The 57022-nt window shown below is 65.5% G+C and carries 51 protein-coding genes (1 of these 51 cut by a window edge); 18 read left to right on the top strand and 33 right to left on the bottom strand.

The genetic code is table 11. The annotated features are described in order from the left end of the window. The 4 genes from ACTIFK_RS01275 to ACTIFK_RS01290 form a co-directional block, all read right to left on the bottom strand. Positions 1–78, bottom strand: the 5' end (the start) of a protein-coding gene (locus ACTIFK_RS01275) for a hypothetical protein (protein WP_439541221.1). 2175 nt of this gene lie to the left of the window's left edge; the window shows 78 of its 2253 coding nt (coding positions 1–78); the start codon lies at positions 76–78; its stop codon lies beyond the left edge, outside the window. Then, complete coding sequence (locus ACTIFK_RS01280) at positions 75–794, bottom strand: hypothetical protein (protein ID WP_439541222.1); 720 nt, start codon at positions 792–794, stop codon at positions 75–77. The genes ACTIFK_RS01275 and ACTIFK_RS01280 overlap by 4 nt, the downstream gene beginning before the upstream one ends. A 297-nt stretch (positions 795–1091) precedes the next feature. Then, positions 1092–1505, bottom strand: a complete 414-nt coding sequence (locus ACTIFK_RS01285) for a response regulator (RefSeq protein ID WP_439541223.1) — start codon at positions 1503–1505, stop codon at positions 1092–1094. A gap of 285 nt (positions 1506–1790) precedes the next feature. Continuing rightward, positions 1791–3182: a fatty acid desaturase family protein gene (locus tag ACTIFK_RS01290; RefSeq protein WP_439541224.1), complete on the bottom strand. Its 1392-nt coding sequence runs from the start codon at positions 3180–3182 to the stop codon at positions 1791–1793. Positions 3183–3307: 125 nt separating this feature from the next. Between ACTIFK_RS01290 and ACTIFK_RS01295 the strand changes: the two genes are divergently transcribed. The 9 genes from ACTIFK_RS01295 (at position 3308) to ACTIFK_RS01335 (ending at position 12545) form a co-directional block, all read left to right on the top strand. Continuing rightward, entirely contained in the window at positions 3308–3772 is a 465-nt protein-coding gene (locus ACTIFK_RS01295; protein ID WP_439541225.1) for a GtrA family protein, read from the top strand. A 68-nt stretch (positions 3773–3840) separates the two neighbouring features. Then, positions 3841–4494: a nicotinate-nucleotide adenylyltransferase gene (locus tag ACTIFK_RS01300; protein ID WP_439541226.1), complete on the top strand. Its 654-nt coding sequence runs from the start codon at positions 3841–3843 to the stop codon at positions 4492–4494. A 258-nt stretch (positions 4495–4752) separates the two neighbouring features. Then, entirely contained in the window at positions 4753–5163 is a 411-nt protein-coding gene (rsfS, locus tag ACTIFK_RS01305; RefSeq protein WP_439541227.1) for a ribosome silencing factor, read from the top strand. Positions 5164–5298: 135 nt separating this feature from the next. Beyond that, positions 5299–5781 (top strand): 23S rRNA (pseudouridine(1915)-N(3))-methyltransferase RlmH, encoded by a 483-nt coding sequence (gene rlmH, locus ACTIFK_RS01310; protein ID WP_439541228.1) that lies wholly within the window; start codon positions 5299–5301, stop codon positions 5779–5781. A gap of 237 nt (positions 5782–6018) precedes the next feature. After that, entirely contained in the window at positions 6019–7470 is a 1452-nt protein-coding gene (locus ACTIFK_RS01315; protein WP_439541229.1) for a TMEM143 family protein, read from the top strand. 101 nt (positions 7471–7571) lie between these two features. Next, complete coding sequence (locus tag ACTIFK_RS01320) at positions 7572–8468, top strand: 50S ribosomal protein L11 methyltransferase (RefSeq protein WP_439541230.1); 897 nt, start codon at positions 7572–7574, stop codon at positions 8466–8468. A gap of 122 nt (positions 8469–8590) precedes the next feature. Then, positions 8591–10402 carry an aminopeptidase P family protein gene (locus ACTIFK_RS01325; protein WP_439541231.1) on the top strand — a complete coding sequence of 604 codons (1812 nt, stop codon included), beginning with the start codon at positions 8591–8593 and terminating at the stop codon, positions 10400–10402. A gap of 266 nt (positions 10403–10668) precedes the next feature. After that, a complete protein-coding gene (locus ACTIFK_RS01330; RefSeq protein ID WP_439541232.1) occupies positions 10669–11937 on the top strand; it encodes a VOC family protein in 1269 nt (422 codons plus the stop codon). A gap of 251 nt (positions 11938–12188) precedes the next feature. Then, a complete protein-coding gene (locus ACTIFK_RS01335; RefSeq protein WP_439541233.1) occupies positions 12189–12545 on the top strand; it encodes a hypothetical protein in 357 nt (118 codons plus the stop codon). A gap of 67 nt (positions 12546–12612) precedes the next feature. On the opposite strand, the gene ligA is transcribed toward ACTIFK_RS01335, so the two are convergent. The 20 genes from ligA to ACTIFK_RS01435 all read right to left on the bottom strand — a co-directional run bounded on the left by ligA (position 12613) and on the right by ACTIFK_RS01435 (position 36993). After that, entirely contained in the window at positions 12613–14739 is a 2127-nt protein-coding gene (ligA, locus tag ACTIFK_RS01340; RefSeq protein ID WP_439541234.1) for an NAD-dependent DNA ligase LigA, read from the bottom strand. Between the two features lie 60 nt (positions 14740–14799). Next, on the bottom strand, positions 14800–15654 hold the full coding sequence (locus ACTIFK_RS01345; protein WP_439541235.1) for an outer membrane protein assembly factor BamD: 855 nt from the start codon (positions 15652–15654) through the stop codon (positions 14800–14802). 280 nt (positions 15655–15934) lie between these two features. Beyond that, on the bottom strand, positions 15935–16879 hold the full coding sequence (gene lpxC, locus ACTIFK_RS01350; RefSeq protein ID WP_439541236.1) for a UDP-3-O-acyl-N-acetylglucosamine deacetylase: 945 nt from the start codon (positions 16877–16879) through the stop codon (positions 15935–15937). Positions 16880–17166: 287 nt separating this feature from the next. Beyond that, on the bottom strand, positions 17167–18906 hold the full coding sequence (gene ftsZ, locus ACTIFK_RS01355; protein WP_439541237.1) for a cell division protein FtsZ: 1740 nt from the start codon (positions 18904–18906) through the stop codon (positions 17167–17169). Positions 18907–19011: 105 nt separating this feature from the next. Further along, on the bottom strand, positions 19012–20289 hold the full coding sequence (gene ftsA / locus ACTIFK_RS01360; protein ID WP_439541238.1) for a cell division protein FtsA: 1278 nt from the start codon (positions 20287–20289) through the stop codon (positions 19012–19014). 13 nt (positions 20290–20302) lie between these two features. Next, positions 20303–21244: a cell division protein FtsQ/DivIB gene (locus ACTIFK_RS01365; protein WP_439541239.1), complete on the bottom strand. Its 942-nt coding sequence runs from the start codon at positions 21242–21244 to the stop codon at positions 20303–20305. Further along, positions 21232–22185, bottom strand: a complete 954-nt coding sequence (locus ACTIFK_RS01370) for a D-alanine--D-alanine ligase (RefSeq protein ID WP_439541240.1) — start codon at positions 22183–22185, stop codon at positions 21232–21234. Before ACTIFK_RS01370 ends, ACTIFK_RS01365 begins: the two co-directional genes overlap by 13 nt. Continuing rightward, entirely contained in the window at positions 22185–23147 is a 963-nt protein-coding gene (murB, locus tag ACTIFK_RS01375; RefSeq protein WP_439541241.1) for a UDP-N-acetylmuramate dehydrogenase, read from the bottom strand. The genes ACTIFK_RS01370 and murB overlap by 1 nt, the downstream gene beginning before the upstream one ends. A 427-nt stretch (positions 23148–23574) precedes the next feature. Beyond that, the gene (gene murC / locus ACTIFK_RS01380; RefSeq protein WP_439541242.1) at positions 23575–25014 is read right to left on the bottom strand and encodes a UDP-N-acetylmuramate--L-alanine ligase; all 1440 of its coding nucleotides are present in this window, start codon (positions 25012–25014) and stop codon (positions 23575–23577) included. 91 nt (positions 25015–25105) lie between these two features. Continuing rightward, positions 25106–26218: an undecaprenyldiphospho-muramoylpentapeptide beta-N-acetylglucosaminyltransferase gene (murG, locus tag ACTIFK_RS01385; protein ID WP_439541243.1), complete on the bottom strand. Its 1113-nt coding sequence runs from the start codon at positions 26216–26218 to the stop codon at positions 25106–25108. A 37-nt stretch (positions 26219–26255) separates the two neighbouring features. Further along, positions 26256–27416, bottom strand: a complete 1161-nt coding sequence (locus ACTIFK_RS01390) for an FtsW/RodA/SpoVE family cell cycle protein (protein ID WP_439541244.1) — start codon at positions 27414–27416, stop codon at positions 26256–26258. Then, positions 27413–28828, bottom strand: coding sequence for a UDP-N-acetylmuramoyl-L-alanine--D-glutamate ligase (gene murD / locus ACTIFK_RS01395; RefSeq protein WP_439541245.1), 1416 nt, complete (start codon positions 28826–28828; stop codon positions 27413–27415). The genes ACTIFK_RS01390 and murD overlap by 4 nt, the downstream gene beginning before the upstream one ends. Positions 28829–28847: 19 nt before the next feature. Beyond that, positions 28848–29930: a phospho-N-acetylmuramoyl-pentapeptide-transferase gene (gene mraY, locus ACTIFK_RS01400; protein WP_439541246.1), complete on the bottom strand. Its 1083-nt coding sequence runs from the start codon at positions 29928–29930 to the stop codon at positions 28848–28850. Between the two features lie 76 nt (positions 29931–30006). Further along, entirely contained in the window at positions 30007–31428 is a 1422-nt protein-coding gene (locus ACTIFK_RS01405; RefSeq protein WP_439541247.1) for a UDP-N-acetylmuramoylalanyl-D-glutamyl-2,6-diaminopimelate--D-alanyl-D-alanine ligase, read from the bottom strand. Positions 31429–31500: 72 nt separating this feature from the next. Further along, positions 31501–32955, bottom strand: coding sequence for a UDP-N-acetylmuramoyl-L-alanyl-D-glutamate--2,6-diaminopimelate ligase (locus ACTIFK_RS01410; protein ID WP_439541248.1), 1455 nt, complete (start codon positions 32953–32955; stop codon positions 31501–31503). Positions 32956–33011: 56 nt separating this feature from the next. Beyond that, entirely contained in the window at positions 33012–34100 is a 1089-nt protein-coding gene (locus ACTIFK_RS01415; protein WP_439541249.1) for a DUF1513 domain-containing protein, read from the bottom strand. A gap of 13 nt (positions 34101–34113) precedes the next feature. Next, positions 34114–35235: an imelysin family protein gene (locus ACTIFK_RS01420; RefSeq protein WP_439541250.1), complete on the bottom strand. Its 1122-nt coding sequence runs from the start codon at positions 35233–35235 to the stop codon at positions 34114–34116. A 106-nt stretch (positions 35236–35341) separates the two neighbouring features. Next, positions 35342–35650, bottom strand: a complete 309-nt coding sequence (locus ACTIFK_RS01425) for a (2Fe-2S)-binding protein (RefSeq protein ID WP_439541251.1) — start codon at positions 35648–35650, stop codon at positions 35342–35344. A gap of 18 nt (positions 35651–35668) precedes the next feature. Then, on the bottom strand, positions 35669–36190 hold the full coding sequence (locus tag ACTIFK_RS01430) for a hypothetical protein (RefSeq protein WP_439541252.1): 522 nt from the start codon (positions 36188–36190) through the stop codon (positions 35669–35671). 305 nt (positions 36191–36495) lie between these two features. Further along, the gene (locus ACTIFK_RS01435; RefSeq protein WP_439541253.1) at positions 36496–36993 is read right to left on the bottom strand and encodes an RrF2 family transcriptional regulator; all 498 of its coding nucleotides are present in this window, start codon (positions 36991–36993) and stop codon (positions 36496–36498) included. 167 nt (positions 36994–37160) lie between these two features. Between ACTIFK_RS01435 and ACTIFK_RS01440 the strand changes: the two genes are divergently transcribed. After that, a complete protein-coding gene (locus ACTIFK_RS01440; protein WP_439541254.1) occupies positions 37161–38444 on the top strand; it encodes an imelysin family protein in 1284 nt (427 codons plus the stop codon). A gap of 149 nt (positions 38445–38593) precedes the next feature. Beyond that, positions 38594–40090, top strand: a complete 1497-nt coding sequence (locus tag ACTIFK_RS01445) for a di-heme oxidoreductase family protein (RefSeq protein WP_439541255.1) — start codon at positions 38594–38596, stop codon at positions 40088–40090. A gap of 19 nt (positions 40091–40109) precedes the next feature. Here the strand turns inward: ACTIFK_RS01445 and ACTIFK_RS01450 are convergent, their stop codons facing one another. Both ACTIFK_RS01450 and ACTIFK_RS01455 read right to left on the bottom strand, forming a co-directional pair. Next, positions 40110–41336: an FAD-dependent monooxygenase gene (locus tag ACTIFK_RS01450; protein ID WP_439541256.1), complete on the bottom strand. Its 1227-nt coding sequence runs from the start codon at positions 41334–41336 to the stop codon at positions 40110–40112. Positions 41337–41354: 18 nt separating this feature from the next. Further along, on the bottom strand, positions 41355–41612 hold the full coding sequence (locus tag ACTIFK_RS01455; RefSeq protein ID WP_439541257.1) for a zinc-finger domain-containing protein: 258 nt from the start codon (positions 41610–41612) through the stop codon (positions 41355–41357). Between the two features lie 160 nt (positions 41613–41772). Between ACTIFK_RS01455 and ACTIFK_RS01460 the strand changes: the two genes are divergently transcribed. After that, on the top strand, positions 41773–42558 hold the full coding sequence (locus ACTIFK_RS01460) for an alpha/beta fold hydrolase (RefSeq protein WP_439541258.1): 786 nt from the start codon (positions 41773–41775) through the stop codon (positions 42556–42558). A gap of 514 nt (positions 42559–43072) precedes the next feature. Then, a complete protein-coding gene (locus tag ACTIFK_RS01465; protein ID WP_439541259.1) occupies positions 43073–43738 on the top strand; it encodes an extensin-like domain-containing protein in 666 nt (221 codons plus the stop codon). A 109-nt stretch (positions 43739–43847) separates the two neighbouring features. Here ACTIFK_RS01465 and ACTIFK_RS01470 read toward each other — a convergent pair whose 3' ends face one another. Beyond that, on the bottom strand, positions 43848–45548 hold the full coding sequence (locus tag ACTIFK_RS01470; protein ID WP_439541260.1) for a sensor histidine kinase: 1701 nt from the start codon (positions 45546–45548) through the stop codon (positions 43848–43850). 699 nt (positions 45549–46247) lie between these two features. Between ACTIFK_RS01470 and ACTIFK_RS01475 the strand changes: the two genes are divergently transcribed. The 5 genes from ACTIFK_RS01475 (at position 46248) to ACTIFK_RS01495 (ending at position 51883) form a co-directional block, all read left to right on the top strand. Beyond that, positions 46248–46454, top strand: coding sequence for a hypothetical protein (locus tag ACTIFK_RS01475; RefSeq protein ID WP_439541261.1), 207 nt, complete (start codon positions 46248–46250; stop codon positions 46452–46454). Between the two features lie 215 nt (positions 46455–46669). Beyond that, positions 46670–47680 carry a sulfate ABC transporter substrate-binding protein gene (locus tag ACTIFK_RS01480; protein WP_439541262.1) on the top strand — a complete coding sequence of 337 codons (1011 nt, stop codon included), beginning with the start codon at positions 46670–46672 and terminating at the stop codon, positions 47678–47680. A 167-nt stretch (positions 47681–47847) separates the two neighbouring features. After that, entirely contained in the window at positions 47848–48762 is a 915-nt protein-coding gene (epsC, locus tag ACTIFK_RS01485) for a serine O-acetyltransferase EpsC (RefSeq protein WP_439541263.1), read from the top strand. Between the two features lie 93 nt (positions 48763–48855). After that, the gene (locus ACTIFK_RS01490) at positions 48856–49767 is read left to right on the top strand and encodes a family 2A encapsulin nanocompartment shell protein (protein WP_439541264.1); all 912 of its coding nucleotides are present in this window, start codon (positions 48856–48858) and stop codon (positions 49765–49767) included. Continuing rightward, complete coding sequence (locus tag ACTIFK_RS01495) at positions 49754–51883, top strand: family 2A encapsulin nanocompartment cargo protein cysteine desulfurase (RefSeq protein WP_439541265.1); 2130 nt, start codon at positions 49754–49756, stop codon at positions 51881–51883. The genes ACTIFK_RS01490 and ACTIFK_RS01495 overlap by 14 nt, the downstream gene beginning before the upstream one ends. 35 nt (positions 51884–51918) lie before the next feature. On the opposite strand, the gene ACTIFK_RS01500 is transcribed toward ACTIFK_RS01495, so the two are convergent. The 6 genes from ACTIFK_RS01500 to ACTIFK_RS01525 form a co-directional block, all read right to left on the bottom strand. Next, positions 51919–52293 carry a DUF4326 domain-containing protein gene (locus ACTIFK_RS01500; protein ID WP_439541266.1) on the bottom strand — a complete coding sequence of 125 codons (375 nt, stop codon included), beginning with the start codon at positions 52291–52293 and terminating at the stop codon, positions 51919–51921. Between the two features lie 187 nt (positions 52294–52480). Next, positions 52481–52897, bottom strand: a complete 417-nt coding sequence (locus ACTIFK_RS01505) for a DUF6691 family protein (protein WP_439541267.1) — start codon at positions 52895–52897, stop codon at positions 52481–52483. Next, on the bottom strand, positions 52888–53334 hold the full coding sequence (locus ACTIFK_RS01510) for a YeeE/YedE family protein (protein WP_439541268.1): 447 nt from the start codon (positions 53332–53334) through the stop codon (positions 52888–52890). The genes ACTIFK_RS01505 and ACTIFK_RS01510 overlap by 10 nt, the downstream gene beginning before the upstream one ends. Before the next feature lie 71 nt (positions 53335–53405). After that, positions 53406–54731, bottom strand: a complete 1326-nt coding sequence (locus tag ACTIFK_RS01515) for an OmpP1/FadL family transporter (protein ID WP_439541269.1) — start codon at positions 54729–54731, stop codon at positions 53406–53408. A gap of 191 nt (positions 54732–54922) precedes the next feature. Continuing rightward, positions 54923–55912: a cysteine synthase A gene (gene cysK, locus ACTIFK_RS01520; RefSeq protein WP_439541270.1), complete on the bottom strand. Its 990-nt coding sequence runs from the start codon at positions 55910–55912 to the stop codon at positions 54923–54925. 175 nt (positions 55913–56087) lie between these two features. Continuing rightward, a complete protein-coding gene (locus ACTIFK_RS01525) occupies positions 56088–56807 on the bottom strand; it encodes an N-acyl amino acid synthase FeeM domain-containing protein (RefSeq protein ID WP_439541271.1) in 720 nt (239 codons plus the stop codon). Positions 56808–57022 lie beyond the last annotated feature (215 nt).

Consider the following 57022-nt stretch of genomic DNA (forward strand, 5'->3'; position numbering starts at 1 on the left):
CTGCTCGAACCATTCGGTCGAGATTGAAAATTGAGAAAGCCGAAAGAGCGTCTTTGGAGTGAGAACCAGCGCCTTCACTTTGGTACTCCTGAGAATGTCACGACCAGATCATCAATCACCAGCGCGCTCAGTGCAGTCACATCATCAGGCAGCCCGATCCGCGCATATTGCTGCGAAAAGAGCTGAAGCACCTTGAAGCGGTAACGTTCAGTAAGCCGAGCAACGCGAACGGCCGTGGGCCTGTCGCCTTGGCTCCTGGACATTTGCTCGCTGGTGGACACGAAACAGTCCCCCTCGGGCATCGTATAGATGCGACGCATACGTATGACGAAGCCGACCGACTGGTCGTCGACAAGATCGCTGAAGACAAAGTGGCCTTCCCCCATCGCCTTCTTGGCGCTAGTGATATGAGTGCGCGCATAGGAGGCTGGATCAGGAGCGGCGCTGCAGAGATGCCGGAACCGGATGATCGGAGCCTGCGCAGCATCGAGGCAAATCGCGAGTCGCCGCAACTCGCGATCAAGCTGGTCAGATTGGCTCTTTTTGAGGCCCTTGTATCTCACGATTGAAAAGCACACGGCCTCGGCACCGGATGATTTGAGCCAAGCGTGCAGTACCGCGGCGTCGCTGTCGTCGGCAAGCTTGAGCACTGCTTGGGTAGCGTGGTCGACGACCTCCTGGATGTGGCCTGGCGCCCAGAACTGCGAAAGGTAATCGTGAAAGCTGTAGATCGGCAGGAAGGCGACGACGCCGTCGGTCTTTTGGTGCGCAAGATCGCAATCGGCGTTGATCATAACTCCCAAGCGAGGCCCGGTCTCACCTTCCGGCCAATCGATTCTGATGATGTCGCCCTGACCACGCGGATCTTGCTGTGAAATCCGCTCGGTCTCTCGGTGCTCTCCCACGCTCCCCCCAAATTAGCATTCAGCCTTCCCATCATCGAATCGTCAGTCTGCAACTTGCCCAAATTCGGGGTTCTGGGCAATCACAGCACTGGACGGATACGCGGATGCGGCCACCGTTGAACCTCTCCCGATGTCCGCTTTGGGTCACGAGCGGACGTTCGCGGGGCCGGGAGATCGGCGTTGGGTCTAAGCGGTTGTCGTCAGCGAGACGAAGCCCGTGCGGGCCATCACGCTGTCGAGCGTCTTTTCCAGCACATCGAGCTTGAAGGGTTTCACGAGGTAGCCCGTGGCGCCGGCGGCCTTGGCGGCGAGGATGTTTTCCGGCTTCGATTCCGCGGTGACGAGCACGAAGGGCGTGTCGCGGCTCGGCTGCTCGGCGCGGACGAGCTTCAGGAGATCGAAGCCGCTCATGCCGTCCATGTTCCAGTCCGACAGGATCAGGTCGTAGTGCTTGTGGCGGATCTTCTCGATCGCCTGGAGGCCGTTGGCCGCTTCGTCGATGTGCGCGTAGCCGAGCTGGACCAGAAGGCGGCGAATGATCTTCAGCATCACCTGCCGGTCCTCGACGATGAGGATCTCGATATCGCCGCGTGCTGTCATGTGTCCCGCCCCAGAGCGCCGCGCAGCCACACCACGAGAAAGGCCGACCGGCGCGGGTTCAATCCTCTCACCATTCCTCAGAGCGGTTACTAATTGGTGTGGAGACCGCTGCTCGCGCCTGCGTTGCATCGGCCCGCGAAGCGATATCCGAACGCCCGCCTAGATCCGTTCCACTTTTAGTGGAATCGCGGAACGACTCTAGGTCTTTGTTTGATCGTGCTTCTTACCGGACACTGTCGCTGGCATGGCTTCGCCATGACCGGATCCCACTTTTCCGGAAACACGCTAGATCGCTTCGGCCGAGCGGGCCGCCTCGAGAGCGATCGCGGCTGCGTCGCGCAGCTCCGCATACTCCAACGCGGCATTGTCCACGAACACGCGCTCGCGACCCGCCGACGCGTGATCAGGCCCCAAGGCCCCCAACGCGGATGGGCCCTGCTCCGGTGTGACGAACCCGTGCAGGACAACGCCTTTTTCCCGGTAAGCCGAATCGCGCAGCAGAAGAAACTCATGCAAACGGGGCAGATTGTAATGCGGCACCGACGCGATGAGATGGTGCGGCAGGTGATAATCCATCCCCCATGGGAACACGGCATAGCGGGCCAGCGGTCCGGTGAGAAAAACGCGTGTGTTGGTGTAGCGGCCGCGGTCGGCATTGCCGTGCTGCACCCACTGACGCAGCATCATGAAGAGCGGGAAGGCCGTGAAGAGCGGCAGCACCCAATAGAGCAGGAAGTAGTGCCAGGCCGGCGCCCAGCCCATCACCGTGACAAGCGTGAGCGTTCCATAGAGGGCCGCGAAGTAGGACACGCGACTGATCATCGTCGCGCGATGAGAGATGACGGGCGCAAGCCGGGTCTGGATGAATGCGCGCTCGGGCACCATCACGAGGTAGGCGAGCGCCACGACGGTCGCTGCGACGAGGATTGCGACCGCGGCCTGATCGCGGTCAAGCCGGATCAGCTCGGAAACGGCGATCGGGACCGCGACACCGTAAATCACGCCCACGCGCAGCGGCCACTTGGATCCCTGATCGGTGGGATCGACGTAGGCGTGGCGATCGAAGCCGACAGCCGAGTACTTCGCGCGGACGAGCGTGAAGAAAATCAGTCTCAAAGGCGACAGCGCCTTGACGAAGCTCCAGAGCAGCTCGATGGGCGGAACCGGAAAATCTAGCCAATGGCCGCTTTCCTTGAGCTGGGCGATATCCGGATCGCGCTCGGGATCGTTGACGAACTGGTGGTGGGCGAGATGGTGGATGCGGAACTGGTAGGTCGACGTGTAGATCGGGAAGGCGGCCAGCCAGTCGGAGGTCAGCTCGTTCAACCGGCGATCCTTGAACAGAAGGAAGTGCGTGCCCTCGTGGATGGCGCCACCGAACTGATGCTGGGCGGCGCCGAGGATGAGGATGGCCACCGCGTTGATCAGAACGCCCCAGCCCCAACCGACACCTTGGGTGGCCAGCCAGGCGTTGGCTGCGATGGCGCCTGCAATCGTTGCAGCGATGACGCCGTAAATCTGGAGGAGATGGCGCCAATTCGTCCAGTTGTCGCGCGCCTTCAGCAACTTGATCGCTTCCGCCTCGACGGACGGCGTATCATCGTTGCGCGATCGCTGCGTCACAACACCTGGGATCGCGCGCCCATCGGCCGCGTTATGGTCGGTTACGAAGCTCACTTCGCGCCCCCCTCGGGAATGAGCCATGGCACCGTCGAGACCGGTGCGATGTGACTCAAACGTGGAATACTGAGGGAATTTGCCCTAGGTATTGTCCGGGACCAAGCTTTTTCGGGGAGCAAAGAGTGGACACGTTGAATCGCACTGCCGACGTGACGGAAGCGGCTGCCCTCTCGGAGCCGCCGTCAAAGCCGGATAGATCGGCCCGGCTCCGCCGTCTTCTGCGCTATACGGGCGTTAACCTCACCAGTCTGACGCTCGATTACGCGATCTTTCTACCGCTGACGCACGCCACCGATCTCCCAGTCCTGTCCAGTATCGTGGCCTACATTGCGGCGCTGGCGCTCAATTATCGCCTTTCGCGGCTTTATGTTTTCGGCGACGACGGCGGCCATAAGGGCGAAAAGCGCCTGTTCGCCCAGTTCATGGCGACGGGCCTGCTGGGCCTCGTGCTGACAGCCGCGGTGACGGGTCTCGGAATTTACTGGTTGGCCCTCAAGCCAGCTATCGCGAAGACAATCGCCGTGCTCATCTGCTTCGTCGTGCTCTATATCGTTCGGAGCCGGCTGGTCTTCACTCCGGTCGACTAGCGCCCGGTCCTGCCTTCCCTGCGGATGGCGGACGTTCCGCCGCTCGTCTTCCGCAATACACAGGTCCGATGTCCGCTCGTCTTCTCTCCCAAAGCTTCGGCTCACTGGCCGCGCGCACGCCGCCGGCTCAGCCCGGCCAGCGGATCGGGCTGCTCGGCGGTTCGTTCAATCCGCCCCATCGCGCGCATGTGGCGATCTCCGAAGAGGCGTTGAAACGGCTTGGCCTCGACGAGATCTGGTGGCTGGTTTCCCCCGGCAATCCGCTCAAGAACCATGACGACCTTGCGCCGCTCGCCGAACGGCTCGCGGCCTGCCGGAAACTCGTGACCCATCCACGGATCAAGGTGACGGCCGTCGAAGCGAGCCTCTCGTCGCCGGCAACGGTGGTGACGCTCACCTTCCTCAAGAGACGCTTTCGCGGCGTCCACTTCGTGTGGATCATGGGCGGGGACAATCTGGCCGGATTCCATCGTTGGGCGGAATGGCGCCGGATCGCGTCCGAAATGCCGTTCGTCGTCGCGGACCGACCGCTGTGGCGGCTCAAGTCGCTTTCGGCACCCGCCGCACGCGCGCTCGCCCGATACCGGGTGGACGACCGAGACGCGGGCACGTTGGCCCTGCGCAGGCCGCCAGCCTGGACGTACCTGACGCTTCGCCTGTCGAACGAATCCTCGACCGAAATTCGCGCAAGCTCGCGGAAGACGCCGTCAGCTTCCAAATAAGTTATTTTTCTCAGCTACTTACGTTGTCATTTCCGCGCAGTTGCCCGGGGGTGCGACATCCTGCGCAGGGGCCACTTGCTGGCGGCGCGTGGGGCGGCTATCTTCGTGGTCGCCCGTGCAGCAGTTCTGCGGTGCGGGTGGTGGACGACAGCCCGGCCAGGATGTAACGCGGGTCGACCGTACTGCTCGATGCCACCTGAGATGGCCTTGTGCATGGATGGGCACTGGTGATCGAAGGGAAAGGACATTTCCAAAAAGATGCGAACCGCCATTGAGGGCGCCCGGAAGGGTGCGCCTCCCGCCGAGATCGTGCGTGAGCACGCAGGCTCGGAGCCACTTCTGAAAAAGGTCGTCGCCTGGCTCGACGACGCAAAGGCTGAGGAGATCGTCTCGATCGATCTCAAGGGCAAGTCGTCGATCGGCGACTTCATGGTGATTGCCACCGGCCGAACGGATCGCCACGTGGGCGCAATCGCCGAACAGCTTCGCAAGCACCTCAAAGACACCGGCTTTGAAAATGTCCGCGTCGAAGGTCTTCAGACCTGCGACTGGGTGCTGATCGATGCTGTCGATATCGTGGTGCACGTCTTCAGGTCCGAGGTTCGGGAGTTCTACAATCTCGAGAAGATGTGGTCCGCCTCGAGACCCGGCGAACAGACGTCGCACTGACGTCCGCCGTACGACTGCCGTCTATCCGGCGCGGAGCGGTCTCGCCCGCGCCGCAGGATGGGCGCCGCCTCAACGGCATCCTGCGTGCGCGAGCCTTTTCACGCGCGCGCTCGGCCCGCGCGGGAGCGGAGTGAGATGCGCCTTTCCATTATTGCGATCGGCCGCCTGAAAGACGGGCCCGAGCGCGAGCTCTACCAGAGATACGCCAAACGCATCGACGAGGCCGGCCGTGGCGTGGCCCTCGGCCCGTTGGCGCTCACCGAATTTCCAGAAGCCCGTCAATCGAGCGCCAAACAGCGGCAGGCGGACGAGGCCCAGCGCCTGATCGGGGCGGCGGACGGGGCCGATCTCATGGTCGCCCTCGACGAGCGCGGAAAGACCTTCGGCAGTGAGGCTTTCGCCCGCTGGCTCGGCGCCCAGCGCGACGAGGGGCGGCGGACGATCGCGTTCCTGATCGGCGGCGCGGACGGGCATGGAGAGGCTGTTTCGGCTCAAGCGTCCCTTAAGATGTCGCTCGGGCCCATGACTTTGCCGCACGGCCTCGCCCGTATCGTGCTCGCCGAGCAGCTTTACCGGGCGGCGACCATTCTGGCCGGCCATCCCTATCATCGCGCCTGAGGCGCAGATTGCGTGTGGAGCCGCATTGATCTTTAGCCTGACGGCTGCGTGAACCGTCAAATTCCCGCTGCACGCCCCGGCCTATAGTGCTCAGCCGTCATTGCCCAGCCCTCGCGGTTCTCGCGACGGCGCCGGTCAACGACGCCCGGCGGCTCTGGACCATCTCGTTCCGAGGACGTAACAATCCTCCGGACGCCGGTTCAGACTGGGGAACACGGTGCGCCAACGGAGGGTGGGATGGCCCAGGACATTGCGATGCCGTTGAAGGAGATGGCGGCCGAACAGCCTGCGCCGCCGGCGTCCGCAGCCGCATCTCCATTGCCAGATATCGTACCGAGCGACGCGGCGCGGCCGCGCGAGCGCTTCATCCCCGTCACGACCTACGCTCTCATCGACCGGCTGACGGCCGGACAGGCCTGGCCGGGCGGCCAAGCGCGCGCGGCGCGGCGTTTCTTTCGCTACCTCGAATACTGGCGGCGCCAGCAGCACAGCGTTGGGCTCGCGAACTTGCTGCAAGCCTACGAGACCTTCAGCCCTGACAGCGACCTACTCGTGACGCGCACGTTCACGGACGACGAACGGGCCACGATGCAGAAGCGCGTGGTGCGCGACATCGAAGGCATTCTGACCCAGGCGAACTATGTCCGCATCGATCCGACGGACGTCGCGATGATCCTGACCAAGGAATCGCACTACGGCCTCGACCTGCAGGTCGACTTCAGCGCCTTCGAGGAAATCCTCATCTACTACCGGGGCGCGTCCAGCCGACGCGACCAGCGCCGCCGGCTGAGCCGGTTCATGCGCAAGGAAGAGTTCGACGTGCCGATCTTCCAGCGGCTGTTCCTGTTGTTCAAGCTGAAGCCGTTCGAGACCCGCGTGCTGGAAATCATGAAGCAGCAGCGCGTGCCGCGGCGCGAGGCCGAGCGGGTCGTGCGCAACCTGCGCGCCATGATCCCGCCGATGGTCAACGAGAAGAACATCTACATCAAGTTGTTCAAGCACATCCCGCGCTCGGACGTCGAAATGGTGTTCCCCAACACGCGGGTCAAATTTCGCCTGCTCGACAAGCTCCGCCTCGGACTGACGGGCGGCGCGGGCCTCGGCATGGGGGCCTTCGGCGCGGCCGGCAAGATCGCGGTTGCAGCGACGAACCCGCTGATGGCGGCGGGCGCCGTGCTCGGGCTCGGCGGCGTCGCGTTCCGGCAGGCCATGGGCTTCCTGAACCAGAAGCAGCGCTACATGGTGGTGATGGCGCAGAACCTCTACTTCCACGCCATGGCCGACAACCGCGGCGTGCTGATCAAGCTCGCCGACCGGGCGGCCGAGGAGGACGTGAAGGAGGAAATCCTGCTCTACAGCGTGCTCGCGAAGGAAAAAGCCAAGCACGCCGACCTGCCCGCGATTGACGCGGCCATCGAGCAATACCTGATGGCGAGCTTCGGCATCGAGGTCGATTTCGACTTGGAAGATGCGCTGAGCCGCCTCGTCGCCGACGGCCTCGTCGTCGAAGAGCCCGATGGCACGCTGCGGACGCTGGGCCCGACCGATGCGGCCACCCACCTCGATGCCAAGTGGGACGTTTTTCTCGACAACCTGCCCGATCCGGCCGGCGAGGAAGGGCGCGAGGTCGAGCAGACCATCACACCCGCGACAGACAGCGCGTTCGATTCACCGGAACAGCCCACCTGACGGCGCTGGAGCGTGTGCTATACCCTCGCGGCGCGCCTTGAGGCCGCTTCCCGGGGTGTGCGCTCCACGCCCGTCCATCAGTGAATTCAACGCAAAGACCCATGACTCCTCAGAAACTGATCACCGAGGTCGAGACCCGCGGCCAGGCCATGCAAATCGCCAGCGCGCTGCAGGATCTCCTCGAGCCGCCGCCCGACGCGCTGACCGTATTCGAAAGCAAGGCAAGCGATGGCGCGCCGGCTGGCTGGCGGATCGAAGCCTATTTCTCGGATCGCCGCGAGCCGCGTGAGCTGGAGGCGGACGTCACCCATCTGCTTGGAGACCCCTCGCCCGTTTTCCACGTCGATGAGATTCCGGACCTCAACTGGGTCGCACTTTCGCAGGCTTCGCTGCCCCCGGTGCAGGCGCATAAATTCACCGTGCACGGCAGCCACGACCGCAGCCGCGTGCCGCAGGGACCGCATGCCATCCTGATCGAGGCGGGCGAGGCCTTCGGCACGGCGCACCATGCCACCACCTACGGCTGCCTGATGGGCATCGCGCGCCTCAGCGAACGGCGCCGCCCTTTTACGCGCATCCTCGACCTCGGCTGCGGCTCCGGCATTCTCGCCATCGCGGCGGCGCGCAGCTGGCCGAAAGCAACCATTCACGGCGTCGACATCGACGAGCAGTCGGTCGTCGTGGCGCGCGAGAACGCGGCCGTGAACCGCGTCGGCTCCCGCATCGCCTTCGTGTACGGACCCGGCGTTTCCTCGCCGCCAATCCGCCGAGCCGCGCCGTTCGACTTCATCATCGCCAATATCCTGGCCGGTCCGCTGATCACGCTCTCACCCGATATCCGCCGCGCCGCCGCGCCGGGCGCCACGCTGATGCTTTCGGGCATTCTCAATCGCGAAGCGGAGCGCGTGATCGCCGCCTATCGTGCGCAGGGCTTCGCCCTTCTCCACCACCGGCGCTACGAAGGCTGGTCGACATTGATGCTCGTCAAGCGCACCTGAGACCGGCCTTCCGGCGAAGGCCTTTGTTTTATCGTGCTTCTTATCGGACACTGTCGCTGGCATGGCTCCGCCATGACCGGTTCCCACTTTTCCGGAAGCACTCAAGAGGGACCCCGACCGCGATGTTCCAGACGTTTTCCGCGCCTTCCGATTCCGACGACGTCCCTGAGCGCATCAAGCGGCTGCGCGGCGTGCTGGCCAACGAGGGCCTGCAGGCGCTGCTGCTTCCGCGCGGGGACGAGCATCAGGGCGAGTACGTGGCGCCTTGTTCCGAGCGGCTGCGCTGGCTCACCGGGTTTTCGGGAAGCGCTGGCATGGCCGCCATCACGCGGCGGCACGCGGCGCTGCTCGTGGACGGGCGCTACACGGTTCAGGTTCGCGCCGAGTGCGGCGGCGGCGGGTTCGATTTCCCGGGTATCGCGCGCACCCATCTCGCGCCGTGGCTCAAGGAAAAGCTCAAAACCGGAGACGTGGTGGGGTTCGATCCCTGGCTGCATACGGTGTCGGAAATCGCTTACCTGCGCGATGCGCTGACGCCCGCCGGCATCGCGCTCAAACCGACGCGGCGTAACCTGGTCGACTGGGTGTGGGGCAAGGACCGGCCGGCCGCACCCGACGCGCCGGTTCAAGCGCACCCGATGAAATACGCGGGGCAGGCGGCCGACAGCAAGATCGCGGCGGTGCAGAAGGCGCTCAAGGCGGCAGGACAGGACGCCGTCATTCTCACGTCGCCGGATTCGGTGTGCTGGCTGTTCAACATCCGTGGGCAGGACGTAGCGCATAATCCCGTCGTGCTGGCGTTCGCGATCGTGCCCGCCAGCGGCAAGCCTGAGCTTTTCATCGCGCGCGAGCGGCTGACGCGCGAGGCGCAGTTGCTGCTCGACGGCGTCGTCAAGGTTGCACCGGCCGCCGCGCTCAAGACCCGCATCCAGGCGCTGCGCAAGGCCAAGCGGCGCGTGCGGCTGGACCACGACCGCGCGGCCTTTTGGTTTTCCCGCGCGCTCGGCAAGAGCGCCGTGCGGGGCGTGGACCCGTGCATCGGGCCGAAAGCAATCAAGAACGCGACCGAAATCAAGGGCGCGCGGATCGCGCACGTGCGCGACGGGGCCGCCGTGGTACGCTTCCTCGCGTGGCTCGACGGCGCGATCTCGTCCGGCGAGACGGTCGACGAGATTTCGGCGGTGCAGGCGCTCGAAGCGCAACGGGCGGGCAGCCAGGCGCTGAAGGAAATTTCGTTCGACACCATCTCCGGCAGCGGGCCCAACGGCGCCATCGTGCACTACCGCGTGACCGAGGCGACCAATCGCCGCCTCCGGCAGGGCGAACTCTTTCTGCTCGATTCCGGCGCACAGTATCTCGAAGGCACAACGGACATCACGCGCACCATTGCCATCGGAGCGCCGTCGGCCGAGATGCGGAACCGGTTCACGCTTGTGCTCAAGGGGCACATCGCCATCGCCACGGCGCGCTTTCCCAAAGGTACGCGCGGCATCGACCTCGACGCGTTCGCGCGCCGGGCGCTGTGGCAGCATGGGCTCGACTACGATCACGGCACGGGCCACGGCGTCGGCAGCTATCTCTCCGTCCACGAGGGGCCGCAATCGATCTCGCGCGCGGGCATGGCGGTGATCGAGCCGGGCATGATCATCTCGAACGAGCCCGGCTACTACAAGGAAGGCGCGTACGGCATCCGGATCGAGAACCTGGTGCTGACCGGCGAGGCCGAGCGTCCGGCGGGCGGCGACCGGGAAGTCATGGCCTTCGAGACTTTGACGCTCGTGCCGATCGACCGTCGCCTGATCGCCAAAGAGCTGCTGGGCCCCGACGAGCTGAGTTGGATCGACACCTATCACGCGGGAGTCTTGCGCACGATCGGGCCCGAGGTGGATGGCGAAACGCTCAGCTGGCTCGAGGCCGCAACGCAACCCCTGTGATATCGGGGCGGTCTGATCGCTTTCGCCGCGTTTCACATGCCTCTCGCCGCCAATGTTTTCGGCTTTTTTCTGATTCCGGCCAAAGGGTTCACATGGCCGATCTCATTTTTTCCCTTTTTTTCAATGCGTCACGGCGAATTTCTATTATGATTTATCAATTGTGATTCGGTTGTGCGCGGCCCAGCGCTGCACCGTCGACAAGTCGTTTCGTCGTGCGCCGCGCGTACTGGCGCCGATTTCGCTGGCCCATCATCTTGGAGCGTTTCATGACCGCGAGCAGCACTCTGCCCGCTCCAAACCTCATGCCGCTTATGCGCTACCGCGATCTCGCGGAGGCGATGAGCTGGCTCGAGCAGGCGTTCGAATTCGAGAAGCAGATCGCCGTTTCGGATAGCGACGGGGCCGTGATCTACGGCCAGATGAGCTATCGCGGCGGTCTCATGATGATGGGGGCGGTGCGCGATACCGACCTCGACAAGCTCATGCGCCAGCCCGACGAGGTCGGCGGCGTCGAAACCCAGAGCTGCTATCTCGTCGTCGACGACGCCGACGCGCATTACGCGCGCGCTCAGTCGTCCGGCGCGGACATCGTGCTCGAGATCAAGAGCGACGGCCTCGGCCGGCGCGGATATTCCTGCCGCGATCCCGAGGGCCACATCTGGAATTTCGGCACCTACAATCCCGGCCGCGGCATGCACATGCCCGCCGCGGTTGCGGAACCTGCCAGCGCCGTTGCGCCAGAGCCCGCCCCGCGGCGCGCGCGGAAGCTCATGGGCCTCGTCGCGTTGCTTGGGCTCGGCGCGGCGTCATGGTGGTTCGCGGGCGACATCCGGGCGGAGTTCATCCAGCGCATGGCCGATGGAGCCAACGCGCAATCGGCAGCACGGGCCGAGCAGGCTTATGCGGAACTCGTCAAGGTGCGCGCCGAGAAGCGGAAGGCCGATGACGTTGCGCTGGAGCTCAGCAAGACGCTTGAAGCCGAACGCGCGCGGGTGAAACAGATCGAATCGCAATCGCACTCGGGCGCCGACAAGGTGGCGGAGGCCGAAAAGGCCCGCATGGCCGCCGAAGAGAACGTCACGTCGCTGAAGGAAGAGCTCAAGCGCGAACGGCTGGCTCTCGAAGCGGCGATCGAAGCCAAGCGCGTCAGCGAAGAAAAGCTGGCCGTACGGGCCGCCGCTGCCGCGACAACGCCGCCTGCCGCCCCGCAAGTGCAGGCCCAACCGGCGCAGCCGCCGTCCGAGACGCAGGCCGCACTCGCTCCTGAGCAGAAAAGCGCCATCGAGACTTCGGCCAACAAGCCATCCGACTCGAGCGCATCCGGCAAAGCAGACGCCGCCAGCGAGACGCCATCGCGGTCTTTGACGGACGACGACGACACCTCCGACGACCGCGCCGACAAGAAGACCCAGAAGGTGACGGGCCGGGCCGCGCGCACCTCGTCACCCAAGCCGCGGAGCGTATCGCCTCACAAATTACCGGCCTACCACGTCGATGTCCGGAACGTCTGGCCGTACAATGGCTGGTCCAATTAAGATACCGAATTCAATTCACTAGGTCTGATGAGGGGGCGCCGCGAGGCGCCCTCTTCGCATTTTCCGCCCCCCCTGTTCCGGCCGGAACAGCGGGTCTATGCTGATTTCGTCACTGTGCCGATGGATCGGTTGCGGCGGTCGGGCGGCATTGGGCCTCCGATACTTCAACCGCAGTCCAGGCGCGACCTCACTGCACTGCGTGCCGGATGTCAGTCTTGCTTCAACAGAGAGAACTCGAAAGGGGCGCGGTCATGTCTTGGAAGAATTCACTGCTCGCACTCGGCCTCATCGTCGGCATCGCCGGGATGGGATCGGGCTACGCGGACGCTGCCGGCAAGGGCCGCGCACCGGCGAACGCACAGGCTGCTCAAGCTGCAAAGGCCAAGAAGGAGGCTGCCGCAAAGGCTGCCGCGGCCAAGCAGCAGCAGGAAAAGAAGGAATGGTATGCCGACGACCGCGATCGCGGTCTCGATATCGCCGCGGAATATGCGCCGAAGCAGATCGCAAAGGTGCGCAAGAACAATTACGTCGCCAAGGGCGACACCGTGAACACCGGCGGCGGCAAGAAGGGCTGGCAGCAGTACATGGACAAGTACTACAAGCGCTAAGCGCTTCGGGTCTCATACAAGCGCGGGGGAGCGGATCGCTCCTCCGCTTTTTTATGTGCCGTGCCCGTCAGCCCTTGATGAGCGCAATCCACTCGTCCTCGGTCAGAACCTTGACGCCGAGCTTTTGCGCGTTGGTGAGCTTCGAGCCCGCGTCCGTGCCGGCGATGACGTAATCGGTCTTGGCCGAGACCGATCCCGACACCTTTGCGCCAAGGCGTTCGGCCTGTGCCTTGGCTTCGCTGCGCCCGAGCTGCTCCAGTTTGCCGGTGAAGACCACCGTCTTGCCCGTCACCGGCGACGCGACCGCCGCGTGGGGCACAAATGGCGCGACCGCGACGTGGCGCAGCAGATCGTCCACGGCCTCGACGTTGTGCGGCTCCGAGAAGAAGTCGACCAGCGCATCGACCACCGTCGTGCCGATGCCCTCGATGGCGTCGATGTCCTCGTAGGCTTCGCTGCCTTTCCCCGCGAGCACGGCCGCCTGCACGGCGGCGCGGAAGGCCTCGACCGTCTGGTAGGCCTTGGCGAGATCCTTGGCCGTGGTCTCGCCGATGTGGCGGATGCCGAGCGCGAACAGGAACCGGTCGAAGCCGATCGTCTTGCGCGTTTCGATGGCGCGAAACAGCTTGTCGACGGACTTGGCGCCGAAGCCCTTGCGCTTGGCCACCGGGTTGGCGCTTTCCTTGTCCCGGGCCTCGAGCGTGAAGATGTCGGCAGGGCGGCGGATCAGACCTTCGTCGAAGAACGCCTCGATCTTTTCCTCGCCCAGACCCTCGATGTCGAAGGCGAGCCGCGAGACGAAATGCTTCAGGCGTTCCTTGGCCTGCGCCGGACAGATGAGCCCGCCCGTGCAGCGCCGCACGACACCGCCGGCGGACGGATCGCTGTCTGCCTCGCGCACGGCGTGGCTGCCGCAAACGGGACAGACTTTCGGGAACACGAACGGGACGGCGTCAGCGGGCCGTTTCTCGATGACGGGACGCACGACCTGCGGGATGACGTCACCGGCGCGCTGCACGACGACGGTGTCGCCGATGCGGACGTCCTTGCGCGCGATCTCATCCTCGTTGTGCAGGGTCGCATTCGAGACGACGACGCCGCCCACCGTGACGGGCTCCAGCTTGGCGACCGGCGTCAGCGAGCCGGTGCGGCCGACCTGGATTTCGATGTCGCGCAGGGTTGTCGTTGCCTGCTCGGCGGGGAATTTGTGGGCGATGGCCCAGCGGGGCGAGCGCGAGACGAAGCCGAGACGGTCCTGATAGTCGAGGCGATCGACTTTGTAGACCACGCCGTCGATGTCGTAACCGAGCGAGGCGCGGCGCTCGCCGATCTCGCGATAGAACGCAAGCAGGTCCTCGGCCGTCTCGCACACCCGCATCATGGGATTGACCGGCAGGCCCCAGGACGCAAACGTCTCGACCATGCCGTGCTGCGTCGCAGCCGGGAGTGCCGTCATCTCACCCCAGGCATAGGCGAAGAAGCGCAACGGGCGCGCGGCGGTGATCGACGAATCGAGCTGGCGCAGCGATCCGGCCGCCGCATTGCGGGGGTTGGCGAACACCTTGCCACCCGCTTCGGCCTGCGCCGCATTGAGGGCCGCAAAATCGTCGTGACGCAGGTAGATCTCGCCGCGCACCTCCGCCAGGGCCGGCGGCTTGCCGCCTTTGAGACGGGCGGGGATTTCCCGGATGGTCTTGACGTTGGCGGTGACGTTTTCGCCTTCGGCGCCGTCGCCGCGCGTGGCGGCCCCGACGAGCACGCCGTTCTCGTAGCGGAGCGAGATCGACAGGCCGTCGATCTTGGGCTCTGCCGTGACGGCGAGCGGCTCATCGGCAGGCAGCGACAGGAAGCGGCGGACGCGCGCGACGAACTCCGTCACGTCCTCGTCGGCGAAGGCGTTGCCGAGGGAGAGCATGGGGACGCTGTGGCGCACCTTGGAGAAGGTTTCGGAGGGCGCGGCGCCGACGCGATTGGACGGGCTGTCGTCGCGGATCAGGTTTGGGAAGCGTGCCTCGATCGCGTCATTACGGCGGCGGAGCGCATCGTAGTCGGCGTCGGTGATCTCGGGATCGTCGGCCTGATAGTAGCGCTCATCGTGGCGCGCGATTTCGCCGGCGAGGCGCGCAAGCTCGGCCTCCGCTTGGGCGGCGGTCAGATCATCGATGGAGGGCGTGGAGCGCTTCGACTTTGCCATGCGGCTTCATAACGAAAAAGCGGGCGGGTCGCACCTGACAGCAGTTCGCGGCGGCGAAGATCAGCCCGGGCCGCCGAGCGAGAGCTTCGGCACAGCCTTCCAGGCCTTGGTGATCCAGGATTCGCTGTTCACGGCGGGCGCCAGACCCTCAGACTTCAGCAGCGCGTAGGCGCTCTTGTACCACTTCGATTCCGGGAAGTTGTGGCCGAGCACGGCGACGGCGGTCTGCGCCTCGTTGACGACGCCAAGCGCCATGTAGCACTCGGTGAGCCGCAATAGCGCTTCTTCGACGTGGACCGTCGTCTGGTAGTCTGACACGACCGTCTTGAAGCGGTTGATGGCGGCGATGAAGTTCTTGTCCTTCTGGTAGAAGCGGCCGACCTCCATCTCGGATGCAGCGAGGTTGTCCTCGGCAATGCGGATGCGGTTGTCGGCGTCGCGCGCGTAGGTGCTGTCGGGATAGCGCGACTTCAGGATCTTGAGCTGCTCGAGCGCCTTGCGCGTGGCGGTCTGGTCGCGCTCGGACGTCTTCATGTCGTCGAAGTAGGCCGACGCAATGATGTGGTGGGCGAGCGGCGCATCTTTCGTGCCGGGGTGCATGACCGTGTAGCGCTCGGCGGACGCGATGGCTTCCGGAGACTTGCCGGCCTTGTAGTAGGCATAGGCAGCAAGCACGATGGCGCGGCGCGCCTCCGACGAATAAGGGTGCGAGCGGTCGAGGTCTTCGAACTTGCGGGCGGCGGCGTCGAACTTACCCTTGTTCATCAGGGTGTCGGCGTCGGCGTACATTTTTTCGGGTGGATCGGTGTTGAGGATGGAGGTGTCCGACGAGGACGCACAGCCGCCAAGCGCCAGGACCGCTGATCCAATGGCGCACAATGCATAGGCCGCGGCCAACTTCGGCGTCTTGCGCATTCCCTACCCAACTCCCCGAACGACGACACGACTGTCAATCATCACGTGACGCGTTTCGCGTTCCTTAGCACGTTTTACTACAGGTCTGAAGCCAGCACCGCCCCCTCGCGACGCTTGCTCCACGGTAGGTTCACAATGTGGTTGATGTGAGGCCCGCACCGGTATCCGGACTATGCCCCGAGGAGCGAAGCGGCTTTAAAGACAAAGCGTTAGAGGCGCGAGCGCATCACACAGCCAATCACCGTGCGGGTCGGGCCGAACTTCGGAATGAAACGAATTCTTACTCGCCGGCGGCGGCAGCCACTGCGCCGCGCTCGAACACCATCGGGCGGGTGTCGCGGACGCGGGGAGCCTGCACGATGGTCCAGGCCGAGGTATCCTCGAGAAGCTTCTGGAGCACGAGCGAGTTCAGACGGTGTCCACCCTTGACCGAACGGTAGGCGCCGAGGATCGGATGGCCGGACAGGCTGAGATCGCCAACGGCATCGAGCATCTTGTGGCGGACGAATTCCTGGGGATCGCGGAGACCTTCGCGGTTCATGACGCGATCGTCGCCGATGGCGACGGTGTTCGTGAGGTTGGCGCCGAGAGCCAGACCGGCCTTCCAGAGGCGTTCCACGTCGCTCATGAAGCCGAACGTGCGGGCGTTGCAGAGTTCGTTGCGGAAGACGCCGGGGCTCATTTCGAACGCGAGGCGCTGTTTGCCGATGATCGGCGAGGGGAAATCGATTTCGACGTCGAGGTGGAAGCCAGAGTGCGGCGTGAGTTCGCCCCAGCACTCGCCTTCTTCAACACGGACGGGTTTCAGGACCTTGAGGAAGCGGCGCGGAGCAGACAGTTCGCGGATGCCGACTTCATCGATCGCCTCGACGAACGGCTGCGAGCTGCCGTCCATGATCGGCACTTCCTTGCTGTCGATCTCGATGACGCAGTTGTCGATCTGGAGACCGCGGAGGGCGGCGAGAAGGTGCTCGACGGTGGAGACGGTGATACCGTCTTCATTGCCGATGACCGTGCAGAGCGTGAGGTTCTTGACGTTGCAGACTTTGGCAGGAATGTCGGCGGTGACACGGCCGCGCTTGGTAACGAGAAAACGGAGACCGGTATCGGCGGCTGCCGGATGCAGGATGACCGAAACCGGCGCTCCGCTATGAACCCCCGTGCCGTTGACTTTGATATCGCGGGCAATCGTCGTCTGGCGCGCGCCAATGAACCGATTCGACATGCTGAGCCGTCCCTCGATGACTTTTGGCAGACCGTCCCTTAACGGCTTGCCACCCCCGACCGACATTCGATATCTGCTCACCCGAAGTCCCCAGTTTCGTGTCTGCCTGGCTTGCTCTTTAAGGCGAGTCCGTGGGCAGTTGGGCGGAGCAGAAGTAGGACGAACCGGTCGTCATTAAGAAACGATAGACCCCGTCCCGCTGTGGCACAAATCACGCTTTCTTACCGTGTGTTACGGTTTGAACGGCGGGAGCGGAACCTTATCCAGCCAGCCGCAAGCTTCGTCGTCTACTTGCGCCGCTCTCTGAAAAACACAGGCAATTCAGCATCTTGACTGGACTGCGTCGGCTGCGGCGGCGTCTGCGGATATTGTCCGTAGGCGTCGTGATCGCGTGACGGAGCGGCATTGGGCCTTCCATCGTAGGGATATGTTTCAGCCGGCGGCGGCGCGCTAGCGGGCGAATCAGCGGAGCCGCGGACACGACCCGTCAGGCGTTCGAACAATCCAATTCTGCGGCGCGGCTCTGCCTCGCCCTGACGCGCCTGCTGCGGATCGCCGTAACCCTGATCGTGGCCACGTTGCTGGGCATACTCGCCGTGACGCGCCGGGCGGCGAACTTCCGTCGGCGGCTGGGGCGCGAACTGGCCACCCTGAGCGTAATCCGATGCGTAGCCGTGCTGCGGCAGCGGCGGCGGCGCCGAAGCGGCCTGAAGCTGCGGCGGGCCATCCTCGATGCGGACGTTGCCCGGTCCGCGCCACGGCTCACCGGCCATACGCCGTGCGGGATCTCCGGGCAGAGCCGGAGGAACGCCCGGGCGGGGCGCACCATACGAGGCGGTTTGCGGCAGCGGTTGCTGAAGCGCTTCGGTCAGCCGCTGCTGAAGATCATAGGCACCGCCGCGCGTGTCGCGTGGGTCGCGCTGGCGGTCGTAGCCGTAATCGTCCGCGCGGGGCGGCGGCTGGCGCGGCGGCGCGGAATGCTGCGGAGCCGGAGGACGCTGGTTCTGAGACACGCGCGCCCAATCCTCGGCCGGAGCGGGAGGCGCACGCTCGGCTTCGCCGGCGCGGCTCATGCCCGAGGCGACGATCGACACGCGGATGCGATCGCCCAGCGACGGGTCATAAGTTGCGCCAACAATGATGTTGGCTTCCGGATCGACTTCCTGGCGCACGCGGCTGGCGGCCTCGTCGACCTCATAGAGCGTCAAGTCCGGGCCACCTGTGATGGACAAGAGCAGGCCCTTGGCGCCGCGCAGCGAGACATCGTCGAGCAGCGGATTCGAAATGGCTTCCTCGGCGGCGACCGTGGCGCGGCGCTCGCCCGTTGCCTCGCCCGTGCCCATCATCGCCGTTCCCATGCCGCTCATGACGGTGCGGACGTCGGCGAAGTCGAGATTGATCAGGCCTTCCTTGAGGATCAGATCGACGATGCACGCGACGCCTGAATAGAGGACCTGGTCGGCCATGACGAAGGCTTCGGCGAACGTCGTCTTGTCGGATGCGATGCGGAACAGGTTCTGGTTCGGGATGACGATCAGCGTATCGACGACGTGGCGCAGTTCGGCGACGCCGGCTTCCGCGATGCGCATGCGGCGCGCGCCTTCGAACAGGAACGGCTTGGTGACGACGCCGACGGTCAGAATGCCGAGTTCGCGCGCCACGCGCGCAATGACCGACGCCGCGCCGGTGCCCGTGCCGCCGCCCATGCCGGCGGCGATGAACACCATATGCGAGCCCTTGATCTGCTTGCGGATCTCATCCACCGCCTCTTCGGCAGCGGCTTCACCGATCTCGGGGCGCGATCCGGCGCCGAGGCCTTCCGTCAGCTCAACGCCGAGCTGGAGCCGGTGCTCGGTGGCGGCGGTGGCAAGGGCCTGTGCGTCCGTGTTGGCGACGATGAAATCGACGCCGGAGAGGCCGGTCGCGATCATGTTGTTGATGGCGTTGCAGCCCGCTCCGCCGACACCGATGACGGTCAGCTTGGGCTTCAAATCCGAGAAATCAAAACGCTGTCCCGCGTCGCCCATATTGCCCCCGTTCAACGCGGGGGAGGCGTCCGCTGCGCGGCTCCCCGGCAATTCTCACTGAGAACGACGCCGCTGCCCCCCTGGCGAACGATGAGCGCCGCTCAACTAAAATCCTTCCCGAAGCCAGGACCCTACCCGCTTAAGGTAGCTCCCGGCGCCGGCATTCGAACCGCCCAGAACCCTCCGTCCGGCGTGTTCCGGCCGATCCGCGAGCAGAAGCCCGACGACGGTCGAAAACGCGGAACCCGAAAGTGCCGGCGGCAGACCCGATACGGCCTGCGGACCCGCTACGCGAACAGGACGCCCGAGCTCAACCGCGACGTAATCGGCCAAGCCAGTCAGCGCGCTCGTCCCGCCCGTCAACACCAAACAGCGCCCGGCGTATGCCGTCAGCTCGCATGCCTCCAGACGCTGCCGAATATGATCGACGATGGTCCTTACGCGTGGCCGAACAACCTCGGCGAGCTCGGCTTTCGTCAACTGATGCGTGGCGTCCTGCTCTTCTCCGGCTCCCGGATAGGAGAAGACGTCATGCTCATCCGACGGAGCACAAACCACTGTGCCATAAAGCGCTTTGATTCGCTCGGCCTCCGCAAGGGGCGTATGCAACGCCCGGGCAATATCGAAGGTGATCTGGGCGCCGCCGAAGGGCGCGGAGCAGGCGTAGAGGAAGCGGTCCTCGGCGAACATCGCAAGGCTGGTGGTGCCCGCCCCGATGTCGATGGCGGTGACGCCGAGTCGGCGTTCGTCCTCACTTGTAGCTGCGAGAGCGCTGGCCAACGGCGCGGGGACGCAGCTGGCGGGCTCGAGGTAGCAGCGGTTGACCACCATCAGCAGGTTGTGAAGCGGGGCTTCGTCGGCGGAGACGGCGTGCAGGTCGAGCGCAATCTCGCGCGCTGCCATGCCGCGCGGGTCGCGCGAGCCGGGAGCGCCGTCCAGCCGCAGGGCGACCTCGTTCAGATGCACGAGCGAACGCCCGCCCTGTTCGACATATGACTGACCGGCGGCCAGCAGCCGATCGAGATCATCTTCAGATACGAGACCGCTCGTGACATCCGTCTTGGCAGAAAAATTGTGCGACGTGAGGCGGCCGCAGGACACGGAAACATGGACTTCCGCAAGCTCGACGCCGGCCATGCGCTCGGCCTGCGCGACGGCCGCGCGTGCCGCCTGCTCGGCACGGTCGAGATCGATGATGACGCCGCCCTTGACGCCTTCGGCGCGCTGATGGCCGAGCCCCAGAATGCGAATCCCACCACCCAGCGGGCCGCCGGCACCGGGTTCCACGGCGGCGATCAAGCACGCGACCTTGCTGGTGCCAATATCGAGCACGCCGACGATGTGCTTGCGGCCGTTTTTCTTCTTTGCTTTGTCTCGCGTCATGCCTGCACCCGTCTCATGAACCGGTGCCCGGCGCGGAGCCAGGTGCTGCGGGCTGCTTGTCGGGGCGGATGGCCAAACGGCCGGGGCCGCGGAAATCGAGCGTCGTGCGGCCCGCAACGACGAGACGTTTCAGGGCCTCATCGCCGGCAATCGCTTCGAGCGCGCCGACTTCGCCGTCGGCGGGCAGCTCGATTGTCGTCTCGTTGGACAGTTTCAGCCGCCAGCGGCGGTCGGACACGCGCTCGGCCATGGCGAAGCCGGCCGAAATTTCCGGATAGCGCGCGAGCTGCTCCATGAACGAGGCTGCCTCGGCGGCGGCGCCCTCGCCCGCAAAGTGCGGCAGCTTGGGCATCGTGTCACCGCTGACGGCGGCCAGCACGCGTCCAGTTTTGTCGATCAGATAATGGCGGTCGGCGCGCGTCCAGAGCGCGAAGGGCGTGCGTTCGCTGACGCGGATGTCGAGGCGTCCCGGATAGACGCGCGTCAGCTCCGCGGTATCGATCCAGGGCAAGCGCTCGATGCGCGCCTTGACGGCGGCGGTATCGAGGGCTGCGAAGGTTTTGACGTTGGCAAGGTCGAGCGCATCGAAGATCTCGCGGTCGAAGCTGAAGGTGTGCCCCTTGAGCGTGACCTGGTCGATGCCGAACCCGGCGATGCGCGCCAAGCGCTGCATATCCGGCGTGTAGCCGGCGACACGCGCGGCTTCCTCGGCTGCGCCCAGCGTCAGCCCGAGCGCGAGCGCGCCGAGCAGCAGGCGCAGGCGGCTCGGACGCCAAGGGAAGAGCGGCGCCTTGGGCGGGGGCGCATCTTCGAACGGGCTTTCGACCTGGTAAGGGCCCTTGTGGGTCGGGTGATCGTCGGCGGGGATGTCCGTGCTTAGGTCGTGAGGGGTTGAGAGCAGGTCCGCGCTGTGCGCCTGCCTCCGGTTCAACCAGCTCTGACCTACCTGGAGCAACTCGCGTCCTCGACGATCCATCGCGCAAGCTGGCCGAACGACCAGCCTGCAAATCCTGCAAGCTCAGGCACCAGAGACGTTCCGGTCATGCCCGGCTGCGTGTTCAATTCGAGGCAGATCAACTCGCCGGTTCCGCCGGCCGTGTCGTCGAAGCGGAAATCCGCGCGAGACACACCACGACACCCGAGCGAAGCATGGGCCGCCAACGTGTATTTCCGGATCAACTGGTAAACATCCGGTAAAATATTCGCGGGAAGCTCGTGCTTGGAGCCGCCGGGGGCGTATTTGGCCTCGAAATCGTAGAAGGCGAGCCCCTTCAAGGGGACGATCTCGATGACGTCGGTCGCAAAGTCGCCAATGACGGCACAAGTGAGCTCGCGTCCGGCGATGAACCGTTCGACCATGACGATCTGGTCCGGCGGGCCACCGGCGAGAATGGCGTCAACGGGGACTTCGCCGCCGGGCGGCACGATGACCACGCCGACGCTCGAGCCCTCGTCGACCGGCTTCACGACATACGGCGGCGCCATGGCGTGAGCGGACGCCGCGACGGCGCGGGTCACGAGCTTCGCCTCAGCGACCGGAACACCGGCCCCGCTCATGACCGTTTTCGCGTTCTCCTTGTGCATCGCCAGTGCGGACGAGAGCACTCCCGAGTGCGTGTACGGGATGTCCATGGTTTCCAGGATGCCCTGGATGCAGCCGTCCTCGCCGTAGCGGCCGTGCAGCGCATTGAAGCAAACGTCGGGACGGATGGCGTCGAGGCGGGCGGCAACGTCGCGGCCGACATCGAGCGGCGTGACGCGATAGCCTTCGCTCTCGAGCGCCTCGGCGACGGCCGCGCCGGACCTGAGGCTGACGCTGCGCTCGGCGGACAACCCACCCATCAGAACGGCGACATGCTCGAACGTGCGCGCCGGCGGGGTCCCAAGCTTCGACATCAACCCACCATCTCCGCCAGTGCTTCGCCCTCGGCGCGTCCATCAGCAGGACGGCCAAGGCGAATGATTTCCCATTGCAGCGTGATGCCGGACTTTGCCTTCACGCGCGCCCGCACGATTTCGCCCAGGCGCTCGATATCTTCGCCGGTGGCGTTGCGGTCGTTGATCAGGAAGTTGCAGTGCTTCTCGGACACCATCGCGCCGCCGACACGGAAGCCGCGGCATCCGGCGTCGTCGATCAGCTTCCAGGCGCTGTGGCCTTCGGGGTTCTTGAAGGTGGAGCCGCCGGTGCGCTCTTTAATCGGCTGATGCGTCTCGCGGTACTCGGCCACTTCGTCCATGGCGCGCAGGATGTCGGCGGGCTCGCCCGGCGTGCCCTGGTAGAGGGCTTCGGTGAAGATCCAGTCGGCCGAGACGGCGCTGTGGCGATAGGTGAAGCCCATGTCTGCGAGCGACAGCACATGGACATTGCCGTCGGGGTCCACAGCGCGGGCGCCGGCCAGCACGTCCTTGGTTTCAGCGCCATGTGCGCCGGCATTCATGCGCAGCGCGCCGCCGATGGAGCCCGGAATGCCACGGTAAAAGGCGAGGCCTGCGATGCCGGCGTCGGCGGCCGCGCGTGCGACCTTCACATCCGGCACGACGGTGCCGACGCGCAGCCGATGGCCCTCCTCCACCGTGATCCCGGCGAAGCCGCGGCCCAAGCGAATGACGACGCCTTCGACGCCCCCGTCGCGCACAAGAAGGTTAGAGCCGAGTCCGATGACGAACGCTGGCAGGGACTTCGGCTTGTGCTTCAGGAAATAGGCGAGGTCCGCTTCGTCGGCGGGCATGAACAGCACCTGCGCCGGGCCGCCGGCGCGGAACCACGTGATGTCGGCGAGCGGGGCATTGGCGGACAGGCGGCCGCGCAGCTCGGCCATGCTGGCTTTGAGGTCGGCCGTGATGTCGGGGAAGGTCATGAGCCGACCTCCGCCCGCTGTTGGGCGTTGTGCAATCCGCGAGCGTCGCCCGCGCGGAGACTTGCGTAGGTCCCGGCCGTCCATGCGAAGCATGGCTTTGCCATGACCGCCGGGATGAAGTTGAAGTTGTAGCGCGCGGCGTGCCCCCTCTCGACGTCATCCCGACGCAGGTCGGGATCCATGCCAGCTTTCCCGTGCTCAACACAGCGTAGATCGAGATCTACGCCAGCGAGGTGGTCGCGGATGCCGTGTGCTAAGTCGGGCGGGAAGCCGGGGACGCTTCCATCTTCTCGACGTCCCTTCTCCTCCCCCCTTGTGGGGGAGGCCGGGAGGGGGGGAAACGACACGCAGTCGAGGTTGGGATTCCCCCCACCCCTAACCCCTCCCCACAAGGGGGAGGGGGACTGCGGTGCGCTCGTTTCGAAGATCACAGGGCGCTCCCGGCGCGGCGAGGCTCGGAGGCGGCAAGCCATTCGGGAAGGTTGTGGGCCCACTCGGTGGAGTTGCCCGCGCCGAGCACGACCACCATGTCGCCCGGACGGCCGTGGCGGCGAATGAGGCTGATGAGCTCGCGCGGGTCGTCGACCGTCGCCACCGAGCCGTGCCCAGTCGCGCGAATGCCCTCCGCCAGCGAAACCGGATCGATGCCTTCGATGGGCTGCTCGCCGGCGCTGTAGAGCGGCGCGACGATGACGCTGTCGGCGGCGCGGAAGCAGGCCGAGAAGTCGCGGAAAAGATCGCGCACGCGCGTGTACCGATGCGGTTCGACGACGGCGAACACGCGTCCGCGAGCGCCTGCACGCGCGGCTTCGAGGACGGCCGAGATTTCAGCCGGGTGATGGCCATAGTCGTCGAAAATCTGCACGCCGTTCCACGTGCCCGTAAGCTGGAAGCGGCGCTTCACGCCCGAGAACGCGGCAAGGCCGGCGCGGATCGTCTCGTCGTCGAGATCGGCCTCGGTGGCGACGGCGATGGCGGCGAGCGCGTTCAACGCGTTGTGCTGGCCCGGCATCGGCAGCGTCCAGCCGCGCAGCGCGCGGGCGCCGCGCTTCACGCGCGTGCCGAGGTCGGCGTCGATGACAGTCGCGTAGCCTTCACTGCGTACCGAGCGCAGCATGAGATCGGCATCGGGACGCGTGCCATACGTCAGCAGGCGGCGGCCGTCGCGGCGCAGTTGCAGGCGGTCGACCATTTCGCGCACGACCGGATGATCAATGCACGCGACGGCGAGGCCGTAGAACGGGATGTTGCGCAGGAACGCTTCGTACTCGCGATGCATGGCCTCGACGGAGCCGAAGTAGTCGAGATGCTCGGGGTCGATGTTGGTGACGACGCCGATCTCCGTCGGCAAGCGCGTGAACGTGCCGTCGCTCTCGTCGGCTTCGACGATCATCCAGCGGCCCTGGCCAAGACGTGCGTTGGAGCCCCACGCGTTGATGATGCCGCCGGTGATGACCGTCGGATCGAGGCGCGCGGTTTCGAAGATGGTGGCGATGAGCGAGGTGGTGGTGGTCTTGCCGTGCGTGCCGGTGACCGACACCGTGCCGTAGAGGCGCATCAGTTCGGCCAGCATCTCGGCGCGGCGCACCACGGGCAGGCCCTTGGAGCGAGCGGCTTCGAGTTCCGGGTTGTTCTGCTTGACGGCGGTGGAAATGACGACCTGGCGCGCGCCGACGAGGTTCACCCCGTCATGGCCGATGAACACGCGCACGCCTTTCGCGCGAAGACGGCGGACGTTGGCGGACTCCTTCTGGTCGCTGCCCTGGACGCTGTAGCCCTTGGCCAGCAGGATCTCGGCGATGGCGCTCATTCCGATGCCGCCGATCCCGATGATGTGAAACGGCCCGATGTCGCGGGGCATCTGCATGCATGGTGGTCCCTGTTGCTGCCGGCGAGCCTAGCGCCACGCCGGCACATCGTCGGTGTGACGTTTCGTCAAAACTACGACGCGCCGCGCTTTAAGCGTGATGCTTTCCGACCACATCCTCAACGAGATCCGCAAGTTGCCGGACGGCGTCGGCCTGCCCCTGGGCCTTGGCGGCGGCCGCCGCGGACACCAAGGCTGCCGGCTGGTCGAACACCCTGACAAGCTCCGTTGCGAGACGATGCGGCGTCACATGCTTCTGCTCGATACACCAACTGCCCCCCGATTCGGCAAGGCTGGACGCGTTTTCGAGCTGATCACTGTCGAGAGAATGCGGCAAAGGTACGAGGATGGACGGGCGGCCGATGACGGCGAGTTCAGCAACCGACGACGCGCCCGCACGCGCGACGACCAGATGGCTGTCCGCCATCACCTGGGGCAAGTTCTTGAAAAAGGTTGCGATCTCCGCATCGACGCCGGCTGACGACAGCGCCGCGCGAACCGCCACGACATCCTCCTCGCGGGCCTGCAGGACGAGCTTGACGCGCTGGCGCAGGGCCTGCGGAAGCGTTGCCAGCGCGGGCGGGACGGCTTCCGAGAAGAAGCGCGCGCCCTGACTGCCGCCGAATACGAGAAGCCGGATCGGACCGCCATCCTCGATGAGCGGATACGGCGTCTTGGCGGCCTCGATGACGGCATCGCGGACCGGGTTGCCGGTGAAGCGGGCCTTGGCCGCGAGCGGACCGTCGAGAAATTTCGTCTTCCGGAACGACGTTGCGATGGCGGCGGCGGCGCGCGCCAGGGTGCGATTGGCGCGGCCGAGGACAGCGTTCTGCTCGTGGATGATGGCGGGCACGCCGAGCATGCGCGCGGCGACGAGCGGGGGAATGGTGGGATAGCCGCCGAAGCCCACGACGGCGGACGGCTTCTCGGCCCGGATCAGCTTGCGGGCCTTACGCACGCCGCGCAGCAGCGTGAAGCCGGTTCGCGCGAGAGTGACGGGATTGCGCTTGTTGCCGGGCGTTGCCGACGGAATACGATAAACGGCGCGGGCGGGGAAGCCGGTGCCATAGCGGTCGCCGCGCATGTCGGTGACGAGATCGACGGCGTAGCCGCGGCGGCCCAATTCCTCGGCCAACGCGAAGGCGGGAAACAGATGACCGCCGGTGCCGCCGGCCGCAAGCAGGATGGAACGCATCACGGGCATCTCTCGTCACTCGGGTTGGGTATCGCGGATGTGTTGCTCACGGCCGCACGCTCGACAGGTTCGGTTTCAGCCTGGGTTTCCTGAGGCGGTCGGTGTCGGGGCGATGGCGGGTGAGCGCCAGCAGCATGCCGAGCGTGATCGAGATCGCGAGCGTCGACGATCCGCCCGCCGACAGGAACGGCAGCGTCATGCCCTTGGCCGGCAGCAGGCCGACGTTGACGCCCATGTTGATCAGCGCCTGGAAGCCGAACATGAGCGCCAGCCCGACGATGCCGAGGCGCGTGGCCACATCCGGCTCATGTTCCGCATGGCGCAGCGCGCGGATGACGACGAAGGCGAACAGAGCGACGATGGCGAGGCAGGCGAGCGAGCCGAACTCCTCGCCGACGACGGCGAAGATGTAATCGGTGTGCGCATCCGGCAGCGAAGTCTTGATGGTGCCCTCGCCCGGCCCGCGGCCGAGGAAGCCGCCCTCGACGAACGATCTCAGGGCGCGCTCGCCCTGGCCGTATTCGCTCGGTTGCGGGCTGATGAAGCGGTCGATGCGATACGAGACGTGCGGGAAATAGACGTAGGCCGCATAAAGACCGACGGCGCCCGCAACGGCGATGATGGCCGCGCCAGTCAGCGCGAGGCCGGAGACGAACAGCATGGCGGTCCAGACGATGGTCGCGAGCAATGTCTGGCCGACGTCGGGCTGCACGACGAGCAATCCGGCGAAGGCGGCATAGAGCGCCATCGCCAGCGGGAGTGCGGGCATGTCCGGGCGGCGGCGCGCTTCCGCCAGCAGCCAGCCCGAGACGACAACAAAGGCCGGCTTGGCGAATTCCGAGGGCTGCAGCGAATGGCCCTCGATGGAGAGCCAGCGGCGAGCGCCGTTGATCTCCTCGCCGAGGAAGTACACGGCGATGAGGCCCACCATCGCAGCAGCCAGCAACAGCCCCGCGAGGCGGCGTACGGCGGGCGGTTCAAGCAGCGAGACGCCCAGCATGATGACGATGCCGGCAGCTGAGAAGATGACGTGGCGCTCGACGAAATAGTAGGGCGGCAGCCCCTTCTTGAGCGCGACGGCCGGGCTCGCCGCCAGCGACAGCACGAGGCCGGCCGCGACAATGACGATGATCGCGTAGAGCAGCACGTGGTCGACCGTGAACCACCACTCCGCGAGCCGGCTCTTGTCGGCGCGCGAGAATTTCATCGGCCGCCTCGCTGCGCGATCAGGCGGGCGACGAGAGACTTGAACGCATCGCCGCGCACCTCGAAATTCTTGAACTGATCGTACGACGCGCAGGCCGGGGAAAGCAGCACGACGGAGCTGTCGCGACCCTCGTCCAGCGCGGCATTGCCAGCGCGCTCGACCGCGACCTCCAGCGTGCCGCAGCGTTCGAACGGAACGTCAGCGCCGAGCGTCGCGGCGAATTCCTCCGTCGCCTCGCCAATCAGATACGCTTTCGCGACGCGCGTAAAATACGATTTGAGGGTGGTGATGCCGCCCTCTTTCGGCTTGCCGCCGAGGATCCAATGGATGTTACGCTCGAAGGAGGCGAGCGCCTTCTCGGTGCTGTCGGCGTTGGTGGCCTTGCTGTCGTTGATGAACTCGACAGGTCCGAGGCGCGCGGCGATCTCGAGACGGTGCGGCAAGCCCGGAAAGGTGCGGAGCGCGCTCGCGAGACCGACTTGATACCTCACCCCATTGGGCAACGCGCCAACGGCCGCGACGGCCGCAGCCGCGTTCTGCCAGTTGTGACGGCCGCGCAGCGTCGCGATGCCGTCGAGCGGGATCGGAGCCGTCTGCTCGTGGCGATGGGCCCGCTCGTGCAGCGTGCCGTCCAGCGAATAGACGCCGTCCGCGACCGGTTCGCGAACAGAGATGCGGCGGACGTTCGGGCCATCGGTCCGGCGTTCGACATCCTCAGCGATTCTTGCGCACCAATCGTCGTCGATGCCGATGACGGCCGTGCCTTGCGCCGCCTCCACCAGGCGGCGCTTCACTTCGGCGTAGTGCTCGACGGTACCGTGGCGGTCGATGTGGTCGGGCGTGATGTTGAGCAGCACGGCGACGGTGGGCGCGGCGCCCGGTGACAGATCAATTTGAAAGCTCGACAGCTCAAGCACGTGGATGCGGTCTTCGGACGGCGGCCCGAGCGTGAGGACGGCGCGGCCGATATTGCCGCCGAGTTGCACGTCGTTGCCGAGTTCGCGAAGGATGTGCGCGATCAGGGCCGTCGTGGTGGACTTGCCGTTGGTGCCGGTGATCGCGACCACGGGCGAATTCGGGCTCGTCGCGGCGCGCTCCCGGAAGAAAAGTTCGACGTCGCCGATCACCTCGACGCCGGCGGCGCGCGCGCGGAGCACGGTCCAGTGCGGCTCGGGATGTGTCAGCGGCACGCCGGGGGCGAGCACGAGCGCGGCAAAGGCCGACCAATCGGCGGCCGCGAGATCGACCAAGGTCGCGCCCGCATCCGCCGCCGCTTTCCGGCCGGCTTCGCTGTCGTCCCAAGCCGCGACGACCGCCCCGCCCGCTTCGAGCGCGCGCACGGTCGCCAGCCCCGAAGCGCCGAGGCCGAAGACAGCAACCGTCCGGCCGTTGAAAGTCGAAACGCGAATCATGGGCGCTAAAATAGCCTATTCAGCGCAGCTTGAGAGTGGCGAGACCGACGAGCGCCAGGATGACCGCGATGATCCAGAACCGCACGACGACGGTGCTCTCCTGCCAGCCCTTCTGCTCGTAATGATGGTGCAGCGGCGCCATGCGGAAGACCCGCTTGCCGGTGAGCTTGTACGACGTCACCTGGATGATGACCGACAACGTCTCCAGCACGAAGAGCCCGCCGACGATCGCCAGCACGACCTCGTGCTTGGTCGCGACAGCAATTGCGCCGAGCGCGCCGCCCAGCGCCAGGGACCCGGTGTCGCCCATGAAGATCATCGCGGGCGGAGCGTTGAACCACAGGAAGCCAAGGCCCGCCCCGATCAGCGCGCCGCAGATGACGGCCAGTTCGCCCGTACCGGCCACATGATGGATCTGCAGATAGCCCGCAAACTTCACATTGCCGATCAGGTAGGCGATGAGGCCGAAGGTGGCGGCGGCGATCATGACGGGGACGATGGCGAGCCCGTCGAGGCCATCCGTCAGGTTGACGGCATTGCCCGCGCCGACGATCACGACCGCGCCGACGATGATGAACATCCAGCCGAGCTGGATCAGCGCCGTCTTGAAGAACGGCAGCGCCAGCGTGCCGGACAGTTCCGGCGTCGAGAGCATCATGATGACGTAAGCGGCGGCGGCGGCGACGATGAATTCGAGTGCGAGGCGCGCGCGGCCGCCGAAGCCGCTCGACTGCTGCTTCGTAATCTTGAGGTAGTCGTCGTAGAAGCCGATGCCGCCGTAAGCGAGCGTGACGATCAGCACCGTCCAGACGTAGGCATTCGACAGGTCCGACCAGAGCAGCGTCGCGACGGTGACGCTGGCGAGGATCATGAGGCCGCCCATCGTCGGCGTGCCCTTCTTCGAGAAGTGCGATTTCGGGCCGTCTTCGCGGATCGGCTGGCCCTTGCCCTGCTTGACGCGCAAGAGGTCGATGATGCCCGGGCCGAACAGCATCACGAACAGCAGTGCGGTGAAGATGGCGCCGCCGGTGCGGAAGGTAATGTAGCGGAAGACGTTCAGAATGCCGATCTGGTCGCTGAAGCTCACGAGCTCGTACAGCATGTCTTCCCTTCCCCTCGATCGGAGCCCGGACAGCCCCGCTTCCGTTCAACCGGACACAGCCAAGACGGACGATCCGTCACCCCGTCAGGGTTTCAGACCCCATCTTCTGTCTCAGGGTCTCGGCCAGCGGTCCCATCCGGCTGCCGTTCGACCCCTTGAGCATCAGCGCGTCACCGGGCCTCAAAGCGGCCAGCAAAGGCTCAACCAGTCCGTCCGAGCGTTCCGCCCAGCCCCCCTGCATATCCGGCCGGAGGGCCGCGAACAAATGCGCCATATTGGGCCCGCAGGCAAAGACCAAATCGGTGCCGGCCGCTTCGATGGCCTCCTTGATCGACAAATGATGTGATTTTTCATCGGGGCCCAGTTCGAGCATGTCGCCCAGCACCGCGATGCGACGGCGATAGGCGCTGCGCGGGACGGTGCCGAGGACGGCCAGGGCGGCCCGCATGGATGCGGGATTCGCGTTGTATGTCTCGTCGATGATCAGGATACGTCCGCCCGCGATCGCGAGCTCGGAGCGCGATCCGCGGCCAGGGGGCGGGGGAAGCGACGACAGTACGTCGAGCGCCAGCTCGACATCGGCGCCGGCCGCTTGCAGCGCCGCTGCGACGGCCAGCGAATTGAGAGCAATGTGGATGCCGGGGCTTGCCACCCGATAGTGGATCTCACGGCCGCCGATTTCGACGTCGATCGACGTGCCTTCCGATGTCAGTTCCAAAATCTTCGGCCGCACGTCGGCACGCGCGTCCTGCCCGAACGAGACGATGCGGGCGCCGGCAGCCTCGGCATGACGCAGCAAGGTCGCGAAATGCGGATTGTCGCGATTGATGACGGCGGTTCCGCCCGGCTCGAGCCCGGCGAAGATCTCGCCCTTGGCGTCGGCAATGGCGGTCACGTTCGGAAATTGCGCAAGGTGGACAGGCTCGACAGTCGTCACGATGGCGACATGCGGCCGGACCATGCGCGTCAGAGGCGTGATTTCGCCGGCGTGGTTCATGCCGATTTCGAAGACGCCGAAGCGCGTGTCCGCCGGCATGCGCGCGAGCGTCAGCGGGACGCCCCAGTGGTTGTTGAACGACTTGTCGGCAGCGTGGGTGGGCGCGAGCGGCGCGAGGCCGGCGCGCAGCATCTCCTTCGTGCCGGTTTTGCCAGCACTTCCGGTGACGGCGATGACGCGGGCGTCCGGCGAAAGCCGCGCGCGGGCGGCGCGGCCAATCTCTTCCAAACCGCCAAGTGTGTCGCGCACCCGGATCAGAGGGCCATCACTCGGGGCCGCCTCATAACCCTCGGCCACCAATGCGGCCGCGGCGCCGGCCGCGAACGCCTGCGTGACGAAGGCGTGCCCGTCGCGCTGATCCTTGAGCGCCACGAAGAGGTCGCCGGGAGCAAGCGTGCGCGTGTCGATGGAGAGGCCCGTGACGGCCGCGCCGTTGGCACGTTCGGCGCGCCCTCCGGCGGCGCCAACCAGATCGTCGAAGGTCCAAAGAGGTGACGACATCAGTGGAGTTCCTTGGCGATCGGAATTCAAAGGCGGCATGCATGGAGCGGGGCCATGAAGCGGGCCTATCCGCTACGGCCGCGAGAGTGCATCCCTGAGACATTCGTGGTCTGAAAACGGAACGACGGTCTGGCCCACGATCTGGCCCGTTTCGTGGCCTTTGCCGGCCACCACGACGACATCGCCGGGCTGCATCATGCCGACTGCGGCGCGGATCGCTTCGGCGCGGTCGCCGATCTCGCGGGCGCCCTTTGCGCCGGCCAGAATTTCGGCGCGGATGGCCGCTGGGTTCTCCGTGCGCGGATTGTCGTCGGTGACGATGGTGACGTCGGCGCGTGCGGCCGAGATCGCGCCCATGATGGGACGCTTGCCGCGGTCGCGGTCGCCGCCGCAGCCGAATACGGAAATGAGCTTGCCGGACACGAACGGACGCACACCGTCGAGGGCGGCTTCGAGTGCTTCGGGTTTGTGGGCATAGTCGACGACGGCAAGCGCGCCGTTCTTCTCGCCGATGATTTCGAGGCGTCCCTTGACGCCGGTGAGCGTTTCGAGCGCGGGAATGACGACGCTCGCGTCTTCACCAACGGCCAGCGCCAAGCCGACGGCGACCAGCGCATTCGCGACCTGATAGGTGCCGATCAGCGGCAGGCGGATATCGTATATCTTGCCGTCGTGCACGAGCGTCAGTCGCTGCACGAAGCCGTCGCGCACAAGGTTCGTGAGGCGCACGGTCTCTCCGGCCGCGCCGACGCTGACGATACGCAGGCCCCGCCGCCGGGCTACCTCGGCGACGTCGGCTGCACGCGGCGCATCGAGATTGACGATGACGGGCGCGCCGTCCGGCAGCAGGTCCTCGAACAGGCGCATCTTGGCGGCGAAATAGGCTTCCGTCGTCGGATGGTAGTCGAGGTGATCGCGGCCGAGATTGGTGAAGGCGGCAGCGGCGATGCGCACGCCATCGAGGCGATACTGATCGAGGCCGTGCGACGACGCTTCGAACGCCAGGTGCGTGATGCCTTCGCTGGCGAGAGATGCCAGCGTGGCGTGCAGCGTGACCGGATCGGGAGTGGTGAGAGAGCCGTAGACGGCTCCATCCGGCTTCACGACGCCGATGGTGCCGAGCGACGCGGCCTTGCGTCCTGCCGCGGCGAAAAGCTGGCGCGAGAATTCCGCAACCGACGTCTTGCCGCTCGTGCCGGTGACGGCAACCACGGTCTCCGGCTGGCGGCCGTAAAACCGCGCGGCCAATCGCGAAAGCGCGCGCCTCGGTTCCTTTGTCCGCAGCACCGGGATTGCGAGCCCTGCCGGGACATCGGCCTGTTCCGCCACGAGAACGGCGACGGCCCCCTTGGCGGCGGCGTCGGCCACGAACCGCGATCCATCGGCCTTTGTGCCCGCGAGCGCCGCGAACAGCGTGCCGGGCCCGACCTGACGGCTGTCCGCCGAGAGGCCGGTCACGTCGATCGCATCCAGGCCGGAGGCCGGAGAGGCTATGTCCAAATCTGCAATGAGGGAGGATAGACGCATGATGTCTCGGCCGCGGCTGAAGACCTCGATGCTTCTAGGGTCGTGCGGGCGCGGCGTCAAACGCGGCGGAGGTGATTGTCGAATTCGGTGCCGGAGAAGGTGAGCAAATCCGCAGGAACGCCGCCGTCGTGGCCGAGACGCACGACGCCCTTGCCGGTGCTCATGGCGAACTCCGCCCTGCCGGCCGGCACGACGCCGCTGCTGTCGTCGATGGCGATCTCGCGGACGATCTTGCCCGTCTCCGTATCGGCATAGATGACGCGGTCGGCGCGTGGCGCGGTGGCGGCCAGATAGCGGCCGTCCGCACTTAGGGCAACCGCGCCGATGTAGCCCCGCAGCGCCACGCCCGGCGCCTCAGCCGCGTCAAGCAGGCGGACATTTTTGTCGAGGCTGACGCAGCCGATGAGAGCCGGGGCTTCCTCCATCGCGCCCTGCCACTGTCCACCGAACCAGACGTCGCCGCGCGGCGTCTCGGCGAGGTGGCGCAGGGACAGCTGGTTGAGTTCGCCGGACAGGCCATGGCGCACTTTGAGGGTGCCGGTGGCAAGATCGATGAAGGAGATATTCGGCTCCATGACGCCGATGCCGATGCTCTCGCGGCCTGTCGCGAGATCGTTGCCGAAGCCGCCGTTGGCGACCGCCAGCGTCTTGCCATCGGCCAGGACGATCGCCTCGTGCGGGCCGACGCCATAGGACGGGAATTCGCCGACGCGCCGCCAGCCGCCGGTTGCCTCGTAAACGCCGATGACGCCGTCTCCGGTATCGGCATCATGCTCGGTCGCGTAGATCAGGCGGCCGTCGCGCGCGAAAACGCCATGGCCATAGAAGTGCCGGTTCGGCGGCGGAGCAAACAGGCTGGGCTCGCGCGAGCCGTCAACGTCGAAGGCGAGCGCAAAGGCGCCGGGACGGCGGGCGAAGACGACGGCGCGGCGGAAGACGGGATCGACAGCGATGTCATGGCCGCGCTCTTTAATGGGGATCTCGCGCAGGACGCGGCCGTCCTCGGCGAAGATGACGACGCCATAAGCGTTGTCCGGAAAGCGCGCGGCGGAAATGTAAACCGGGCGGGCGGACGCCTCAGCGCCCCATGCCTCGTCACCGCCAAATGCGCGCGGGAGCGCCAACAGCGCGAGTGCCCCCGTCATCAGACCTCGGCGGTCAATCTCCATCGAGCTCGTTGAACCCCATATCGATCTCGGCATTCGCCGCCAGCTCGCGGACGACGATCGAGCGAATGCCGCCGATGTCGAAGCGCATCTTGCGCAAGGCGTGCAAGTGCGCCTCCGAGCCGCGCTCCTTCAAGCGTAAAGCATCGAGGGTGGCTGCGTCGGCGAGGAGGCTCGTCCAGGCGCGCGGCAGGAACTCGGCCATCCAGGGCTTGTCGGCCGGAACGTAGGCCGCGAGGCCGGTGGCGTCGAACAGCTCATGCAAGCCGGTAAGCGAGGCGCTGAGGTAGGCGCCCATCAGTTCGGCGCGGTCGAACGGCAGGCGCGCACGTTTCGGCGGGTCGGCGGCGAGCGCGGTCAGTTCCGGCATGAGGAAGCGGTCGCGGCAGAGCTCGAGCCCGGTCGCCAGCGCTTTGACGACATCGCGGGCGGTCTCGGACGCATCCTTATAAAGCGGGTTGTCGGATCCGGCGGCCACCATCTTCAGGCGGAAGCCGTCTGCGGCTGTCCACTCGTCCGCCATTTCGCGCGCGATTGTCGCCAAGTTGTCGGCGATGGCGCGCGCGAGCCCGCAACGATAGACGGCTGTCTCGTCGCTTCCCGCGACGAGGAGTGGGGCCTTGTCGTCATAGAGAAGGATTTCGAGCGCGGTGAGGCCCTGGACGGCGACGCTCTGAGACGCGAGCGCACCAGGCGCGATCACGTCCGGCTTGCGCGCGGCCACGATGGCTCCGAGCTGGCGTTGGGCGGTGGCGCGCGGATCGGGCCAGAACAGGATCCGTTCGAGGCGATGCGCGCGCGTCACGGGTCCGAAGCGGACGAAATCGAGCGAGCCCCAGGCGCGGACCGTATCTGCGAACGCAGCCGTTGCCGCCTGGCGCGACGGCGCATCGCCGCCTGCACTGCAGACCGCGCTGGTGGCATCGGCCAACTTTGCGGTGGCCGTCTTGAAGGTCTCGACGTGGGGGACGATGAACTGGTCGATGGCGTCCACGACCAGCGTGGCGTGGCTCTTGCGGACGGGAAGCGCGTGGGCGGGCGCTGCGGCCGAAATCGCAACAAGCAATCCGGAGGCGGCAACCGCGACCGATCTCCGTAGCCAATGTGATGTCACGCGACGGCTCCTGGGCAGACAGCGCCGTGTTCTAGGCTAGCCGCGCCCTTCGCGGAAGAGGCTAAGCGCCAGCGTGCCGGCCGCATTACTTACTTGTAAGAGACGGTCACTCGCAGAGGGCGGGGTCGCCCGCAGGCACGGGCTGCTTGCCGAGCTGGAGCTGGATGCGCGACAGGCGCTCGCGCGTCGAGACGCTGAGATACGGGCAGACGAGGCCGCGCCGTTCGAGATCTTCGAGCTTGGCGTAAATGACGTCGACGGCGAGCGGGGCGCAGCCGCAGCACTGCATGCGCTTCTGCATGTGCCGGTAGACGACGCCCGGCGTCGGGATCGGGGCTTCCGGCTGGTTGAGGATGTCGAGCAGAGCAAGCTCGATGTCGAAATCCGATACTGACTGACAAGAGCAAACGATCATGTTCTGTTTCCTGCCGCCCTACTGCCGCGCCGAAGCTTGGGCCTGCGACGCATACGCGGCGGCATTGACGATGAGACCCGGCGACAACACCTGGTCGAGACCGCGCATGGTGAGCGCGAACGTTTCGGCGTGATGGACGACTTCGTCGATCAGCGAGCTTTCGATCAGTGCGAACGCGCAGGCGCGCATAGCTGGGCACGTATTGTGCTGGCAGGCCGCGATCATCGAGACGGCAAGGCATTCGTCGCGGCAGAAGCGGGCGCAGTCCGTGGGGGACACCTCGATCTCGCGACGGGCGGCGGCGCTGACCGCGCGCACCCAGGCCGAAAGTTCGGAAACGGCCGTGCGCGCTGCATTGGGGCCGAGCGCTTGCGAATAGATGCGCCACGCGTCTTCCCAGCGATCGATGTCGCCGGACTTGTAGCCGGCGACCCAATGGCGGAAGCCGAGGCCGATCAACCGCTCCGCGCCCAGTGCGCCGGACAGCGCCTGGGAGTCGGCCGCGACCGCGGGGTGGATGTGGAGGCTAGAGCGCCGCATGGCGAGCCTCCAATACGAGGAAAGCCGCGGCGGAACATGAAGACGGAGATGCGCTTGCGAATGCGCCTGCACGACATGCGTGCGTCACCCCGTGAGGGTGGAGAAACAGTCCCATCGAACGTGCCTTCCTATTGTCGGGGTTCAAGGCCCCGAAAAGGATTCTTCGGTGTCGGTCAGCGCAACGGCTGAACGGGACGTAAGCAATCTGTTTCCAGCTCGCGAGTCAAGGGCGAGCACTATCACTTTAGTTGTTTGAAATCGTTCAAATCTTTCTTTTGAAGAATTCAAAAGTACGGATTTCAATTTCAGCGGCGATCGGCGGAGGCGGGCGCGCTTCGGCGAGCAACGTCGCTGCCGGCGGTTACGGCCTTGGTTCGGCGCGTGTTAGCGGGCTTTTCCTTACGCTGGACCTTGATCATCTGCTCGAGCGTGTGTTCGTCGAGAACGCTGATGAAGGCGTCGAGCGCGTTGTCGAACAGTTGATCGAGCGCGGCGAGCTGGCCTTCCGCGACCGAATGTCCGCTCTCCTGGCGTTCGATTTCGAGATTGAGAAGCTCCATCGCGCGGACGACGTCACCGATGCGAATGTCTGCTGCGGGCTTGGCAAGCTGCACACCGCCATGACGGCCACGCGTGGCCTTGATAAAGCCGGCGCGCGAGAGCAAATGCACGATCTTGAAGGTGTTCTGAAGCGTGATGTCCCGGCGATCGGAGATCTCCGCGACCTTCACGAGGTTCGGGGTCGCCACCGCGCAGTCGAGCAGAATGCGTATCGCGTAGTTCGTGGTCTTGCTTAAGCGCATTGTCTATCCAGCTCTTCGTTCGTGGGGATTCGCCACAGGTCCCATCATAGTCAGACCATCACGTTCAATCTAGACTAATTCCAAAGTGGTGAATAGTGCAATTGTTGACTGCATGCGTCAATAAGACTAGACGGTTCGACCTCGCTTGCCAACCTCGAGGAGTTTCGATGACCCGGTTCCGCAAGGCATTTGCCTTCGCCGCGATCTCGCTGGCTGCGACGGCGCCCACCGCCCGGGCCGAAGCCCCCAAGGCGCAGGACGTTCTGGTCAATTATTCGAATATTGCCGAGGCCACGTATGGAGATAGCCTCACGACCGCGCGCGCGCTCAAGGCGGCGATCGACACGCTCCTGAAAACCCCGACCGCAGACACGCTGGCGGCCGCGCGGAAAGCCTGGATCGCCGCCCGCGTGCCCTACATGCAGACGGAAGCGTTCCGTTTTGGCAATCCCGTCGTCGACGGCTGGGAAGGGCGGGTCAACTCCTGGCCGCTGGACGAAGGGCTGATCGATTACGTGTCGGAAGCCTACGGCGGGGACAATCCGGAGAACGAATTCTACGCCGCCGATGTGATCGCGAACCCGCACTTGAAGATTGGCGGACAGACGGTCGACGCCTCGAAAATCACGCCGGGCCTCATCCGCGATACGTTGCACGAGGCGGGCGGCGTCGAAGCGAATGTCGCGAGCGGCTACCACGCCATCGAATTCCTGCTGTGGGGCCAGGATCTGCACGGCACCGAAGCCGGCGCCGGAGAGCGCCCCGCAACCGACTACGATCTCAAAGCCTGCACGAACGGAAATTGCGACCGCCGCGCCGCCTATCTCACAGCCGCCACCGATTTGCTGATCGAGGATCTTGCGTGGATGACGGCGCAGTGGGGCGCCAAGGGCGAAGCCCGCGGCTTCATCATGAAGGACGATAAGGCGGGACTGACAGCGGCGTTTACCGGGCTCGGCAGCCTCTCCTATGGCGAGCTGGCTGGCGAGCGCATGAAGCTCGGCCTCATCATCCACGATCCCGAGGAAGAGCACGACTGCTTCTCCGACAACACGCACAATTCGCATCGTGGCGACGTGATCGGCATCCGCAACGTCTATCTGGGACGCTATACACGGACGGACGGCAGCACCGTTTCGGGGCCGAGCGTATCGGATCTGGTGCGCGACAAATCACCCGACATCGACGCGCGCGTGCGGGCGGCACTCGATTTTACCGTTGGGAAAATGGACGCGATGGTCGCGCGCGCCGAGACCGTCGAAGCCTACGATCAGATGATCGGCCCGAACAATCCCGACGGAAATGCCGTGGTGCAGGCGGGCATCGATGCGCTGGTCGCGCAGACGAAAGAGCTCGAGCGCGCCATCACCGTGCTGAACCTCAAGGACATCAAGTTCGAAGGGTCGGACAGCCTCGACCAGCCCGACAAGGTGGGCGGCGGCGGGAACTGACGGACCGGGTTGCGGCCGTTTCGTTTACAGACCGGCCTGCGGCCTCTGGACCGGGCAGCTTTTCCAGACCGGCGTTCATGGTATGGAAACCCGCCGTATGGAAATCCGCCCCCGGCACGTCTCTGCAACAGGATCGGCTCGGAAGTCTCATGCGCCGCGCTTTCGGACCGACTTTGACGCTTTCTGCCTTCGCGGCCCTCGTGCCGCTGCTGGCGGGCGCGGCGACGCTCGTCGCCCAGTCGGCGACGCAGGCGCCGCATCATCCTGCGACGCTTGAAGCGGGCGAAGAGCTGCCGGGCGGGGCGGCCACGTCGCGCAACAGCGTGACGGACCGGGATGCGTTCTCCCATTTCTCGACCAAAATCGGCTTCGAAGGTCAATCGAAGTTCAGCGTCGGCAACGCGATTTTCCGCAAGCTGTGGGTCGCCGCCCCGTCGTCGACGAAGGCATCGGACGGATTGGGGCCGCTCTATAATGCGCGCGGCTGCCAGAACTGCCATCTCAAGGACGGGCGGGGGCGTCCGCCGCTGGCCAACTGGCCGGGCGAGACAGCCGTCTCCATGTTTCTGCGCCTATCCATTCCTCCGGAGACCGAGGAGGAAAAGCGCCTGATCGACGAGCGGCGCGTGCTCAGCATTTCCGATCCCGTCTACGGCGGGCAGCTCCAGAACATCGCGGTTCAGGGGCATGCCGGCGAAGGACATATGCACATCACCTATTCCGACGTGCCGGTGACGCTGGCCGGGGGCGAGGTGGTGGTCTTGCGCAAACCGGCCTATTCGATCACCAACCTCGGCTATGGACCGCTGCATCCGAAGATCATGATGTCGCCGCGCATCGCGCCGCCGATGATCGGGCTCGGGCTGGTCGAGGCGATCCCCGAGGCGGACATTCGCGCCAAGGCCGATCCTGGCGACGCGGACAAGGACGGCATTTCGGGACGGACCAACGAGGTGTGGTCGCTGCGAGACAAAGCCGTCCGCCTGGGCCGCTTCGGCTGGAAGGCGGGCGAGCCGAGCGTCATGGACCAGAGCGCCGCGGCGGCGGCAGGAGATATCGGGCTTTCGAACCCGCTCGTGCCACAGGCGGCCGGCGACTGCACGCAGGCTCAGACGCTGTGCCAGAACGCGCCGAACGGAAATTCCGAGCAGGCCGGTGGCTTCGAGCTGCCGCAGGAACTGCTCGATCTCGTAGTCTTCTATTCGCAGAACCTCGCCGTACCGGCGCGGCGCGGGGCCGGCGACGCGACCGTTCTCCAAGGCAAGGCGCTGTTTCACGCGGCGGGGTGCGCGGCCTGCCACCAGCCCTCGCATACGACCGGGACCATTCCCGAGCAGCCCCATCTCAGCAAGCAGCTGATCTGGCCGTACAGCGATTTCCTGCTGCACGACATGGGCGATGGGCTCGCGGACGGACGGCCCGAAGGTCTGGCCGACGGGCGGGAATGGCGCACCGCGCCGCTGTGGGGCGTGGGGCTCACCCAAATTGTGAGCGGGCACACGTTCCTGCTGCACGACGGCCGCGCCCGCAATGTCGAGGAAGCGATCCTCTGGCACGGCGGCGAAGCGCAGGCGGCGCGCGACGCCTACGCCGCGCTCTCGCCTGAGGAACGTGCGGCGCTGCTGGCGTTCGTCAATTCGCTGTAGGACGTCCGTCGTTTCAGCGTCACGCGCTTCCGGGCGGTTTCCAGCCATAGAGCCAATCGAAACGGCCCATGAAGCGCTCGGGCGTGATGCGGGCAAGCGCGTAGTTGCGCGCGGCGGCGAGCGGCCCGGCCAGATGATAGATCCGCCCGTTCATGCGCGAAGCACGCGCGACGCGGCCGACGCGAGCACGGCGCTGCTTCTCGTAAGACTTGAACGCGCGCGCGGGATCGCCGGGGTGGGCCGCTAGCGCGTTCGCAATGACCACGGCATCTTCCAGCGCCATCACGCCGCCTTGGGCCAGGAAGGGGAGGACGGGATGGGCGGCGTCGCCCAGCAGCGCCGTGCGGCCAACGGCGAATTTCGGACGCTTAGGGAGCGCCAGCAACGGCCAGCTCCGCCATTGCTCCGGCCGCGCCAGCAAATCCCGGAGCGGCGGCGCAAAACCCTGCGTTCGCGCGGCGATCCAGGACCGGTCGCGCGGCGTGCTCCAGTCGTTGGCGATGCGCGTGTCATTGAAAATGGCGACGATCGCCACCGCGTGCCCTGAGCTGACCGGATAGTGGACGACGTGAACATCCGGGCCGAGCCAGAGATGGACCTCCGTCCGGTGCAGGGCCTCAGGCACATCGTCGATGGGAATGACCGTGCGCGCGGCCGTCTTGCCCGTGAAATTCGGAAGCCCGCCGCCGAACGTGCGCAGGCGCAACGCGGACCAGGCTCCGTCGGCGGCGATGAGCGCTTCGCCACTCACGAGTTCGCCGTCCGGACCTTGCGCAAAAACGCGCTTCTCCTTGTCCCTCACGACGCCGACGCCGAAGCCCATCTTGATCGTGATGAGCGGCTCGCGCTCGGCGGCCGAATAAAGGGCCGAGTGGACGTCGCGGCGATGCGCTACCCAATACGGCGCTCCGTGCCGGCTGGCCATCCAGCGGCCGAGCGGGAACGTGGCAAGTTCGCTCGCGTTGGCGGCGTCGAGCACGCGAAGGGCATCCGGCGTCATGGCGCGGGCGCGCAGAAACGGCGCGGCGCCGAGTTGTTCGAGGATGCGGGTTCCGTTGGGGCCGATCTGGATGCCGGCGCCGTCGTCGCCGAAAACCCATCGCCGTTCGAGCACGGTGGATGCAATGCCCCGCTTCGACAGCGCGAGCGCGGTGGCGAGGCCGCCGATGCCACCACCGGCGATCAAGACGCCGTCGAGCGCAGCGGCGTCGCGCGTTTCGAGCTGATCGAGCGGCTCAGACGTCATGACCGCCCTCAAACGTGCTCAGGCCGTCACGCCGCCCGCCACACCCGACACCAGGCAATCCCGGGGATCGCTTTCGCCTTCGGTGAGGCGGGGATCGTGAACAAAGAGCGTCGAGCAATACGGGCACAGAATCTGGCTGTCGGCGCCCATGTCGAGGAACACGTGCGGGTGATCGAAGGGGGCGCGGGCGCCCATGCACTGCAATTCCCTGACGCCGACGAAGATCTTCTCGGCGCCGAGATCGTTTGCGAAATGCGGGGTTGCGCTCTTGGCCATGGGATCGGAGGTCTCGCGACGGTTTTCGATGCGACGGAGCATAGCGGCGCGAGGGGCGAATTCCTAGCGCGGAACGCACGTTAACCGGGACAGTCAACCAGACCTATTTGCTGCGGCCGGCGCACGCTGCTACCCAGTCTGGACCGCAAGAGGGCTTCGCATGACACTTCAGTTGCCACAGATGGATCGCTTCTCGTCGGACGGTGTCGAGATCGCCTATCTCGACGTGCCGGCAGGGCCGGATGCCGAGCCGGTGCTGCTGATCCACGGGTTCGCGTCCAACGTCGCGACCAACTGGGTTCCGACGGGCTGGGTGGAGGAGCTGGCGGAGGCCGGGTACCGCGTCGTCGCGTTCGACAATCGCGGTCATGGCCAAAGCGAAAAGCTCTATCAGCTCGACGACTATGGCGCGCCGCTCATGGCCGAGGACGCGCGCCGCCTGCTGGATCATCTCGGAATCGCGAAGGCGCATGTCATCGGCTACTCGATGGGAGCGCGAATCGCGGCCTTTCTCGCGCTCGCGCACCCCGACCGCGTGCAGTCGCTGATTTTCGGCGGCCTCGGCATCAACATGGTGCGCGGCATGGCCGGAACGGGACCCATTGCGCATGCGCTGGAGGCGCCCAGCGTCGACGACGTCAAGAACCAGGCCGCGCGGACTTTTCGGGTCTTCGCGGAGCAGACCAAGAGCGATCTCAAGGCGCTGGCGGCGTGCATCCGTTCGGCGCGGGCACCGATCACGGCCGAGGCCGTCGGGAGCCTTGCGGCTCCGGTGCTGGTGGCGGTCGGCGACAACGATGTGGTGGGCGGTCCGGCTCCGGCGCTCGCCGCGCTCATTCCGGGCGCAGAAGCGTTCGTCATCGCCGGGCGCGAGCACATGAAGGCCGTCGGCGACCGCAGCTTCAAGGCTGCGGCTTTGGATTTCCTCGCGCGCCATAAGTTTTGAGCGGAGCCGTCCGCACGCTTCCCGCGTGCCTCGCAAGCTTCCCTCGCGCCAAAAAAGAGCCACGGCACGTCTTGGAGTGACACGGGAGTCACAAGGCCCCGGCGCGATAGCCGTTGCTCGTCGAGGGAACATCGTGGGGGATGCCGAGCGAGCAAAACTATCAACGGGCCGGGGCCTCGACGCACGAAGAGAAGGTCTGGCGCCCAACGCATACAGTGCCCGTTTGCGGACCTCGCAAACCTCTGAGAGGGAGGGGTGGAGATCCAAGCGGCGCCTCACAACCGGGCCTTCGCATTGTAGCAGAGACTCCAGATTGTTTGACCACGGATTCTTATTCGCGCGTCCAGCCTGTGGATAACATCCCCGTCGAGCCCGTCCGCAAAATGTCGCCCGGCAGCCCCACGCGCGCCGCAAGCCCGACCGCAAAGAGCCCGAAAAGTGGGGCACACGTTGTGTCTCGGAGGATGGGACCTTCACCGTTCGTTAGGCTTAATCGGTGTAGCGTTCCGACGTCATGCGTTTCAGTCGCGTTCTCGCCTTGCCGGTCCTTGCGACCGCTCTGCTTTCCGGTTGCAGTTCGGGTCCGGAGTTCGTCGCCAAGTATGAGCCATGGCGGGCGAAGGAAGAGAACTCGTGCCTGTCCTCGGGCGTGCTCGCCCGCACCACTTTCATCAAAAGCCGGTCTGCTCTCGGTGGCCCCAGCGTCTGCGGCACGGAGCGGCCGTTCGAGCTGTCCGCCGTCGATGACGGGCGGATCCGCCTGAAACCCGCGGCAATGCTGCGCTGTCCCATGATCCCGCAGGTCGAACGGTGGATCCGCGAAAGCGTGGCGCCCGCGGCCCGCTATTATCTCGGGTCGGACCTGGTCGAGGTCTCTGTGGCCGCGTCCTATTCGTGCCGGCCGATGAACAACGTGTCGGGCGCCAAGCTCTCCGAGCACGGCTACGCCAACGCGCTCGACGTGTCGGGATTCACGCTGGCGAGCGGGCGCAAGGTCACGCTCTCGCGCGGATGGAACGGCGCCGAGGACGAGCAAGCGTTTCTGCGCGCAGCTCGGCGCGGCGCTTGCGAGCAGTTCACGACCGTACTCAGCCCGGATCACGACCGTGCCCATCACGACCATTTCCATGTCGATCTGGCGCGCCATGGCCGCGATGGCCTGAAGGGCATCTGCAAATAGCGGGACAGTCAGACCGCTTACCCGTTGGCGGGAGCGAACGCACTCCCGTTGCGCTCAGGTCCGTGATGCTCTGGCGCTTGTTCCCGCGACGCTCAGGTTCCCACGGCGCTCAGGCGCTCGCGTCCTTCGGCTTCTTGCGCTTGGCCGCCCGGCCGGCGGTTTCCGGCCCTTCGTACGTGCAACGCCCCGGCGCGCGTACCTTCCAGACGAGGCCGGTCGGCGCGTAGTCCGCAACGACGGTCGCATCGAGCGATTTTTCGACCATGGCAACCATGATCGTGTAGCCGAAGCCGCGCCGCTCGGGCGGCTTTACTTCGGGGCCGTCACTCTCCTCCCAGGACAATAGAAACTCGCGGGCATCGCCCTCGCCTTCCATGCTCCAGGCGACGCGCACGCATCCGTTCTCGTCGGAGAGCGCACCGTATTTGCTCGCGTTGGTGGTCAGCTCGTGCAGCGCCATGCCGATCGCCTGGGCGGCGGGCGGCTGGAGGCGGACGGGCGGACCGTGGATCTCGATGCGGGTGCCGATGAGTTCGCGGAAGAGCGCAAGCTGGGAGCGCACGAGGTCGGCCACGCGCACGCCCTGCCAATTGCTTTCGATCAGCAGGTCCTGGCTCGCGGCGAGGCCCACGATGCGGTCCGAGAACTGCCGCACGAACTGCTTCGGATCCGTGACCGGCATCTGGCGCGCGATCGCCTGCACGACGGCGAGCATGTTCTTGGAGCGGTGATTGACCTCGCGCATCAGCAGCATGATCTGCTGTTCCGCCTGTTCGCGCAGGCGCGCTGCTTCGACAAGCGCGTCGCCAACGGCGTTGGCCTCGGCGACGACCGTGGGCTCAAACGTGACGGCACGGCCTTCGCCGAGCGCCTTCGCGGCCTTCTCCGCGAGATTGAGCGGCACGGATATGACACGCGCAATGCCGACGGCGCCGGCAATGCCGACGCAGGTGAACACGGCGACGATCAAGACGTAGTTGAGAAGCGCATTGCGGGCTGCGTCCTCCACGGTCGCGGAGGGCACGGAGACGTAAATGTTCCATGCCGCGACGCGCGAGGCGGCCGTTCCCCATTTCACGGTGCGGCCTTCGAGATCGGCGCTCGACACATCGACCTTGCTGCCGGCGATGCCCTCGAGCGCCCTCATCTTCTTGCCGACGTTCTCGTCGTGAAGGCGCGATCGCGCGATCATCACGCCGTTGCTATCGGCCACGGTGGCGCGCCATTCGGCCGGCAACTGCTGACGGTCGAGCAGGTCCTTCATCAACGCCGGCTCCAGCGACAGCGAGAGCACGTAGCGCATCTTGCCGTTGCTCAGCACCGGTACGCTGGCGGCCATCACGGGGCGGTTGGCCACGGCTCCGATCACGACATCGGAGATATGCGGACGCGTCATGTGCGCGACTTCGACATCGAAGCCCTGCGTTTTCGGCAGCGGAGCGCCGAACGGCACGCGCGTGTTGAAAAGCTGCTGGCCGTCGAGGTCGCGCAAGAAGGCATAGAGGCCGCGCGAGCCCAAGGCGGCTTGCGCCTGACGGTAGACGGTCGCGAAGTCGCCCTCTGTCAGCGCCGGCGTCGTGGCCAGCGTTTCGAGGATCGCGATGTAGCCGTTCAAGGTCTGATCCACATCGGCAGCAATGCGCTCGGCACCAACGCGAACCTCGCCGAACAGACGCGCACGCTCCGACGACGCCAGGCGCGAGGCTTCCATACCGAGGAATGCGAGCAGAGGGACCGCCAACGCGACAATCGAAAGTGCCAACAGGAAGGAGACCGGCCAGGGTGGGCGGATCGACAAAGGGCGTTCCATTCCGGGCCGTGCCCTCCTCACGTCGTTCTCACGTCACGTCGCTCTCAGGCCACGTTGCTTTCAGGCCACGTTGCTTTCAGGCCAGTGCCCGTCGCATTACGATCCTGCCGCACCGCGCATAGGCGGATCACCAGCCGCATACAATGACTTACGACTTAGTAGCACGCTCCGCGCACGGCGTCCAAACGAAGGGGCTCAGGACGCGGTTGCATCGGTTGCGAGGCGTTCTCGACTGTTCATTTGCGGAAGTTGACGCGACATCCCGCATGTAGACGCGCAACATCGGAAAAAAGTTCCGCCGTTGAACAGACGCGCGTTTTCGGCCATCCCGGCCGAGCCAGCGCGCGACAGCCACCTCGTTGCATGCCCCGTTCTATGCTTTGCAATTCTTGTTATTTGACCCTCCGGCCCATTCGAGGCTTCATGGTCCTGCAAGCGCAATCTTGCCATTGCCGCGGTGATTTCCAGTTCACTTGCGCCGCGTAACCAAACGCTAAGGAGCAACCATGACCTCCGCGACTCATCCCAACGGGCTCCGCCCCGCCTCAACTTTCGCCGTGGCTTGCGAGCCCGGCCTTCGCCTCCCCGTGTCCCGCTGTTCGTGCCGGTGTTGTTGACCGTAAATCCGCGGGCCTAGGCCCGCTGCAACCCTTCACACCCTTTGCGAGTTAGCCCGCCGACGACGGGAAAGGACACTCTATGTCAGACGCCTACATTATCGAAGTTGCCGATGAGACTGCCGGCATCGTTGTTCGCCAGGAAAGCGAGAAGAGCTTCCGCTTCCACGCTTCGGCGCCGCGCTACTATCCGCTCGACGGCAAGATCTTCAGTGCTCCGCGCGATGCCGAGCGGGCCGCTTTGGCTCAGTTCGGGCGCGCACCGAAGCAGAAAGCCCGGGCAGCTTGATTAGAGGCCCGGCCGGCCGCTTGCTACGCCGGCCGGGCTGAAACACTTCGAAGACCTCACCGACTTCACACACCCGCTTTACGACGACCCTTCTCCTGATGTGCGACCTCCCTGGACCCCGGCTCTCATTGGCTGCGGTTCATCCTCGGGCCGGCTTGCTTCCGCGGGCCGGCCCATTTTTCCAATTTCCGTTTCGTCCAAGAAAGGCTCATTCGATGTCTCCGTCCCGTTCCCTGCTCGCTGGCCTTGGCCTCGGGCTTGCCGCCGCCCTACTGCCGCTTCCCGCGCAGGCGGAAGACACTCTCCTCAACGCGTCGTACGACGTCTCGCGGGAGCTCTACAAAGAGATCAATCCGGCCTTCTCCGCGTTCTGGAAGAAGCAGAAGGGCGCCGACATCACAGTCAATCAATCGCACGGCGGCTCCACCAAGCAGGCGCTCTCGGTTTCGCAGGGTCTCGAAGCGGACGTTGTGACGCTGAACCAGCCGACCGATCTCGACTTTCTCGCGAGCAAGAATGTGATTGCCGCGGATTGGAAAACCAAATTCCCGCATGACGCGGCTCCGTACACGACGACGAGCGTATTCCTGGTGCGCAAGGGCAATCCGAAAGGCATCAAGGACTGGTCCGACCTCGCGAAGGAGGGCATTTCGGTCGTCATCCCCAATCCCAAGACCTCGGGCAACGGCCGCTACACCTATCTCGCGGCTTGGGGCTACGCGCTCGAGACCGAGAAATCACCCGAAAAGGCGCGCGCCTTCGTCGCCAAGCTGTTCGGAAACGTGCCGGTGTTCGACGGCGGGGGACGCGGCGCCACGACCACGTTCACGCAGCGCGACATCGGCGATGCGCTGGTGACGTTCGAGAACGAGGTGGCCCTGGTGGCGGCCGAATTCGGCGACAAGTTCGACGTGGTCTATCCGTCGCTGAGCATCGAAGCCGCGCCGCCGGTTGCGATCAACGACATCGTGACGAAGAAGCGCAACTCGGGCGAAGCGGCCAAAGCGTATCTCGACTTCCTGTTCTCGCCGGACGCCCAGGCGATCATCGCCAAACATCACTTCCGTCCGCGTGACGAAGCGGTCCTGAAGGCCAACGCCGCGCACTTCCCGGCGATCAAGACGTTCAAGCTCGAGCAGCATTTCGCCGGCTGGGCTGAAGCGCAGAAGGAGCACTTCGCCGACGGCGGCGTGTACGATCAGATCACGACGACGAAGAGCAACTGATCGGGACCGCACATTCCCTTTGTAGAGAGCCCGGCCCGCATCCCGCGCGGCCGGGCTTTTTCATTTTCGAATTTGCTTAGCACTTCTTCTTGGTTCTGCTGCGGAGACGCCATTTCTAACATCCTGGACACCACTCTCTCGTGTTTCAGCCAGGGGCCAGCCCGCTCGTGACATTCCACATCGAAGGCGTCGTCAGCGCGCTCAAGGCGGCGCGCGGCACGCTCGCCCGCACCGCCGACAAATCCGGACGCGTGCTCGACCTGCCCTCGCCGCGCCACATCGAGACGGCCATCTCGGGCCTCACGAGCACGCTGTTTCCGCGCCGTTACGGCGGCGCGCGGGCCGACAGCAACGGGGCGCTCGACTATTTCGTGGGACACACGCTGAGCCAAGCGCTCGAGGGCTTGCAGGCGCAGGTCATTCGCGAGCTTGCCTTCACGGCCTCGCTCGCTGCCGAAGGCATCGTCGATGCCGAGCAGACATCACGCTCCATCGTCCAGGAGTTCGCGGAGCGGCTGCCGGGCATCCTCGAAGTTCTCTACAGCGACGTGCGCGCGGCCTACGACGGCGATCCGTCCGCCAAGAGCCTCGACGAGGTTCTGCTCAGCTATCCCGGCACCAAAGCCATCATCCATCACCGGCTCGCGCACGCGCTCTACAAGCTCGACCTGCCGATCATCGCGCGCATCGTGGCCGAGCATGCGCATTCGGCGACGGGCATCGACATTCATCCCGGAGCGGAAATCGGCGGCAGCTTCTTCATCGACCACGGCACCGGCGTCGTGATCGGCGAAACGGCGGTGATCGGCGAGCGCGTGCGGCTCTACCAGGCGGTCACGCTCGGAGCGAAGCGCTTCTCGGTCGATGACAACGGGGCGCTGGTGAAAGGACTTCCGCGCCATCCGATCGTCCAGGACGACGTCGTGATCTACGCCGGCGCGACAATTCTCGGCCGCGTCACCATCGGGCGAGGATCCGTCATCGGCGGCAACGTCTGGCTGACGCGCAGCGTGCCCCCGGGAAGCAACATCGTGCAAGCGCAGGCCCGCAGCGACGTGTTCGACGGCGGCGCAGGAATATAAATCTTTTCTTGACGGCAGAACCGGAATGCGCAATTCGTTGATGCGTGAATTCGGGGTATTTTATTCTCCAATATAACAGATCAAGAGGACACTATGGCAGACGAAGCTCAAACAGCGTTAGGCGATGTCGCCGCGAGGCAACTTGCGAATGCGACCAAGACCGTTCCGCAGATGTCGAGCATCACCCCGCGGTGGCTCGTGCATTTCCTCAACTGGGTGCCGGTCGAAGCGGGCATCTATCGCGTCAACCGCGTGAAGGACGAGGACAGCGTCGAGGTCGCCTGCTCGCTGCGCGACGAGCGCGCCCTGCCGAACACCTACGTCGACTACGTCGACAATCCGCGCGAGTACATGCTCTCGGCGGTCAACACGGTGCTGGATATCCATACGCGTGTTTCGGACCTCTACTCGGTGCCGCACAACCAGATCAAAGAGCAACTGCGCCTGACCATCGAGATCATCAAGGAGCGGCAGGAGAGCGAGCTCATCAACAACAAGGAGTACGGCCTGCTCGCAAGCGCAGCCGCTTCGCAGAAGATCAAGACGCGCACGGGCGCGCCGACGCCGGACGACCTCGATGAGTTGATTTCGCGCGTCTGGAAAGAGCCCGCGTTCTTCCTTGCCCATCCGCTCGCCATCGCCGCCTTCGGCCGCGAATGCACCCGCCGCGGCGTGCCGCCGCCGACGATCAATCTGTTCGGCTCGCCGTTCCTCACCTGGCGAGGCATTCCGCTGATCCCCTCCGACAAGATCGAGATCAAAGCCGGCAAGACGAACATTCTTCTCATCCGCACGGGTGAATCGAAGCAGGGCGTCGTCGGCCTCTACCAGCCGGGCCTGCCCGGCGAGCAGAGCAAGGGCCTCTCGGTGCGCTTCATGGGCATCAACCACAAGGCCATCGCCTCGTACCTCGTCTCGCTCTACTGCTCGCTCGCCGTGTTGACCGAAGACTCGCTCGGTGTGCTCGAGGGCGTCGATGTGGGCAAGTATCATGAGTACAAGTGACTACCCCAACCCGGGCCCCAGTCCGCTGACGGGCCCGCTGCCGGAGCCGACGCGGGTCAACCCGTCGCTCGGCGGCGCAGGGCTAAGTCCGCAAGGGCTTAGTCCGACTTCCGGGCTGCCGGGCTCTGGGCTGCCAGACGAGGCGTCGCTGACGCGGCTTGCGAACCAGTTTTTCGCAGCGCCGCCCGGCTCGCCCGCAGGCTTTCTGCCGGGCGTTCCACCCGTGGCGACGCCTCAGGGACTGACGCCCGATGTCCCCAGCGCTGCCGACCCGACGCGGTTTACGCCGTCGCTTGGCGGGCTCGGGTTTTCGCCTCAAGGCGTGAACCCGACTTATGGAGTGCCGAACGAAGCGTCGCTCGCGAGGCTCGCGAACGAGGCTTTCTCGGCACCTGGATTGCCCGCTGGACTCTCGCCTGCGGCACCCAGCATTCCCGTGACGGCACCGCCGCAGGTGCTGGTTCCGGACGTCCCGCTCACGTCGCCGTCGTCGCAGGGGACAACGCCCGGGCTGTTCGCGATCCCGCTTCCGTTCGAGGCGGAGCTCAAGGCGCTGCTCGGCGGCGGTCCGGCTGTCGAACAGCCAGCCCACCACGACATGGTTCTCGTGTCGGATGTCCCGCTCTCGACTCCGCCGTCGGCGGGGACGAACAAGAGCGCGGCGGCGTCTCCCATTCCGCTGCCGTACGATGCAGATCTCAAGGCGCTGCTCGGCGAGATCGACGGCGAAAGCCGTTCGTCCGACCCGACAAACGGCGCTGCGTCGCCGCTGTATTTCCTCAACAACAACGGCGGCGGCAATCCCTACGGTGGCGCGGGCGGTATCGGCGTTCCGGGCGCGAGCGGTCCTGGCATTCACTCCGAGTTCGCCTCGGCCCATCCGCCGTTCGACGTCAACGCAATCCGCCGCGACTTCCCGATCCTCAGCGAGCACGTCAACGGCCGCCCGCTGGTGTGGCTCGACAATGCGGCCACCACGCAAAAGCCGCAGGCGGTCATCGACCGGCTGGCGCATTTCTACAAACACGAGAACTCGAACATTCACCGTGCGGCGCATGAACTCGCCGCTCGGTCGACGGACGCCTATGAAGGAGCGCGGCAGAAAATCCAGCGCTTCATCAATGCGCCGTCGATCAACGAGATCATCTTCACGCGTGGCACGACCGAGTCCATTAACCTTGTCGCAGCCACGTTCGGCTTGCAGCATGTCGCTGCGGGCGATGAGATCGTCATCACGCATCTCGAGCATCACGCCAACATCGTTCCCTGGCAGCAGCTTGCGCTCGCCAAGGGTGCAAAGCTGCGCGTGGCGCCCGTCGACGATAGCGGCGCGGTGCTGCTCGACGAATACGCGAAGCTGCTCAACAGCCGCACGAAGCTGGTCTCGTTCACGCAGGTCTCGAACGCCCTCGGGACCGTCACGCCCGCCAAGCAAATGGTGGAGATGGCGAAACGTGTCGGCGCGCGCGTGCTCGTCGATGGGGCGCAATCGGTCTCGCACATGAAGGTAGACGTGCAGGATCTCGGCGCGGACTTCTTCGTGTTCTCCGGCCACAAGCTGTTCGGGCCGACCGGCATCGGCGTGCTGTGGGGCAAGCAAGATCTGCTCGACAGCCTGCCGCCCTACCAGACCGGCGGCAACATGATCCAGGACGTGACGCTGGAACGGAGCATCTTCCACAAGGCTCCGAACCGCTTCGAAGCCGGCACGGGCAATATCGCGGATGCGGTTGGGCTCGGCGCGGCGATCGACTATGTCGAGCGCATCGGCCTCGAAAACATCTCGCACTACGAGCACGGGCTGCTCACGTATGCGACCCAGCGGCTGTTGAGCGATGTTCCGGGGATCCGGATCATCGGCACGGCGCCGGAAAAGGCGGGCGTCATTTCGCTCGTATTGAAGGGCGTGCCGAGCGAGGAAGTCGGGTCGCGGCTCAACCAGTATGGCATCGCCGTCCGGTCGGGGCATCACTGCGCCCAGCCGATCCTGCGCCGCTTCGGGCAGGAGACGACGGTGCGGCCCTCGTTCGCGTTCTACAACACCTGCGGGGAGATCGACCTGCTGGTCGAGGCGCTCGCCGACATCCAGCGCCAGAGCGGGCATTCGCACCTCTGACAGCATAAAAAATACGAAGCGACGACGCGGCGGTCTCACGGATGTGAGGCCGCCGTTTCCGTTTGGTCACGCGTGTCCATGACCGTAAGCGGCTCCGGCGTGCCGGCTTCATCGACCTCGTTGGCGAGCGCGATCAAAATATCGGCGTGGCACGGGTCGCCCGCCTTGCACCAGCAGGCGAGGTTCTTGCCGCGCAGCTCGTGCAGGTGCTCGCGGAGCAGGGTCATTCCCTTGAGCGTGGTTTTGAGCCACTGCGCGTAGGCATCGCGAGCCCACGCTTTGCCCAGATAGACCTGATGATCGAACGGAAAGGGGTTGCCCCATTTGCTGCCGCGGCCGACGTAAACCGTGTCGGGAGGCAGCCGCCAACCCTTGAAGATCTTGCGCTGGACACGTCGCGGAACCGCCATCGCTGCCTCCGACCGGCTTCTCAGGCGTGACGCTACGCGGCTTCGGCTCGATGCAAAAGAGGCCAAGAGTCGTTCCGCTCCAAGCGGACTCGCAGAACGACTCTAGGTCTTTGTTTTGTCGCGCTTCTTAACGGAAAACCGGTTCCCACTTTTCCGGAAGCAATCCGAGCGCAGGAATCGACAGGTATTATTTTCGCGACTGCTGTCCTGCACCCGCAGCGATGGCCGCGACCATGGCGGCGACGAACACCAATGTGGCCGGAGCGGCGAGCGGCAGCGATGCGAGCGCGGGGCCGGGACAGAAGCCCGCCAGGCCCCATCCGATGCCGAACACGCCGGCTCCCAGCAGAAGGCGGCGATCGATCGGCGCGCCGGCGGGCGGGACGTGGAATTGCGTGTCCGCGAGCGGCGCGGCGCGTTTGCGCACCAGCCAAAAGCCCGGCGCGGCGACGCCGATGGCGCCGGCCATCACGAAGGCCAGGCTCGGGTCCCATGCTCCCGCGATGTCGAGAAAGTTCTGAACCTTCGCGGGGTCGATCATGCCGGATAGGATCAATCCGATGCCGAACAGCAGGCCCGCGGCCAACGCGCCGATCACGCCCATGGCCAGCCTCCCACGACGTGGCGGACGATGTAGACAGTCACCACCGCCGTTGCCATGAAGACGCCCGTTGCCGCGATCGAGCGGCGCGACAGGCGGGCAAGCCCGCACACGCCGTGCCCGCTCGTGCAGCCGCGCGCAGCGAAAACGCCTGCCCCGACAAGTAGGCCCGCAACAACTGCGAGACTGAGGCTTTCCGTCACCGATTGCCGTACGGCCTCTCCTGTCGCCAGTGTCCAGGCGAACGGTGCGGCGATGAGACCTGCGAGGAATGCCGCGGCTTCCAGGGGCGCGCTGGCGCCGTAGGGCGGGAATAATCGGCGGACGATGCCGCTGATGCCGGCGATGCGGCCGCTCACGAGCAGAAGCAGCACGGCCGAGGCTCCGATCAGCGCGCCGCCCGCGAGCGAAGCCAAAGGCGTGAATTCCGTTGCTGGCATCACTTGGTCCCCATCCAAGCTTCCGTCATAGGCGAGCCCCACGGGACTGTCGAGCGCGCCTCGTGCGGTTGCTATTTCAGGGTCGCGTCGTCCGCACCGAACTTGTACTTCACGCCGAACGTGGCCTCGAACTGATACATGCTGATCTCGATCGTGTGCGCCGGATTTCCGAAGCCCGGCAATTCGCCACCGCGGACGGATTCCTCAGGCGCATACAGGCCCGCGAACTCCACCGACCAGGCCTTGTCGACCTTGTATTCGAAACCAGCCGTGATGTGATGCTGGACGACGGCAGGCGCGAGAATATTGAACTGCACGTCGCGAGCGGAAATCGGACTGGTTGCGTACGAATAGCCCGCACGCAGCGTCAGAGCCGGCGACGTGCGCCATTCGGCGCCGACCTTGATCACGTCCACGTCGTCCCATCCGAAACCGGGTCCGTTGTCGGCTCCGAGCGGGTTGCCCAGGAGAATGTTGGTGGAAGGATTGGCGATCGACGCGATCGAGCCGAACCAGATGTGCCGGTAGTCGAGGAGGAACGTCAGGTTCGGCGCAACGTCGACAGCAATGCCGGCCTGGACGCTGGCCGGAATGTCGAAATCACCTTGCTCCGCGAAGAGACCACGATATTTGTCGAACTCCTGCGACCAGATGGGTGTGTTACCGGCGACGCCGAGACGCACGTTGCGCGCGACCGCCCATTCCAAACCGCCCCGAACGCCGAAGCCCCAGGAGACCTCGTCGCCCTTTTCGGTAACGGCGTTGGGATCAATTGAGATGCCGGGCTGGGCAAATGCGCCAAGCCCCTTCAACTTGATCTGCTGGCGCGCCAGGATCGGCGCGACGCCGATCGACACCCCGGGTGCAATCGTCTTGGCGAAGGCAATCGACAGCAAAGCCTGCTGAAGATTAACACCCAAGGGTCCGCCGCCAAAAATCCCTGGACCGGGCGAGAACGCGCCTTGCGCGCTGGCCGGGTAATCCGTGTTCATGCCGCCGCTGCCATAGAGCGTCACGGCCACCACGTCTGCGAACGCATTGGGCGGGAGCCGGTAGCTCGCCGAGAAATTGGGAATGGCGAACCAATTGGTGTCGCTTTCGACGACGCCCGACGGCGTGAAGCCCGGCGCGAGACCGCCTTCGAACTCGCGGCGCGGACTGAAGGCCGAGACGGCCGCCGTTATCTCATTCCCGGAGTGGACCAGTCCGGCGGGATTGAGCGATGCCGCCGTCGAGTCGCGACTATCTGCGGCGCCCGCTCCCCCGAGCGCTTTATTGCGCGCACCATACCCGTGCTGGAAATATCCCTCGGTCGCGCTGGCGGCGAACGGTACGCTCAGCCCCACGACAACCACGAGCAATCCCGCAGCGCTTCGCACCTTCTCGCGTCCCAGCATTTTTCATTCCCCCAACGCAGGCCCCTCAGTGACACAACGCTAGGGTGCCGCCGCGGCGCGGCGAACGAAGAAGAAGAGCGTTGCATTTCCAAATTTGCGGGAAGGCGCGCTTTAGGTTCTGCGATCTTGGAATGACGAAGGCCCGCAAGCTCGAAAGCGAGCCGCGGGCCTTTAGCTGCAAGTTAGATCCGTCAGTCCGATGGAAACAGGTCGCTCGAGAAATAGCGCTCGGCCGAAGACGGCGCGAAGGTCACGATCGTCTTGCCGGCGAATTCGGGGCGATGGGCCAGCGTGAACGCGGCGGAGACGTTGGCGCCCGTGGAGATGCCGCCCGGAATGCCTTCCACCTTGGCGAGCCGCCGCGCCGTCGCGAAGGCTTCTTCGTTGGAGACGGTGACGACATCGTCGATCAGGCTCCGGTCGAGCACGGCGGGGACGAACCCCGCGCCGATGCCTTGGATCTTGTGCGGACCCTTTTCTCCGCCCGACAGCACGGGACTGGCGGCCGGCTCGACGGCGACGATCTTGATGTCCGGGTTGCGCGCCTTCAGCACGCGGCCGACGCCAGTGATCGTGCCGCCCGTGCCGACGCCCGCAACGACGACGTCCACATTGCCGCCGGTGTCCCGCCAGATTTCTTCAGCGGTGGTGCGCTCATGGACGAGCGGATTGGCGGGGTTCTCGAACTGCGCGGGGATGACGGCGTGCGGCAGGCCTTCGACGATTTCTCGCGCACGCGCGATGGCCGCACCCATGCCACCCGCGGCCGGCGTCAGCTCCAGCTTGGCGCCGAGATGGACGAGGATCTTGCGCCGCTCGATCGACATCGATTCCGGCATGACCAGGATGAGATCATAACCCCGCGCGGCGGCGACGAACGCGAGCGCGATGCCGGTGTTGCCGGACGTGGGCTCGACCAGCACGGTCTTTCCCGGCTCGATCTTTCCCTGCTGCTCGAGCACGTCGATCATGGACACGCCGATGCGATCCTTGACCGACGACAAAGGGTTGAAGAACTCCAGCTTCAGGAGAATGCGGGCGCCGACGCTTTCCTCGATCTGGAGCCTGTTCAGCGCGACGAGCGGCGTATGCCCGATGGTCTCGGCGATGTTGTTGTAAACCCTGCCGCGCCCCCATGAGGTCGTCGCCGCGAGCGTCTTGAGGTCTAGGATCTCGTTCATCGGGGATGGCTCCGTTCAGCATCGGGGGACTGTGCTTCGCGCGCGAGGCTAAGGCGCGCCAGCCGATGCGGAAACGAAGAAAAAGCGATTTGCATATTCCGCGCTGCACTTTCCAGCGCTGCGCGGTCCAAGACGCGGGCGAGGCCTTGGATTTGCTCGATGCGGCGGGCGGGCGCTATGCCGCCTGAGACCGGTGCTGTGCGTCCTGGATCGCCTGCCGGGCGGACGCGATCTCCTGCTCGGAGAACGCGAAGAACGCGTTGCTGCGGCGGCGCCGCTTCTCCATGTCCTGAAAACGCAGGGCAAGAAAGTTCGTCGGCTCGGCGATACCGGCGTAGGTGTCCGACTTGGCAACGACCTGGAAGCCGCACATGGCCTGGTAGAACGGCGACACGCGCCGATGGACCGCGATCAGCGTGACGTCTATTTCCGCCGCGGTCGACACGATCAGGCCGGCACGCACGAGCGACGCATAAAGGGTCGTCCGGAATGACCGGTTGGTGAGCGACGGGTCGACCGCCATGCGCGAGAATTCGACGAGGCGTTTCGCGCCCTGCTCATGCACCTCGTCCGGGAATTGCTCCTGACAGGGCATCGTGCGAGGCGGATAGCCAGCACCGCCGAGCGCTAAGCGCAATGACCCGATGCAGACGCCGTCGTGATAGGCGCCGACGGCGAACGTCGACGGTAACGCGTCATACTGATCGACGAACATCCGATCATCATTTTCCGCAATCCAGCCCGCCTCGCGGAAGGCGGTGTAGCGCAGGCGGTACAAATCTCCCTTGTCGGACGCCCAGCTGAAGATGCGCAGGCTGATCGGAAAATTTCGCGCTGCGTCGCCGGCGTTGGAGTCGAGCACCAGCGGCGGCTGGAAGACCATGTCCGATGTCAACGGCTCGATCCTTATCTTCGTAATGGGGACAACTGCTTAGGTGGCCTTCTGGGGGGCCGCGCGTGCTGTCCCAACGAACGGGCAGCCGCATCGTTCCCTCGGGGCCGATCCATGACGTCCCACCCCGTGGAGTCGCACCCTATGCAGTCACGTCCACACAGGGGCCGAGTTCGCGGTGTCCAAGCCGCACTGGCGGAGAGATCGCCCTTTGAGGT

Source organism: Hyphomicrobium sp. (assembly GCF_051860585.1).
GTDB lineage: Bacteria > Pseudomonadota > Alphaproteobacteria > Rhizobiales > Hyphomicrobiaceae > Hyphomicrobium_C.

Bases quoted from the DNA above. Each gene is read 5' to 3' on its own strand.
- ACTIFK_RS01440 (WP_439541254.1), top strand. From the start codon at position 37,161: ATGACCCGGTTCCGCAAGGCATTTGCCTTCGCCGCGATCTCGCTGGCT.
- ACTIFK_RS01330 (WP_439541232.1), top strand. From the start codon at position 10,669: ATGACCGCGAGCAGCACTCTGCCCGCTCCAAACCTCATGCCGCTTATG.
- ACTIFK_RS01280 (WP_439541222.1), bottom strand. From the start codon at position 794: ATGATCAACGCCGATTGCGATCTTGCGCACCAAAAGACCGACGGCGTC.
- ACTIFK_RS01405 (WP_439541247.1), bottom strand. From the start codon at position 31,428: ATGTCGTCACCTCTTTGGACCTTCGACGATCTGGTTGGCGCCGCCGGA.
- ACTIFK_RS01345 (WP_439541235.1), bottom strand. From the start codon at position 15,654: ATGCGCAAGACGCCGAAGTTGGCCGCGGCCTATGCATTGTGCGCCATT.
- ACTIFK_RS01510 (WP_439541268.1), bottom strand. From the start codon at position 53,334: ATGCCAGCAACGGAATTCACGCCTTTGGCTTCGCTCGCGGGCGGCGCG.
- ACTIFK_RS01415 (WP_439541249.1), bottom strand. From the start codon at position 34,100: ATGACGGGGGCACTCGCGCTGTTGGCGCTCCCGCGCGCATTTGGCGGT.
- ACTIFK_RS01435 (WP_439541253.1), bottom strand. From the start codon at position 36,993: ATGCGCTTAAGCAAGACCACGAACTACGCGATACGCATTCTGCTCGAC.
- ACTIFK_RS01335 (WP_439541233.1), top strand. From the start codon at position 12,189: ATGTCTTGGAAGAATTCACTGCTCGCACTCGGCCTCATCGTCGGCATC.
- ACTIFK_RS01425 (WP_439541251.1), bottom strand. From the start codon at position 35,650: ATGATCGTTTGCTCTTGTCAGTCAGTATCGGATTTCGACATCGAGCTT.
- lpxC (WP_439541236.1), bottom strand. From the start codon at position 16,879: ATGTCGAATCGGTTCATTGGCGCGCGCCAGACGACGATTGCCCGCGAT.
- ACTIFK_RS01475 (WP_439541261.1), top strand. From the start codon at position 46,248: ATGTCAGACGCCTACATTATCGAAGTTGCCGATGAGACTGCCGGCATC.
- ftsZ (WP_439541237.1), bottom strand. From the start codon at position 18,906: ATGGGCGACGCGGGACAGCGTTTTGATTTCTCGGATTTGAAGCCCAAG.
- ACTIFK_RS01480 (WP_439541262.1), top strand. From the start codon at position 46,670: ATGTCTCCGTCCCGTTCCCTGCTCGCTGGCCTTGGCCTCGGGCTTGCC.
- cysK (WP_439541270.1), bottom strand. From the start codon at position 55,912: ATGAACGAGATCCTAGACCTCAAGACGCTCGCGGCGACGACCTCATGG.
- ACTIFK_RS01465 (WP_439541259.1), top strand. From the start codon at position 43,073: ATGCGTTTCAGTCGCGTTCTCGCCTTGCCGGTCCTTGCGACCGCTCTG.
- ACTIFK_RS01300 (WP_439541226.1), top strand. From the start codon at position 3,841: ATGTCCGCTCGTCTTCTCTCCCAAAGCTTCGGCTCACTGGCCGCGCGC.
- ACTIFK_RS01450 (WP_439541256.1), bottom strand. From the start codon at position 41,336: ATGACGTCTGAGCCGCTCGATCAGCTCGAAACGCGCGACGCCGCTGCG.
- murC (WP_439541242.1), bottom strand. From the start codon at position 25,014: ATGCAGATGCCCCGCGACATCGGGCCGTTTCACATCATCGGGATCGGC.
- ACTIFK_RS01445 (WP_439541255.1), top strand. From the start codon at position 38,594: ATGCGCCGCGCTTTCGGACCGACTTTGACGCTTTCTGCCTTCGCGGCC.
- ACTIFK_RS01515 (WP_439541269.1), bottom strand. From the start codon at position 54,731: ATGCTGGGACGCGAGAAGGTGCGAAGCGCTGCGGGATTGCTCGTGGTT.
- ACTIFK_RS01455 (WP_439541257.1), bottom strand. From the start codon at position 41,612: ATGGCCAAGAGCGCAACCCCGCATTTCGCAAACGATCTCGGCGCCGAG.
- murG (WP_439541243.1), bottom strand. From the start codon at position 26,218: ATGCCCGTGATGCGTTCCATCCTGCTTGCGGCCGGCGGCACCGGCGGT.
- murB (WP_439541241.1), bottom strand. From the start codon at position 23,147: ATGACCTTCCCCGACATCACGGCCGACCTCAAAGCCAGCATGGCCGAG.
- ACTIFK_RS01500 (WP_439541266.1), bottom strand. From the start codon at position 52,293: ATGGCGGTTCCGCGACGTGTCCAGCGCAAGATCTTCAAGGGTTGGCGG.
- ACTIFK_RS01315 (WP_439541229.1), top strand. From the start codon at position 6,019: ATGGCCCAGGACATTGCGATGCCGTTGAAGGAGATGGCGGCCGAACAG.
- ACTIFK_RS01490 (WP_439541264.1), top strand. From the start codon at position 48,856: ATGGCAGACGAAGCTCAAACAGCGTTAGGCGATGTCGCCGCGAGGCAA.
- rsfS (WP_439541227.1), top strand. From the start codon at position 4,753: ATGCGAACCGCCATTGAGGGCGCCCGGAAGGGTGCGCCTCCCGCCGAG.
- murD (WP_439541245.1), bottom strand. From the start codon at position 28,828: ATGATTCGCGTTTCGACTTTCAACGGCCGGACGGTTGCTGTCTTCGGC.
- ACTIFK_RS01430 (WP_439541252.1), bottom strand. From the start codon at position 36,190: ATGCGGCGCTCTAGCCTCCACATCCACCCCGCGGTCGCGGCCGACTCC.
- ACTIFK_RS01460 (WP_439541258.1), top strand. From the start codon at position 41,773: ATGACACTTCAGTTGCCACAGATGGATCGCTTCTCGTCGGACGGTGTC.
- ACTIFK_RS01505 (WP_439541267.1), bottom strand. From the start codon at position 52,897: ATGGGCGTGATCGGCGCGTTGGCCGCGGGCCTGCTGTTCGGCATCGGA.
- mraY (WP_439541246.1), bottom strand. From the start codon at position 29,930: ATGCTGTACGAGCTCGTGAGCTTCAGCGACCAGATCGGCATTCTGAAC.
- ACTIFK_RS01495 (WP_439541265.1), top strand. From the start codon at position 49,754: ATGAGTACAAGTGACTACCCCAACCCGGGCCCCAGTCCGCTGACGGGC.
- rlmH (WP_439541228.1), top strand. From the start codon at position 5,299: ATGCGCCTTTCCATTATTGCGATCGGCCGCCTGAAAGACGGGCCCGAG.
- ACTIFK_RS01410 (WP_439541248.1), bottom strand. From the start codon at position 32,955: ATGCGTCTATCCTCCCTCATTGCAGATTTGGACATAGCCTCTCCGGCC.
- ftsA (WP_439541238.1), bottom strand. From the start codon at position 20,289: ATGACGCGAGACAAAGCAAAGAAGAAAAACGGCCGCAAGCACATCGTC.
- ACTIFK_RS01320 (WP_439541230.1), top strand. From the start codon at position 7,572: ATGACTCCTCAGAAACTGATCACCGAGGTCGAGACCCGCGGCCAGGCC.
- ACTIFK_RS01325 (WP_439541231.1), top strand. From the start codon at position 8,591: ATGTTCCAGACGTTTTCCGCGCCTTCCGATTCCGACGACGTCCCTGAG.
- ligA (WP_439541234.1), bottom strand. From the start codon at position 14,739: ATGGCAAAGTCGAAGCGCTCCACGCCCTCCATCGATGATCTGACCGCC.
- ACTIFK_RS01370 (WP_439541240.1), bottom strand. From the start codon at position 22,185: ATGTCGAAGCTTGGGACCCCGCCGGCGCGCACGTTCGAGCATGTCGCC.
- ACTIFK_RS01285 (WP_439541223.1), bottom strand. From the start codon at position 1,505: ATGACAGCACGCGGCGATATCGAGATCCTCATCGTCGAGGACCGGCAG.
- ACTIFK_RS01470 (WP_439541260.1), bottom strand. From the start codon at position 45,548: ATGGAACGCCCTTTGTCGATCCGCCCACCCTGGCCGGTCTCCTTCCTG.
- ACTIFK_RS01390 (WP_439541244.1), bottom strand. From the start codon at position 27,416: ATGAAATTCTCGCGCGCCGACAAGAGCCGGCTCGCGGAGTGGTGGTTC.